This window comes from Chryseobacterium sp. NFX27 (genome assembly GCF_049887855.1).
Lineage (GTDB): Bacteria > Bacteroidota > Bacteroidia > Flavobacteriales > Weeksellaceae > Chryseobacterium.
On sequence record NZ_JAGEKK010000021.1, the window covers coordinates 1 to 57,671 of the forward strand.

General features: G+C 37.3%; 52 protein-coding genes and 1 pseudogene (1 of these 53 running past the window's edge). 17 read left to right on the top strand and 36 right to left on the bottom strand.

The window, feature by feature from the left end:
* Positions 1–49 precede the first annotated feature (49 nt).
* From J4Q03_RS18385 to J4Q03_RS18400, 4 genes are all read right to left on the bottom strand, one after another.
* Positions 50–1,618, bottom strand: coding sequence for a flotillin family protein (locus tag J4Q03_RS18385; protein WP_426049577.1), 1,569 nt, complete (start codon positions 1,616–1,618; stop codon positions 50–52).
* A 28-nt stretch (positions 1,619–1,646) separates the two neighbouring features.
* Positions 1,647–2,213, bottom strand: a complete 567-nt coding sequence (locus J4Q03_RS18390; RefSeq protein WP_426049578.1) for an NfeD family protein — start codon at positions 2,211–2,213, stop codon at positions 1,647–1,649.
* 201 nt (positions 2,214–2,414) lie between these two features.
* On the bottom strand, positions 2,415–2,663 hold the full coding sequence (locus tag J4Q03_RS18395) for a NifU family protein (RefSeq protein ID WP_051890476.1): 249 nt from the start codon (positions 2,661–2,663) through the stop codon (positions 2,415–2,417).
* A gap of 45 nt (positions 2,664–2,708) precedes the next feature.
* Positions 2,709–3,818 carry an Mrp/NBP35 family ATP-binding protein gene (locus J4Q03_RS18400; RefSeq protein WP_426049579.1) on the bottom strand — a complete coding sequence of 370 codons (1,110 nt, stop codon included), beginning with the start codon at positions 3,816–3,818 and terminating at the stop codon, positions 2,709–2,711.
* A 157-nt stretch (positions 3,819–3,975) separates the two neighbouring features.
* On the opposite strand from J4Q03_RS18400, the gene J4Q03_RS18405 reads away from it, so the two are divergent.
* Positions 3,976–4,431: a hypothetical protein gene (locus tag J4Q03_RS18405; protein WP_426049580.1), complete on the top strand. Its 456-nt coding sequence runs from the start codon at positions 3,976–3,978 to the stop codon at positions 4,429–4,431.
* 219 nt (positions 4,432–4,650) lie between these two features.
* Positions 4,651–7,452 carry a GH92 family glycosyl hydrolase gene (locus J4Q03_RS18410; protein WP_426049581.1) on the top strand — a complete coding sequence of 934 codons (2,802 nt, stop codon included), beginning with the start codon at positions 4,651–4,653 and terminating at the stop codon, positions 7,450–7,452.
* Positions 7,453–7,601: 149 nt separating this feature from the next.
* On the opposite strand, the gene J4Q03_RS18415 is transcribed toward J4Q03_RS18410, so the two are convergent.
* From J4Q03_RS18415 to J4Q03_RS18425, 3 genes are read right to left on the bottom strand one after another with little or no spacing between them, the layout of a single operon-like run.
* Positions 7,602–8,147 carry a hypothetical protein gene (locus J4Q03_RS18415; protein WP_426049582.1) on the bottom strand — a complete coding sequence of 182 codons (546 nt, stop codon included), beginning with the start codon at positions 8,145–8,147 and terminating at the stop codon, positions 7,602–7,604.
* Positions 8,148–8,159: 12 nt separating this feature from the next.
* Complete coding sequence (locus J4Q03_RS18420; protein WP_426049583.1) at positions 8,160–8,882, bottom strand: phytanoyl-CoA dioxygenase family protein; 723 nt, start codon at positions 8,880–8,882, stop codon at positions 8,160–8,162.
* A gap of 6 nt (positions 8,883–8,888) precedes the next feature.
* A complete protein-coding gene (locus tag J4Q03_RS18425; RefSeq protein WP_426049584.1) occupies positions 8,889–10,139 on the bottom strand; it encodes a dicarboxylate/amino acid:cation symporter in 1,251 nt (416 codons plus the stop codon).
* Positions 10,140–10,361: 222 nt separating this feature from the next.
* Here J4Q03_RS18425 and J4Q03_RS18430 point away from each other — a divergent pair, with 222 nt between their 5' ends.
* From J4Q03_RS18430 to J4Q03_RS18445, 4 genes are all read left to right on the top strand, one after another.
* A complete protein-coding gene (locus J4Q03_RS18430; protein WP_426049585.1) occupies positions 10,362–10,850 on the top strand; it encodes a BON domain-containing protein in 489 nt (162 codons plus the stop codon).
* A gap of 7 nt (positions 10,851–10,857) precedes the next feature.
* On the top strand, positions 10,858–11,277 hold the full coding sequence (locus tag J4Q03_RS18435; protein ID WP_426049586.1) for an SH3 domain-containing protein: 420 nt from the start codon (positions 10,858–10,860) through the stop codon (positions 11,275–11,277).
* Between the two features lie 98 nt (positions 11,278–11,375).
* Positions 11,376–14,141 carry an outer membrane beta-barrel protein gene (locus J4Q03_RS18440; protein WP_426049587.1) on the top strand — a complete coding sequence of 922 codons (2,766 nt, stop codon included), beginning with the start codon at positions 11,376–11,378 and terminating at the stop codon, positions 14,139–14,141.
* A gap of 187 nt (positions 14,142–14,328) precedes the next feature.
* The gene (locus J4Q03_RS18445) at positions 14,329–16,188 is read left to right on the top strand and encodes a CocE/NonD family hydrolase (protein ID WP_426049588.1); all 1,860 of its coding nucleotides are present in this window, start codon (positions 14,329–14,331) and stop codon (positions 16,186–16,188) included.
* A gap of 226 nt (positions 16,189–16,414) precedes the next feature.
* Here the strand turns inward: J4Q03_RS18445 and J4Q03_RS18450 are convergent, their stop codons facing one another.
* From J4Q03_RS18450 to speB, 3 genes are all read right to left on the bottom strand, one after another.
* Positions 16,415–17,026: an alpha-ketoglutarate-dependent dioxygenase AlkB family protein gene (locus tag J4Q03_RS18450; protein ID WP_426049589.1), complete on the bottom strand. Its 612-nt coding sequence runs from the start codon at positions 17,024–17,026 to the stop codon at positions 16,415–16,417.
* Between the two features lie 241 nt (positions 17,027–17,267).
* Entirely contained in the window at positions 17,268–18,149 is an 882-nt protein-coding gene (locus tag J4Q03_RS18455) for a bifunctional helix-turn-helix domain-containing protein/methylated-DNA--[protein]-cysteine S-methyltransferase (RefSeq protein WP_426049590.1), read from the bottom strand.
* A gap of 69 nt (positions 18,150–18,218) precedes the next feature.
* Positions 18,219–19,076: an agmatinase gene (speB, locus tag J4Q03_RS18460; RefSeq protein ID WP_426049591.1), complete on the bottom strand. Its 858-nt coding sequence runs from the start codon at positions 19,074–19,076 to the stop codon at positions 18,219–18,221.
* Positions 19,077–19,490: 414 nt separating this feature from the next.
* Between speB and J4Q03_RS18465 the strand changes: the two genes are divergently transcribed.
* Positions 19,491–20,150: an HAD family hydrolase gene (locus J4Q03_RS18465; RefSeq protein ID WP_426049592.1), complete on the top strand. Its 660-nt coding sequence runs from the start codon at positions 19,491–19,493 to the stop codon at positions 20,148–20,150.
* A 174-nt stretch (positions 20,151–20,324) separates the two neighbouring features.
* Here J4Q03_RS18465 and J4Q03_RS18470 read toward each other — a convergent pair whose 3' ends face one another.
* From J4Q03_RS18470 to J4Q03_RS18495, 6 genes are all read right to left on the bottom strand, one after another.
* Positions 20,325–21,716: an arginine decarboxylase gene (locus tag J4Q03_RS18470; RefSeq protein ID WP_426049593.1), complete on the bottom strand. Its 1,392-nt coding sequence runs from the start codon at positions 21,714–21,716 to the stop codon at positions 20,325–20,327.
* Between the two features lie 110 nt (positions 21,717–21,826).
* The gene (locus J4Q03_RS18475; protein WP_426049594.1) at positions 21,827–22,702 is read right to left on the bottom strand and encodes a tyrosine-protein phosphatase; all 876 of its coding nucleotides are present in this window, start codon (positions 22,700–22,702) and stop codon (positions 21,827–21,829) included.
* Positions 22,699–23,346, bottom strand: a complete 648-nt coding sequence (locus J4Q03_RS18480) for a thiamine diphosphokinase (RefSeq protein ID WP_426049595.1) — start codon at positions 23,344–23,346, stop codon at positions 22,699–22,701. The genes J4Q03_RS18475 and J4Q03_RS18480 overlap by 4 nt, the downstream gene beginning before the upstream one ends.
* On the bottom strand, positions 23,336–23,905 hold the full coding sequence (locus J4Q03_RS18485; protein ID WP_426049596.1) for a cob(I)yrinic acid a,c-diamide adenosyltransferase: 570 nt from the start codon (positions 23,903–23,905) through the stop codon (positions 23,336–23,338). Before J4Q03_RS18485 ends, J4Q03_RS18480 begins: the two co-directional genes overlap by 11 nt.
* A 196-nt stretch (positions 23,906–24,101) precedes the next feature.
* On the bottom strand, positions 24,102–26,522 hold the full coding sequence (locus tag J4Q03_RS18490; protein ID WP_426049597.1) for a TonB-dependent receptor plug domain-containing protein: 2,421 nt from the start codon (positions 26,520–26,522) through the stop codon (positions 24,102–24,104).
* Positions 26,523–26,857: 335 nt separating this feature from the next.
* The gene (locus J4Q03_RS18495; protein ID WP_426049598.1) at positions 26,858–27,442 is read right to left on the bottom strand and encodes a hypothetical protein; all 585 of its coding nucleotides are present in this window, start codon (positions 27,440–27,442) and stop codon (positions 26,858–26,860) included.
* A 184-nt stretch (positions 27,443–27,626) separates the two neighbouring features.
* Between J4Q03_RS18495 and J4Q03_RS18500 the strand changes: the two genes are divergently transcribed.
* Positions 27,627–28,118: a DinB family protein gene (locus J4Q03_RS18500; RefSeq protein WP_426049599.1), complete on the top strand. Its 492-nt coding sequence runs from the start codon at positions 27,627–27,629 to the stop codon at positions 28,116–28,118.
* A 223-nt stretch (positions 28,119–28,341) separates the two neighbouring features.
* Here J4Q03_RS18500 and J4Q03_RS18505 read toward each other — a convergent pair whose 3' ends face one another.
* From J4Q03_RS18505 to lptB, 3 genes and pseudogenes are all read right to left on the bottom strand, one after another.
* Entirely contained in the window at positions 28,342–29,295 is a 954-nt protein-coding gene (locus tag J4Q03_RS18505) for a helix-turn-helix transcriptional regulator (RefSeq protein WP_426049600.1), read from the bottom strand.
* 182 nt (positions 29,296–29,477) lie between these two features.
* Positions 29,478–31,205, bottom strand: a complete 1,728-nt coding sequence (locus J4Q03_RS18510; RefSeq protein ID WP_426049647.1) for an ABC transporter ATP-binding protein — start codon at positions 31,203–31,205, stop codon at positions 29,478–29,480.
* Positions 31,206–31,717: 512 nt separating this feature from the next.
* Positions 31,718–32,443, bottom strand: a pseudogene (gene lptB, locus J4Q03_RS18515) (LPS export ABC transporter ATP-binding protein); the annotation flags it as partial.
* Between the two features lie 236 nt (positions 32,444–32,679).
* Here lptB and J4Q03_RS18520 point away from each other — a divergent pair.
* The 3 genes from J4Q03_RS18520 to J4Q03_RS18530 are packed head-to-tail and all read left to right on the top strand — an operon-like array spanning position 32,680 to position 33,988.
* A complete protein-coding gene (locus J4Q03_RS18520; protein ID WP_111956646.1) occupies positions 32,680–32,979 on the top strand; it encodes a TM2 domain-containing protein in 300 nt (99 codons plus the stop codon).
* Between the two features lie 52 nt (positions 32,980–33,031).
* The gene (locus tag J4Q03_RS18525; protein ID WP_426049601.1) at positions 33,032–33,760 is read left to right on the top strand and encodes a hypothetical protein; all 729 of its coding nucleotides are present in this window, start codon (positions 33,032–33,034) and stop codon (positions 33,758–33,760) included.
* A gap of 45 nt (positions 33,761–33,805) precedes the next feature.
* On the top strand, positions 33,806–33,988 hold the full coding sequence (locus J4Q03_RS18530; protein WP_116010922.1) for a bacteriocin: 183 nt from the start codon (positions 33,806–33,808) through the stop codon (positions 33,986–33,988).
* Between the two features lie 51 nt (positions 33,989–34,039).
* On the opposite strand, the gene hemB is transcribed toward J4Q03_RS18530, so the two are convergent.
* Positions 34,040–35,029 carry a porphobilinogen synthase gene (gene hemB / locus J4Q03_RS18535; RefSeq protein WP_426049602.1) on the bottom strand — a complete coding sequence of 330 codons (990 nt, stop codon included), beginning with the start codon at positions 35,027–35,029 and terminating at the stop codon, positions 34,040–34,042.
* Between the two features lie 118 nt (positions 35,030–35,147).
* Here hemB and J4Q03_RS18540 point away from each other — a divergent pair, with 118 nt between their 5' ends.
* The 3 genes from J4Q03_RS18540 (at position 35,148) to J4Q03_RS18550 (ending at position 37,830) form a co-directional block, all read left to right on the top strand.
* Positions 35,148–35,498, top strand: a complete 351-nt coding sequence (locus tag J4Q03_RS18540) for a T9SS type A sorting domain-containing protein (protein ID WP_111956638.1) — start codon at positions 35,148–35,150, stop codon at positions 35,496–35,498.
* Positions 35,499–35,602: 104 nt separating this feature from the next.
* Positions 35,603–36,514: an ABC transporter ATP-binding protein gene (locus J4Q03_RS18545; RefSeq protein WP_426049603.1), complete on the top strand. Its 912-nt coding sequence runs from the start codon at positions 35,603–35,605 to the stop codon at positions 36,512–36,514.
* Between the two features lie 5 nt (positions 36,515–36,519).
* Positions 36,520–37,830, top strand: a complete 1,311-nt coding sequence (locus J4Q03_RS18550; protein ID WP_426049604.1) for an ABC transporter permease — start codon at positions 36,520–36,522, stop codon at positions 37,828–37,830.
* A 166-nt stretch (positions 37,831–37,996) separates the two neighbouring features.
* Here J4Q03_RS18550 and J4Q03_RS18555 read toward each other — a convergent pair whose 3' ends face one another.
* The 8 genes from J4Q03_RS18555 to J4Q03_RS18590 all read right to left on the bottom strand — a co-directional run bounded on the left by J4Q03_RS18555 (position 37,997) and on the right by J4Q03_RS18590 (position 45,765).
* The gene (locus tag J4Q03_RS18555; protein ID WP_426049605.1) at positions 37,997–38,665 is read right to left on the bottom strand and encodes a porin family protein; all 669 of its coding nucleotides are present in this window, start codon (positions 38,663–38,665) and stop codon (positions 37,997–37,999) included.
* A 22-nt stretch (positions 38,666–38,687) separates the two neighbouring features.
* On the bottom strand, positions 38,688–39,560 hold the full coding sequence (sucD, locus tag J4Q03_RS18560) for a succinate--CoA ligase subunit alpha (protein WP_034704619.1): 873 nt from the start codon (positions 39,558–39,560) through the stop codon (positions 38,688–38,690).
* Positions 39,561–39,651: 91 nt separating this feature from the next.
* The gene (locus tag J4Q03_RS18565; RefSeq protein WP_426049606.1) at positions 39,652–40,554 is read right to left on the bottom strand and encodes a UDP-3-O-(3-hydroxymyristoyl)glucosamine N-acyltransferase; all 903 of its coding nucleotides are present in this window, start codon (positions 40,552–40,554) and stop codon (positions 39,652–39,654) included.
* A 70-nt stretch (positions 40,555–40,624) separates the two neighbouring features.
* Positions 40,625–41,188, bottom strand: a complete 564-nt coding sequence (gene efp / locus J4Q03_RS18570; protein ID WP_034704623.1) for an elongation factor P — start codon at positions 41,186–41,188, stop codon at positions 40,625–40,627.
* A 61-nt stretch (positions 41,189–41,249) separates the two neighbouring features.
* Positions 41,250–42,044 carry an acyl-ACP--UDP-N-acetylglucosamine O-acyltransferase gene (gene lpxA / locus J4Q03_RS18575; protein ID WP_111956625.1) on the bottom strand — a complete coding sequence of 265 codons (795 nt, stop codon included), beginning with the start codon at positions 42,042–42,044 and terminating at the stop codon, positions 41,250–41,252.
* Positions 42,045–43,442, bottom strand: a complete 1,398-nt coding sequence (locus J4Q03_RS18580; protein ID WP_426049607.1) for a bifunctional UDP-3-O-[3-hydroxymyristoyl] N-acetylglucosamine deacetylase/3-hydroxyacyl-ACP dehydratase — start codon at positions 43,440–43,442, stop codon at positions 42,045–42,047.
* Positions 43,435–44,466, bottom strand: a complete 1,032-nt coding sequence (lpxD, locus tag J4Q03_RS18585; RefSeq protein ID WP_426049608.1) for a UDP-3-O-(3-hydroxymyristoyl)glucosamine N-acyltransferase — start codon at positions 44,464–44,466, stop codon at positions 43,435–43,437. Before lpxD ends, J4Q03_RS18580 begins: the two co-directional genes overlap by 8 nt.
* A gap of 72 nt (positions 44,467–44,538) precedes the next feature.
* Positions 44,539–45,765: an HD domain-containing protein gene (locus J4Q03_RS18590; RefSeq protein ID WP_426049609.1), complete on the bottom strand. Its 1,227-nt coding sequence runs from the start codon at positions 45,763–45,765 to the stop codon at positions 44,539–44,541.
* Positions 45,766–45,947: 182 nt separating this feature from the next.
* Here J4Q03_RS18590 and J4Q03_RS18595 point away from each other — a divergent pair, with 182 nt between their 5' ends.
* The 3 genes from J4Q03_RS18595 to J4Q03_RS18605 all read left to right on the top strand — a co-directional run bounded on the left by J4Q03_RS18595 (position 45,948) and on the right by J4Q03_RS18605 (position 50,439).
* Positions 45,948–47,591 carry a S41 family peptidase gene (locus J4Q03_RS18595; RefSeq protein ID WP_426049610.1) on the top strand — a complete coding sequence of 548 codons (1,644 nt, stop codon included), beginning with the start codon at positions 45,948–45,950 and terminating at the stop codon, positions 47,589–47,591.
* Between the two features lie 133 nt (positions 47,592–47,724).
* Positions 47,725–49,269 carry a PglZ domain-containing protein gene (locus J4Q03_RS18600; protein ID WP_426049611.1) on the top strand — a complete coding sequence of 515 codons (1,545 nt, stop codon included), beginning with the start codon at positions 47,725–47,727 and terminating at the stop codon, positions 49,267–49,269.
* Positions 49,270–49,674: 405 nt separating this feature from the next.
* Positions 49,675–50,439: an exodeoxyribonuclease III gene (locus J4Q03_RS18605; protein WP_426049612.1), complete on the top strand. Its 765-nt coding sequence runs from the start codon at positions 49,675–49,677 to the stop codon at positions 50,437–50,439.
* Between the two features lie 53 nt (positions 50,440–50,492).
* Here J4Q03_RS18605 and J4Q03_RS18610 read toward each other — a convergent pair whose 3' ends face one another.
* The 8 genes from J4Q03_RS18610 to J4Q03_RS18645 all read right to left on the bottom strand — a co-directional run.
* Entirely contained in the window at positions 50,493–50,864 is a 372-nt protein-coding gene (locus tag J4Q03_RS18610; RefSeq protein ID WP_426049613.1) for a septal ring lytic transglycosylase RlpA family protein, read from the bottom strand.
* A gap of 586 nt (positions 50,865–51,450) precedes the next feature.
* Positions 51,451–52,152 (bottom strand): hypothetical protein, encoded by a 702-nt coding sequence (locus tag J4Q03_RS18615; protein ID WP_426049614.1) that lies wholly within the window; start codon positions 52,150–52,152, stop codon positions 51,451–51,453.
* 24 nt (positions 52,153–52,176) lie between these two features.
* Positions 52,177–52,830 (bottom strand): hypothetical protein, encoded by a 654-nt coding sequence (locus J4Q03_RS18620; protein ID WP_426049615.1) that lies wholly within the window; start codon positions 52,828–52,830, stop codon positions 52,177–52,179.
* 381 nt (positions 52,831–53,211) lie between these two features.
* Entirely contained in the window at positions 53,212–54,513 is a 1,302-nt protein-coding gene (rimO, locus tag J4Q03_RS18625) for a 30S ribosomal protein S12 methylthiotransferase RimO (protein WP_426049616.1), read from the bottom strand.
* Between the two features lie 96 nt (positions 54,514–54,609).
* The gene (gene rfbC, locus J4Q03_RS18630; protein ID WP_426049617.1) at positions 54,610–55,155 is read right to left on the bottom strand and encodes a dTDP-4-dehydrorhamnose 3,5-epimerase; all 546 of its coding nucleotides are present in this window, start codon (positions 55,153–55,155) and stop codon (positions 54,610–54,612) included.
* 9 nt (positions 55,156–55,164) lie between these two features.
* Positions 55,165–56,127 (bottom strand): MraY family glycosyltransferase, encoded by a 963-nt coding sequence (locus J4Q03_RS18635; protein ID WP_426049618.1) that lies wholly within the window; start codon positions 56,125–56,127, stop codon positions 55,165–55,167.
* 4 nt (positions 56,128–56,131) lie between these two features.
* Positions 56,132–57,031: an NAD-dependent epimerase/dehydratase family protein gene (locus tag J4Q03_RS18640; RefSeq protein WP_426049619.1), complete on the bottom strand. Its 900-nt coding sequence runs from the start codon at positions 57,029–57,031 to the stop codon at positions 56,132–56,134.
* A 2-nt stretch (positions 57,032–57,033) separates the two neighbouring features.
* Positions 57,034–57,671 carry the 3' portion of a hypothetical protein gene (locus J4Q03_RS18645; protein ID WP_426049620.1) on the bottom strand. Its footprint extends 391 nt past the window's final position, so the window shows 638 of its 1,029 coding nt (coding positions 392–1,029); its start codon lies beyond the right edge, outside the window; it ends in the stop codon at positions 57,034–57,036.

Genomic DNA, 57,671 nt, shown 5'->3' on the forward strand with positions numbered 1-57,671 from the left:
GCGGAAAGCTTCGCTTTCCGCCCCCCCCCGGCATACTCCAATATTTTAATTATGCTTGCGGAGCTTCAGGCTCCGGATTCATATCATCAAAATTCTTTTTCTCTTTCTTTTCAGGAACGGTTACAATTTCTGTTTTAACCTCATCTGGCTTTCCTTTTAAATATTCGGGTAAATTAAGACCCGCCATATTAAACAGATCATTCAGAGGTGGTACTGTTTTCATCATTCCTGAAACAAAATTAGCGGTAGAACCATTTCCGTCCTGTCCGTTTCCGCTGTCCCAAACCGTAATTTTATCGATTTTAATATTCTTGACAGCTTCCACTTGGGTTTTAACCAATTCAGGAAGCTTTTCAATGAGCAGCAACTGGAAGGCACTGTTGGTATCGCCTCCCGCAGCCTGTACTATTTTATCGTAACCTTCAGCCTGCTTGGTCAGGATCTCGTAAAGACCTTTTGCTTCTGCTTCCATTTTTGCGAAAATAGCATCAGCCTCTCCTTTTGCCTGTAGCCGGATTTTTTCTGCTTCGGCCTGCGCATCGATAATGGCTTTCTGTTTTGCAATTTCTGCGTGAACTACAATATTGGCCTGCTGTGTAGAGCGCTCTCTTTCTGCTCTTGCGGCTTCCGCTTTCTGTTCAGCAAGGTAAGATTCTTCCAAAGACCGTGCTGCCTGCACTTTTTCGGCAGCCGTGGCAATTCTCAATGCTTCTGCTTCTTTTTCTCTTCTTTCAGCGTCAGAGTTGGCGATCGTAATTTTTGCTTCGTTCTCCCCTTTTACAGCAATGGAATTCGCTAATGAAGTGGCAATCCTGGATTCTTTTTCGGTTTCTGCCTTACCGATAGATTCATCTTTTACGGCGGCTGCAATACTGATCTCTTTATCTTTTTGCGTGATCGCAATTTTTACATCTCTGTCTCTCTGTGTTTCTGCAATCTGCGTATCTTTTTCCCTGTCGGCAATAGCTTTTCCGGTCTCTCCGATTTTCGTCTGCTCGGCCACACTGATAATCGCTTCGTTAATCGCTTTTGCTGCAGCTTCTTTCCCCAAGGCTTCAATATAGCCGGACTCATCTCTGATATCCGTTACATTCACGTTGATTAGCTTTAAACCGATTTTCTTTAATTCTGTATCTACGTTTTTAGAAATATTGTCTAAGAATTTATCCCTGTCTGAGTTGATTTCTTCAATGGTCATCGTGGCAATCACCAAACGAAGCTGACCGAAAAGGATATCTTTGGAAAGTTCCTGAATCTGTTCCTGGGCCAGTCCCAATAATCTTTCCGCCGCATTTCCCATAGAATCCGGCTCTGTTGAAATAGCAATCGTAAATCTACATGGTACATCCACACGGATATTCTGTCTGGATAACGCATTGGTAAGATTGGCCTCAATAGAAATCGGTTTCAGGTCAAGGTACGCAAAATCCTGGATAACAGGCCATACGAATGCACCACCTCCGTGGATACATTTTGCAGAACTGCCTCCCGTTTTACCGTAAATAACCAAAATTTTATCCGAAGGACACCTTTTGTATCTCGAAATAAGGGCTAAAAAGGTTACGAATAGTACAAGTACGATAACTAATGTTAAAATAAGACTTCCTGGTATTGCCATAAATAGTTTTTATAATGGTTGATAATAATTAAATTTTTGAAACGACAAGGATCTTGTCATAGATGTAAGTCACCCTCACAGAATCACCGGACGGAATATTCTCTTTTTCTTCCGTCATCGCAGGAAGTTCGTGGCTGGTTCCGTTTACAGAAATCGTGATCTTGCCTTTGCCGCCCATATCTGCCGGAATGGTAAGATAAACTTCCCCCGCCCTGCCAATCAGGTTTTCCATCTTAAACGTATTGTCTTCCGTAAGTTTAAGAATCTGCATGATAAGAATAAAGAACAGAAATATAAATCCTGCCCCAACGAGCACTGCAACAAGGATCAACAGTGACTTACTTTCTATTGAGCCGTAAAACGCTACCCCACTCCATCCGAATCCTAAAAGGAAGTTGATCAGGTTTCTGAAAGAAAATAACTGAAAAGGGCTGTCGGCATGACTGTCTCCGCTAAAATCAGCGTGAATTGTATCCCCATGGCTGCCTCCAACAAAAGTAAGAACCGTTTGAATTAAAAAAATAAAGCTGGCTGCTATGGCTGTATACCAGAACCCCTGATGCAGCGGTTCTAAGTTTTGCAGAAATTCAAACATAAGATGCGTTTTTAACAAATATAATTAAAAAAAACCAATAAGGCCAATAAAAATTGGTATAAAAGACCGCTGTAAAATGTAAATCTTAAGACTTTAAAATGTTCTTTTAAAACATAACTTTTACAGATATTATCAGAAATCCGAACACAAAAAAAGACAGGCTGAAAAAACCTGTCTTTAAAAAATATTTCGTGTAATTTTTTACTCTACATTGATTACTTTTTGAATCTCCGGGGCATGTTGCTTGATGGTATTTTCTACGCCCAGTTTCAGGGTTGAAAAATTCAGCGAACACCCGGAACAGTTACCCAAAAGTTTTACAAAAACCTGGTTATCCTTCACGTCAATAAGCTCGATATCACCTCCATCCTTATTCAGGAACGGTCTGATGCTTTCCAAAGCTTCCATTACTCTCGTTACTGTATCTTCGTGTGTTATATTTGTTTCCATATTTCTTTAGTTCAATTCGGCTTTTTCAAACTTAATTGAAAATAATTATTTTTTAGCTTTCGGCGAGCATCCTGCCATTGTCGAAATTTTTACAGCTTCCGTAGGCGGAAGATTTTTATTTCTTTCTACAAGACTTTCTACCATATTTCTTGCCGTTTCTGTATAGATCTCTGCAATTTTAGACCCTTCCTGAAGCGCTGCCGGTCTTCCGACATCTCCTGCTTCTCTGATACTTTGGATCAATGGAATCTCTCCCAATACCGGAATCCCCAGATCTTCAGCAAGATACTGAGCTCCCTGCTGTCCAAAGATGTAATACTTGTTATCAGGAAGTTCTGCCGGCGTAAAATACGCCATATTTTCGATTAATCCAAGAACCGGAATGTTAATACTTTCCATCTGGAACATTGCAATCCCCTTTCTTACATCTGCCAATGCTACATGCTGAGGAGTACTCACGATCACGGCACCGGTTACAGGTACTTCCTGGATGATAGATAAGTGAATATCTCCCGTTCCCGGAGGAAGATCGATTAGTAAAAAGTCAAGTTCACCCCATGCTGCATCCCGTATCATCTGGTTCAAAGCTTTGGAAGCCATAGGCCCTCTCCAGACTACAGCCTGATTGGCTCCTGAAAAATATCCTATAGACAGCATCTTCACCCCGTAATTTTCTACGGGCTTCATCATACTTTTCCCGTTCACTTCTACAGAGATCGGCTTTTCACCCTCTGTATCGAACATCGTAGGAACAGACGGCCCATAGATATCGGCATCCAGCAATCCTACTTTGAAACCCATTTTAGCCAGAGTAACTGCCATATTTGCAGCAACCGTAGATTTTCCTACCCCTCCTTTTCCGGAAGCAATCGCTATAATATTTTGAATTCCGGCAATCTGCTTACCTTTAATCTGGCTCTGCTGAATCTCGCTGGGTTCAGGAGAAACAATTTTCAATTTCAGATTAATATCTTCTCCAAACTCACTGGCAAAAGCCTGCTTCATGGCTGCCTCCAGCTTTTTCTTTTCGTGCATTGCCGGTGAATGGGCTGTCATGTCAATATAAACATCATTACCCATGATTTGAAAATTATTCACCAAATCATCTACTTCTATCTCTTTAAGGAAATCTTGAACCTTTTCTTTCGTCAACATACTAAATATAAATTGTTCACAAATTTACGGATTTTTTCGACAATTTAGAATCAATAAAATCTATAACCTGATATGATAAATAAGATTACAAAAATTCTACCGTTATATTTATTATCCTCATTCTTACCATATAATTTTATCACCATACAAATGATCTATGAATACCAACAGCTATCCTTCTAAATATGCATCTCCCAAAGGTATTTTTGTGACGGGAAAAACCAGATTCAAATGGTATGATCTTGCCGAAGATCCATCTGTCGTTTCTGCTCAGGATATCATCAATGCGAAAACCTGCATCGAAAATGCTGAGGAAAACTTTCAGAATAAAGATGACCTGGGCTTTGTCATTATGCACAGGTGCGATGAACATTATCTGTTATTGGTCTGCACCTGGAGAAGTGAAAACGAATTATGGGAAAGTGTTTATTATAACGGATCGGGAAAATTTGAAGTCTGGGACAGGAACACAATTCATCTTCCCACGTACTGCGTCTGGGAAATGGGCATTGTATACCATGAATCCGGAGCCTGGAAAAAATTCCTGGGAACAGGCCGAACTGAAGTTGATCAGCAAAATTATTTAGATGATTTTTTTGAAGGAAAAGTATAGGTTTAAGATTGAAGGATTGAAAATTTAAGAAATTAAAAAGACTGATCGAACAATCTATATAAATTCAACAGGACCGGGCTTTAGCCAAAACCTAAATCCCAGCAGAAATATCTACCTAAACAGGTTTTATTTAATTGCCTGCTTTCTCAGAATTCCGGTCTTGTTTTATTACATTCCGGTCTATTGTTTTTTAATATATTCGTTGTATAAAATTATAATATGAAAAAAAGACTGGCAGTTTTCTCGCTATGTATTGCCCAGATTATATATTCCCAGAATTATTCCCAATATGTAAATCCTTTTATAGGAACCGGAGGCCACGGTCACACTTTCCCCGGAGCTGTTGTTCCCTTCGGAATGGTTCAGCTTTCACCGGATACAAGGATAGACGGGAGCTGGGACGGATGCAGCGGTTACCATTATTCAGATTCTGTGATCTATGGTTTTTCGCATACACATCTCAACGGAACAGGGGTTTCGGATTACGGGGATATCATGCTGATGCCGACGATGGGAAATTCAACCCTGAATTACAAAGATTATTCTTCTCGGTTTTCGCATAAAAATGAAAAGGCTTCTGCAGGATTTTATTCAGTCAAATTAGATAAAAATAATATTGATGTCCGCCTGACCACTACCAAAAGGGTCGGCTACCATGAATATACTTTTAATAATTCCGGTAAGGCTAATATTATTCTGGACCTCAACCATAGAGATAAACTGCTGGAAGGTGAAGTAAAGGTTATTGATGATAAAACCATTGAAGTTTTCAGAAGAAGTGAAGCCTGGGCAGCCAATCAGTATATCTACGCGAGAATTGAATTTTCAAAACCCATGAAAATCTCCAAGAAAGAGGTGAATGGAAAACAGGAAGATAAACTGTTTACAGGAACAAAACTGGCTCTGGCATTTTCAGCAGATGTTAAAAAAGGAGAAAAGATCAGTGTAAAAGTTGCCATTTCTCCGACAGGTTATGAAGGAACGGAAAAAAATATGCTGGCAGAAGGAAAATCCAATGATTTTGAAACGGTAAGAAAACAGGCCGAAGCCGATTGGAACAAGGAACTGACAAAGATTGAAGTGAAATCTGATGATAAGGATAAACTTTCTGTTTTTTACACTGCCCTATACCATGTCTTTACCCAGCCGAACATCAGTATGGATGTAGACGGAAGATACAGAGGCAGGGACCATAAGCTTTATACAGCAACAGGCTTTGATTATTATTCTGTATTCTCTCTTTGGGATACTTTCAGGGCTGCTCATCCACTGATGACCCTTATCGACAGAAAAAGAACGGCAGATTTCATCAATACTTTTATCAAACAGTATGAACAGGGCGGAAAGCTTCCGGTCTGGGAACTGGCTTCCAATGAAACGGAATGCATGATCGGGTATCATTCTGTGTCTGTAATTGCAGATGCAATGGCTAAAGATATCCAGGGTTTTGATTATGAAAAAGCATTCGAAGCGTCTAAAAATTCTGCCATGCTGGATATTTTTGGCTTAAATGCTTATAAACAGAACAGCTACATCAGCATCGACGATGAGCATGAAAGTGTTTCTAAGACGGTGGAATATGCCTACGATGACTGGTGTATTGCTCAGATGGCTAAAATTTTAGGCAAAAAAGAAGATTATCAGTATTTCATGAAGCGATCCCAGAACTGGAAAAATCTTTACAATCCAAACAACGGATTTATGCAACCCAGAAAGAACGGAAACTGGTATGAACCTTTTGATCCGGCGGAAGTCAACAATAATTATACAGAAGGAAATTCCTGGCATTATTCCTACTCTGTGCAGCAGGATATTCCGGGACTGATCGCAGCTCATGGCGGAAAGGAGAAATTTGAACAGTTCATTGATGCTATTTTCGCTGCACCGGAAAAAACAACGGGAAGAGAGCAGGCAGACATCACAGGACTGATGAGTCAGTATGCTCAGGGAAATGAACCGAGCCACCATATTGCCTATTTATACAACTATGTAGGAAAACCGGAAAAAACAGATGCCAAGATCAAATATATCCTTGATCATTTTTATAAAAACAGTCCGGACGGTCTTATCGGAAATGAGGACTGTGGTCAGATGAGTGCCTGGTATATCTTAAGCTCACTGGGAATTTATTCTGTAACACCGGGATTACCCGAATGGCAGACAACCACGCCTTATTTCGATGAGGTTAAAATTCATCTGGAAGACGGCAGTACAAAAGTGATCACCAAGAACACCAGCAGATCCGAGCTTCAAAAATTAGGTTTTGAAAACAGCAAGCCATCAAAAGATTTTAAATATACACAGCTGACTCCGGCACCGGTTATTGCCTCCGACAGGATCTTCGATTTCTCTGCAAAAGTACAGATCACACCACTGAGCCCTGCTGATAAAGTATATTATATGACTTTAAGCGAAAGCGATGCTAACGTAAGAAAGACCTTTACAGCCTATAAAGGGCCTTTTACCATCAGCAAAACCACTCAGGTTCTCGCCTATTCGGAAAGAAATGGTGAAAAAAGCTCTGTTACAGTAGCCAATTTCAACAGAAGACCTAATTATTGGGATATTACCATCAATTCAAAAGTTAATCCACAATATACAGCCAATGGAAAACTGGCTCTTATTGACGGCATCAACGGTGATGTGAACTGGAGAAAAGGAGAATGGCACGGCTACCAGGGGCAGGATTTTGAAGCAGTGATTGACTTAAAATCTCCACAACAAATTACTAAATTGTCATCCACTTATCTTCAGGACAGCAGAGCATGGATTCTGATGCCTAAAAAAGTAGAATATTATGCTTCCATGAACGGGAAAGACTTCATCCTGCTGAAAAGCATAGACAATTCCATTGATGCTAAAGATGAAAAAGTACAGATCAAAGATTTTAATACTGAGATTCTTCCTACAGAAGCCCGATACATCAAAGTAAAAGCGTCTTACTTCGGAAAACTTCCGGAATGGCATCAGGGAGCCGGCGGTGAGGCTTATATTTTCATTGATGAGATTTCTGTGAAATAATAACAATAAACCGGAAGACAGAAGTCTAACAATTTTATTAAGTCTAATCTTGCTAAACAAAAATAATGCACTTCGTATTTGAAGTGCATTATTTTTAGTCTATAAGTCTCTCTTCAGATTATACAAATCCAGAACACCCGGTGCAATTTTCAAGTCGGGTCTGAACATAATAATTCCTTTATGAAATGCTTTTTTAGTGAATTCCCATTAGTAATTACAACATCTCCTTCTATAAAGAATGCTTTCATTACTACTTTCTCTACCACATCATCGAATACATAAAAGCACAAATCCATAATGGTATCGGTCTGGTCAAGAGGGATAAAAACATCATATTTCCCGTTTTCAGGATTCGGCATCAGTTGATTATACTGTACTGATTTTACTAATCTCTTATTGCTATAATAATGAATCCCTGTTTTGTCAACCGTTGCCCGGATTATTTTCGTGGCTGTTTTTTTTCTTATTTGCACCCTCAAAAGCCATACAAATAATCCAATAACGAATATCGCTAATACAGCAATTAAAAATTTTATTTCAAATTTAATTTTTGAAGCCAGGGTAAGCCATGCCATCAAAATCATCATCAGCGGTGTCAATACGGCGAATATTGAAAAAAAAACTTTAATAGCCAAAGTCCAGCCTTTAGAAGTTTTTGAGTCAATGGCCGGAAATTGATTTTCGTCTGATACCATTTTATTGCTGATTTAATTCAATCTTTCAGACCATTTTAGGCCCTCAGGCAGTTCCATATCAGAAAATTCTATATGGATCACTCTTCTTCTCCTGCCATCAGTAGTTCTGTTGGAACCGTGAAGCGTAAGGGGTTTCATAATCATGATACCACCCTTCTGTACATCATAGAATTTTTCTGTTTCCTTAGTCCAGTCTATGGTTTCCGGTCTGTAGATTCCTTTGGTGTGAGATCCCGGAACGACTTTCAACGCTCCGTTGTATTCATCCGTATCATCCAGGTGAATCCTGATGGTACATATATTCTCAAGAAACGGCAGAGGCGGCTGCACAGCAAACTGATTATTCTTGGCAGTCCACGGCCCGAAGCCCTGTATTTCCAGTTTTTTATCCACCGAAATCGTCAGATCCTGATGATAGGCCACATACCAGTTTGAAGTTTCCGGTTTGTCAAAATAAATACTTTTTACGGCAAAATATTTTTCTCCGAAGAGTTCTTTTACAATGGTCCTAATGGTATCGTTAAATATCAGATCTTTAACTTCCGGAACTTCTTTCAGGAACTGTCTTACGGCAAAAAGGTCATCAGATTTTCTGAAATTCTCTCTTGAGTTATCAGCATTTCGGATACTCTTTGCTATCTTTTCAATCTCATCATCAGAAAAGACCGAATTGATTACGGTAAGGCCTTTTTCAAAGAAATATTGTTTGTGATTCTCTATATATTGTTTTGTCATGTGCGATTAAACTTCCTGAGGTGTATTTTCAAGCTGTCCTTCCCATTTGGAAACAGCGGAAGTGGCCAATGCATTTCCTAATACATTCGTCATACTTCTTCCCATATCACAGAAATGGTCGATCGGCAGGATCAGAGCGATACCTTCCGGCGGAATTCCGAACATGGAACATGTGGCCACGATAATCACCAGAGAAGCTCTCGGAACTCCGGCAATTCCTTTTGAGGTAAGCATCAGCACTAAAAGCATGGTGATCTGCTGGCCCAATTCCATTTCAATACCATAGATCTGGGCTATAAAGATAGAGGCAAACGTCATATACATCATACTGCCGTCAAGGTTGAATGAATATCCTAAAGGCAGAATGAAAGATACTACCCTGTTATTGCATCCGAATTTCTCAAGCTCTTCCACCAGCTTCGGAAATACAGCTTCTGAACTCGTTGTGGAAAAAGCGATAAGTAACGGGGCTTTTATTCTTTTAAGCAATTCAAAAAGACGGTTTCCTAAGATCAGGTAGCCTACCAACAGAAGGACAAGCCAAAGTACACCCAATGCAAAGAAAAAGTCTCTCAGATAAATTGCATAGACTTTAAATATTTCAAACCCGTTCATGGCCACTACGGCAGCAATAGCTCCCAAAACCCCAAGTGGCGCAAACCACATGATATAACCTACCATTTTAAGGATAGCATGGGCAATAATATCGAAAAGTTTAACTACCGGCTTTGAATATTCTTCTCCTAGATTAGCAAGGGCTACCCCAAACATAATGGAAAAAACAACAATCTGAAGCACCTCATTGGTAGCAAAAGCTTCAAATAAACTTTTAGGAATCATATGTTTTACGAAGTCTTCCAGGGAAAAGCCTTTACTGCTTTTTAAAAGATCTTCTGCAGCAGCTGCATCCTGGATAGGCAGTTTGGTTACATGCCCCGGCTCCAGCCAGTTGACCAATACCAGACCTATAAAAAGAGAAACCAATGAAGCGCTGATAAACCACAGCATTGCTTTCGTTCCTACTCTTCCAATCATTTTGATATCGCTCATTTTGGCAATTCCAACGACGAGCGTGGTAAAAACCAGCGGTGCAATGATCATCTGTACAAGCCTGATAAAAACGGTTCCCAACAGTTTGATGTTTTTGGAAAACGGTTCCGCACTTTCAGGATACTGTAAATGTACCAGTCCTCCGACTCCTACACCAAGGATAAGCGCAACGATAATGGCAATAAAAAGTTTATTTTGTCCTTTCATATATATAGTTCAATTCCCGCAAATATAATAGTTTTTCAATTGGTACAAGATTTTGCCTGAATTTGGTTAAGATTAAGTTAAGTTTATAATACATTAAAATTAAAACGCTGATTTCGAAAATATTGTAAAAAAATTAAGAAACATTTATTAAGCTTTTATTATTTTGGTACAAATTTTATTATTACATTTGATTGTATTAACAACATTAATAAATATACAACTATGAAAAAAACTATCGCAATGGCTGCATTAGCTGTAGCTATATCTTTTGGAGCGGTGTCTTGCAAAAAGAAAATTTCTGACGCCGATCTTCAGACTCAGGCTACAACTGTGGTAACTTCTAATCCCAATGCTTCTGTAGAAGTAAAAGAAGGAGTAGCTCATTTAAGCGGAACTTTCGAAGATCAGCAATCCAAGGATGCTATGATCGCAAAATTAAAAGCCATCACAGGAGTAAAAGAAGTGATGGATATGTCTACTGTAGCTGCTCCGGTTACTGCTGCACCAGTGGAAACAACATCTGCTGTAGATCCTGCAGTTCAGAAAAAAGTTCAGGATGCTGTTAAAGATTTCCCTTCTGTAAAAGTAGAGGTTGTAAACGGACAACTTACCCTTACAGGAAATGTTTCAGCCCTTCAGGCGAGAAAAATCAAAGAATCTGTAGATGCTTTGAAAATCGGAAAGTATAACAATAACCTAGTGGTAAAATAATTTTAAAATGAGCACATTACAAGATAAATATTCAAGCGTAGTTTCAGCAGCTCAGTCTGCAGGAATTTCTAACCTTCAGGTTCAGGAGCAGGATGGTATTCTTTATGTTACTGGAAATGCTTCCAGTACAGCAGCAAAAGATGCAGTATGGAATGCTTTAGGAACTATTGATTCTACCTATTCAGCTTCAGATATCAATATTGATGTACAGGTAGCAGGACTAACTTCAGGAGCTTCTTTAACAGTAGCTACAGAAGATTCTAATCTTAACATCAGACAGGAGCCTTCTACTGAAGCTGCTGTAGTAGGAAAAGCTGCAAAAGGTTCATCAGTAACTTTAATTGAGCAGACTTCTGATGACTGGTGGAAAGTAAAAACTGACGATGGTCAGGAAGGTTATGCTTACTCAAGATATTTAAGAGCTTAATTTTTCAAGTAGTTAATCTTCTGATAAATATTTACGAAACATCTCCATTTGGGGATGTTTTTTTATACTTTTACGCTTCATAAAAAAACAGATATTTAATGAAGAAAGTATTATCGATGCTGATGCTGGCATTTACGGTTTTAATCCTGTATGCCCAGAATCTGCATATCGACGGAAAAGTATCGGACCCGGACAAAAAGCCTGTAGAAAATGCCACTGTTTATCTTCTGAAAGAAAAAGATTCATCCATCATTAATTATACGCCGACCAATAAAGAAGGAAAGTTCTCTCTGAAAACAGACCATCTGAATGAGCCTTCTTTTTTAAAAATAGATGCTGAAAAATTGCAGTCCTATTCTAAAAGGCTGGATAAGATCAGCCAATCTCTTTCTCTGGGAGATATTGTACTGGAAAAAAGCAAGATCAACAGCATTGATGAAGTAAAAATCACGGTTTCTCCGGTAAAAATCAAGAAAGACACCATAGAGTTTAATGCTTCTTCTATTAAAGTACGCCCTGACAGTAAAATTGAGGAACTTTTGAAACAGATTCCCGGTGTAGAAATCAGCAATGAAGGCAAAATTACGGTGAACGGAAAGGAGGTGGACCAGATCATGATCAACGGAAAACCTTTCTTTGATAAAGACGGAAAAATTGCCCTGCAGAACCTTCCGGCTGATCTCATTAAAAATATCCAGTTTACCACCACTAAGACGAAGGAGGAAGAAATGAGCGGAAAAACTGCGAAATCCAATAATACCACCATCAATTTCAATATTGATGAAAAGAAGAATAAAGGACTGATCTCCAGGCTTACCCTGGGATATGGTTCAGATAAACGCTATGAAGGCAGCGGACTGTTGAGCTATTTTAAAAAGGACACCAAAATAAGTCTCCTTGCCTCTTCCAATAATATCAATTCACAGGGGTTTTCCAATGATGAGGTTTTCGACAGTATGGGCAACGGCCGTAATTCCTGGATGATGCAGGGCGGCTCTGTTTCCACGGTGGGAAATACTACATATTACAGCCAGGGCGGAGGTACGGGTAAAGGAATTCAAAAATCGACCACCATTGGCTTCAACTACAGCGATAAATTGGGAAAAGATGCGGATCTTGATTCCTTCAGCTTAATGCATTCAGATTCTGACATGGAAACAAAATCCAAGGTTTCCAGAACGACACTGCTGCCGGAATATACATTAAAAACAAATTCTGAGACCAACGGAGAAAGCGAAAACAAGCAGTACAGTTTTGACACATCGGTAAAAATCCGCCTGGATTCTCTGTCCAGTGTTTATATTTCACCAAGATTTAGCCATTCTAAAAGTTTCAGTTTCAATAATTCGAAATCAACAACATTAAGGGATAACGCTCTCCTGAACGAAAACGATTCGTACACCAGTAGTGATTCGGAAAGCAATTCATTCAACCCGTCTGTATATTTTTCAAAAAAATTCAGAAAAAAAGGCCGTTCCATGAATGCAAAAATGACCGGAACCATTTCTGAGTCCAACAGGGATAATCTTAACCGGTCCCAAACGGTATTTTACCAGAGTAATGATCCGAGTGACATCAGAAATCAACTTGCCAAAAGCAAAAATCAGAATAATACATATACTTTCGGAGCCGGATATACGGAGCCGCTTTCTGATTCTGCATCTGTCAGCTTTGAGGTGAATTACAACTCAAATATTTTAAGGGATCTCCGGGATGTTAACGATTTTGATATAGCAACCGGGCAATATTCGGAATACAATTCAGCTTTATCCAACAGCATGAGGCAGAAGGTCAACAAGATCACCCCTGAGCTTACATTTAGTCTTAACAAAAAGAAAGTCAATATCTGGGCGTCTTTAAATCTTGATATTTCGGATATGAAAGTCAATTCCGTTTTTAATGGACAGAACTACGGCCTTCAGAAAAATTTTGCGCTTCCGGGATATAATCTGAATGTACAGTATGAAATTTCTGAAAATAAAAGGTTAAGTCTTTTTAACTACGCAGATTTTAGCATTCCCGGAGCAGAGCAGCTGACTCCTTATGAGGATACCTCCAATCCTCTGATCACATCCACCGGAAATCCGGACCTTAAAAATACATGGACCAACAATACTTATCTGTATTTTAATAATTACAATATGGTGAAAAACATGAGTTATTATGTAAACATCGGATTTACCTACAGGGATAACGATATTGTGAATTACTCAAAATATGACAGTTCAGGAAAACAGCTGGTTACGTATGACAACATAAGCGGAAACAAGAGCTTCAATGCCGGAGGAGGTTTCAGCAAAAGTTTTAAGTGGAAGACCAGCAAGGTATCTGTGAATCCAAAATTCAATATGCAGTACAATTACAACAAAGGATATATCAACGGGCAGCTTTTTACCAGTGATTCGTACAGTCTGAATCCGGGGATCAATCTTACGTATGAGCTTAAGGATAAATTCACTATAAAACCATCGTACAGACTGGGCTATAATTTTTCAAAATATACGAATTACAGCATCGATAATGTAAACACGGCAAGCCAGGCCCTGAAGCTGGAACTCACCAATTATCTTTTCAAAAGCAGACTGGTTTTCGGAAATGATTTTGAATACAACACGAATTCTAATATTGCCCCTGGTTTTAAAAAAGACTTTTATTTCTGGAATACGAGTTTAGGATATTCATTCTTTAATAAACAGTTTACCGCAAAAATGAAGATTTATGATGTGCTGAACCAAAACCAAAGTGTAAGAAGAACTATTTCCAATGCCTATTTTGAAGACCGTGAGGACCTTATCCTGAAGCGTTATATCATGTTTTCCATCAGTATGAAGCTTAACAAATTTGCAGGAAAGAAAATGCAGTAATTAGGAACAGTTCTTATCTTACTTTAGAGCCTCTGCTCAATCTGTAAGCTGCGAGTTTAAATCTCCTGCAGATTTTAAATTGAAAACGAAGCGCTTATTTCGTATTCTTCTGTATTTTCCAGTGAAAGATTATAGCTATAGGTATATTGAAGCCATTTTATTTCTAAATTAGCGGTAAATTTTATTTATGAAGATCCATATTTCAATTTTATTTATTTTCTTTTTTATCCTTGGAATGGCACAGAGCAAAGATGAGAAGGATACTTTCGTAAAAGATAATTTCACCAAAAAGGAATTCTATATTCCGATGCGTGACGGCGTAAAACTTTTTACAGCCGTATATGTTCCGAAAGATATTTCAAATAAGAACAAATATCCTTTCCTGATGCAGAGAACCTGCTACAGCATTGCTCCTTACGGTGAAAATGAATACAAAACCAAGCTGGGGCCTAACCAGTTCCTGATGAAGGATAAGTATATTTTTGTATTCCAGGATGTGCGCGGAAGATATATGAGTGAAGGTACTTTTACCAATATGACCCCTCAGGTGGACCGCAAAACAAAAAAAGATGTGGACGAAAGTACAGATACATATGACACGATAGAATGGCTTTTGAAAAACATCAAGGACAATAACGGAAAAGCCGGCCAGTACGGAACTTCGTACCCGGGATTTTATACTGCGGCAGGAATATTGGCACAACACCCGGCTTTGGCAGCTTCGTCACCTCAGGCCCCCATTTCGGATTTCTGGAATGATGATTTTCTTCACAACGGCAGATTTATGCTGGGCTATTTCAGAACCTTCCCTGTTTTTGGGATTCAGAAAACAAAGCCTGAAAATAAAGCATGGTATATGGATACTTTCGTAAAGCAGACTTCGGAAGACGGTCTTAAGTTTTACAGGGATATGGGAACTTTAAAGGACGGCTATGAAAAACATTATAAAAACAATTTCTTCATGACGGAGATCATGAATCATCCTAATTATGATGAATACTGGCAGAAAAGAAATCTTCTTCCCCATCTAAAGAATGTAAACCATGCCGTAATGACTGTTGGAGGCTGGTTTGATGCAGAAGATCTTTCAGGACCGCTGAATATTTACAAAACCATAGAAAAAACAAGCCCGAAAGCTAAAAACACGATTGTAATGGGTCCTTTCTCCCACGGAGCATGGGCACAGGAGCAGGGAAAACATTTCCACAACCAGATTTATTTCGGTGACAGCATTGCAACGTATTACCAAAAGAATATTGAAACTAAATTTTTCAATCATTATTTAAAAGGAAACACGAAAGAAGATGCCGGGCTGCCGGAAGCTCTGATGTATGATACAGGATCTAAAGAATGGAGAGAATTTGCAGCTTATCCTCCAAAAAATGCTCAGAAGGTCAATTTCTACTTATCTGACGGAACATTGAAAAAAACAGCAGGACAAGGCTTTTCAGAGTACTACAGCGATCCGAACAATCCGGTTTTAAGCTCTGACAATCTGAAAGATTTTAATGGTTTTACCCCTAAGAATTATATGTCAGAAGACCAGAGATTTGCCGTTGGCAGACCAGACGTTCTGACGTTTACAACGGATGTTTTAACAGAAGACATCAGTTTTGCAGGAGAAATCATGGCTAAACTGAATATTGCTTCTTCTTCTACAGATGCAGATTTTGCAGTAAAGCTGATTGATGTTTACCCTGAAGATTTTAAACCGGCAGAAAAGAAAGACGGTGTGATCTATCCCAACTATCATCAAATGGTAAGAAGCGAGATTATGCCTGCCAGATTCAGAAATTCAAGAGAGAAGGGAGAAGCATTAGTACCCAACCAAAAAACTGCGGTGAATTTCAGACTGCAGGATGTGATGCATACTTTTAAGAAAGGTCACAGGATCCAGATTCAGATCAGCAGCACATGGTGGCCGCTTTTTGCCGTAAATCCTCAGAAATTTATGGAGAATCCAAATTTTGCAACCAAAGAAGATTATACGAAAGCTTTTATCAAAGTATACAATGACAGTTCTATTGAAGCTGAAGTATTGAAATAAAAAAGAAAGTAGCGTGGCTTCGAGAACCTCAGCCACCAGTGACAGTACAAATATTAGTTTATAAAACATAAAAACCGGCCGCTTGGGAAACCTCAGCGACCGGTTTTTTTATATATAGAACAGGTGGCTTCGAGTACCTCAGCCACCAGTTGTACTATCCCGTCATAAACGAAAAAATGCCATTCTTAACATAAATGGTGGCTGAGACACTCGAAGCCATTTTATTTCATTCCTCAATCGTTCTGAAAGTAAGGTTTACCCTTGGAGTTTTCACTTTTGTGGTCGGTGGAAGCCTGTGCAGCCAGTTTTCCTGCGTTGTTCCTTTCATGATCAGCAGGCTGCCGTTTTCAAGAAATATTTCGACTTTTTCTTTCGTTGTTTTATGTTTAAATAAAAACTTTCTTTCGGCACCGAAAGTCAGAGAGGCAATAGCACCGTGCTTCTTAAGATCGGTTTCGCCATCGCTGTGATAAGCCATTCCTTCACTTCCATCATGATATAGATTAAGAAGACAGGAATTGTAGGTTTCCCCAGAAACTTCTTCACATTTTTTCTTTAATTCCACGAGTTCAGGAGTCCAGAATTTCGCCAGTTTTGTTCGCTTTGAATACGTATATTCAAAGGCTTTTTCGCCAAACCAGGCTACTTTTCTTTTCGTTAAAATCAATTTTCCGAAGATCACCGCTTCATCATTTTCCCATGGGATCTGATTCAGCAGATAATCATAAAAAAAGTCGGATTTATCTTTACTGAAAACCTTCCCGTAATAGTGGACCGTTCCGTCATGCGGAAGGATATTCAAAGGATATTCTGATATTTCTTCAAACAGGCTGTTCATGATTTTGATTCGTAAAATGTATTAATGACTTTAATTAATTCTTTAACCACAAAAATCGCAAAAGTTTTTAACACTTAAGTTTTTTAAGTTATTATTGGAACATTGAATAAAGTGCACTTAAGTTTTTGAAAAAATCTAAGATTTTATTCTGTAATAATATCCTAAATAGATGATTTGCAATATTTACATCAATAGGAACGGACTTTAGTCCGTTTTATAATTTAAAAACATCAATCTGGCTTTAGCCAAAACTTAAATCAGATGAAGGCAAAACAGAATCTCCAGCGTACACCTTTGAACTTTCCCACCCCACGATCAGCTGCTTCCTGCCGCTTCCCCATCGGTAACCGCCAAGATTTCCCGTAGACTGGATCACCCGGTGACATGGAATAAGAAAAGCTACAGGATTACTCCCAATCGCTGTTCCTACAGCTCTGGATGCCTTCGGATTTCCTATTTTTTCAGCGAGATTTCCGTAGGTGGAAAGTTTTCCCATTGGAATAGAAAGTAAACTTTCCCAGACTTTAAGCTGGAAATCGGTACCTTTTAGATGTAATTTAATGGTGTTGAGCTTCGTCCAGTCTTTATCAAATATGGACAGGGCATTTTTTTGCAGGGCATCCTGTGTTTCAAAAAAAGAAGCATTGGGGAATTCCAGTTTTAAATTTCCCAATGCTGTTTCTTTATCGTCTTCAAAAGCCATATAGCAGATCCCTTTTTCGGTAGATGCTGCCATTACATATCCAAAAGGACTTTTGGAAAAACTGTAATTGATGTTCAGACTTTTTCCGCCGTTTTTATATTCCGCCGGAGACATTCCTTCTATATTCACAAAGAGGTCATGAAGCCTGCTTGTGCTGGATAGTCCCGTCTCATAGGCGGTATCAAATAAAGTCGCTTTCTCTTCCTTCAGTAAATTTTTAGCATGTTCAAGACTGATGAACTGTAAAAATTTCTTAGGACTTGTTCCTGCCCATTCCGTAAATATCTTCTGAAAATGAGCCGGACTCAAGTGAATATTCTCTGCCACTTCCTCCAAACTTGGCTGAAGCCTGAAATTGCTCTGGATATATTCTATCGCTTTGGCAATTCTGTTATAATCTATCTGACTTTGTGCGGACATAGTGTTTCTTTTTTACCTCACAAATTTCCAAAGAATACAGGGCAGAAAAAATCTGATTCTTGCGGAATTTTAGTTGTTGTTATAAATATGGTTGTAAGCAAGCATTTTGTAATATAACTTAGCTGCAAGGAAAGCAGTTGGCTTAGCCATCGGAGAATCCATTAATTCTACAATATCGAACGCCACTACATTACATTTTTCAAATACTTTTTTCAGTAATTCCAAAGTCGGATACCACTGAAGTCCACCCGGTTCCGGAGTTCCTGTAGAAGGAGCAATTGACGGGTCAAAAGCATCAAGGTCGATGGTGATATATACGTTTCCTGAAACTTTTTCTAAAACATCATTGATCCAGTTGTCGTTATTTGCGATTTCATGGGCAAAAAACACTCTTCCTTCCGGCAGATACTGAGCTTCTTCCACGTCCATAGAACGGATTCCCACTTGAACCAGATTATGCTTCTGATTGGCTTCAAAAACCGCACAGGCATGGTTGGAAGTAGAACCGTGAAATTCCGGACGTAAGTCTGTATGGGCATCCAGCTGAAGAACAGTAAGGTTTTCAAATTTCTCTCCTACCGCACGGATAGAACCGATAGAAACCGAGTGCTCACCACCGAAAAGAGTAAATACCTTTCCTTCATTGTTCAAAAGCTCTTTGGTTTTCTGGTAAACGGCTTCTGTCATCGCTTCAGGGGTAGAATTTTCAGAAATTTCTCCAGCCAGGTACACTCCGTCAAGATAAGGTTCAGTTCCTGTTTCAATATCATAAAGCTCCATGTTTTCGGAAGCGTCAAGGAATAGTTCAGGGCCTTTGTCAGCTCCTTTTCCCCATGTTGAAGTCCCATCGTAAGGAACGGTTACCAGCATTACTTTAGAGTTTTCCAGTGTTGCATTTTCTTCAGGAATTCCTGCGTATGTTCTCATGTTTTATTTAAAAATTTAAATGATTTAAAGATTCAATGATTTCACAAAGATACAAAATAGTCGTTGAGTTATAAATCAAGAGTAGTGAGTGCGGAATTTTTTAATTAACCTGAATTCGGGATAAGGATAAAATTAAACGCAAGGATAAACAAAGCTTTAAAAAGCATTCATTTGATTTTTTAAGATAGACAGAGCCGTTTCACTTATTGGTAAGCAATACAGGGAATATATTGGTCTTACTTTGCCAAATGAAATGCCCTTGTTTTTCTTATTAACATGTCAAAAAATCTACTTTATTTGCCTTTGCGATAAAAATACAATTGTTTTCAGGTATTTCTTATCCCGAACTCAGGTTAATTATAAAATCTTTTTAATGTTTAAATTTTAAAAGTTATTTTTGTAAAAAAACAAAATATGTCCTTAAAAGCTGTTCTTTTCGATATGGACGGGGTTATTGTAGATACGGAACCACTGCACAGAAAAGCTTATTTTGCCACCTTCGACGAACTGGAAATTGCCGTTTCTGAAGACCTTTATACTTCTTTCACAGGGGCCTCCACAAAAAGAGTCTGCGAAACGCTGATTCAGAAATATGGTTTAAACCATACCCACGAAGCCATTGCCGGTATTAAAAGATCATATTTCAAAGATTATTTTGATAATGATGAGGAATTCGATCTGATTCCTGGAGTAAGGGAATTAATCCAACATTATCATGAAAGCGGTATTAAGCTCATCCTTGCCTCTTCGGCTACAATGACGACCATCAACATGGTTTTTGAAAAGTTTGGGCTTGAAGAATATTTCAGCGGGAAAATAAGCGGTGCCGCCCTAAAGGAATCCAAGCCTCATCCTGAAGTATTCCTGCTTGCGGCCCAAATGGCAGAAGAACCGGTAGAAAACTGTATGGTCATTGAAGATTCCACCAACGGGATCCTTGCTGCCAACAGAGCGAAAATTTTCTGCGCTGCCTACAGAAGCCCGCATTCAAAAAATCAGGATTATACTTTAGCAGATATCGTGGTTACGGATTATGAAGAACTGGAGCTTGATAAGCTTTCAAAATATTTTTAAAAGGAAAAAGCTCTCAAATCGTTGAGAGCTTTATTTTTATTGCGCTTGCAGAGTTTCTTAATGAAGTTATTCTTAACTTTAACAAAACCTTAATGGTTAAAATTGAAACATTAAGAAGCAATTTAAGTTGTTAAGATTATTAAGATGGAATACTTCGTTATTTCCATTCCTCAACTAGTAACCCAGAATTTTCAGAATATCTTCAGGTTCCTGTTTTTCACGGAAAACCTCATACTGAAGCTCACCGTTTTCGTCTTTCTGAATCAGGACGTGTCTTGGCTGAGGCATCAGACAGTGGTGAACACCGCCATATCCTCCAATCGTTTCCTGATACGCTCCTGTATGGAAAAATCCGATATACAGAGGTTTTGTATCACTGAAAACAGGCAGATAAATGGCATTCGTATGTTGTTCAGAGTTATAATAGTCATCTGAATCACAGGTTAATCCACCAAGGAATACCCTTTCATAGGTATCTTCCCATCTGTTTAAAGGAAGCATAATAAAGTGTCTTGAAATCGCCCATGTGTCAGGAAGTGTGGTCATGAATGAAGAATCGATCATATTCCACTTCTCTCTGTCGTTCTGACGTTTCTGAGAGATAATTTTGTAAAGGTTGGCACCGCTTTCCCCTACTGTAAAGCTTCCGAACTCCGTATAAATATTAGGTTCTTCCACTCCTTCCTCTTCACAGAATTTCTTGATCTGAGAAACGATCTCCTCTACCATATACTGATAGTCGTACTCGAAGTTTAACGATGTTTTTATCGGGAAACCGCCACCAATATTCAGTGAATCCACTTCCGGAGCAATCTTCTTCAAACGTGCGTAAACACGGAGACATTTGTATAATTCGTTCCAGTAATAGGCAGTATCCTTGATCCCCGTATTAATGAAGAAATGAAGCATTTTCAGTCTTGCATTCGGATGTTCGGCAATTTTCTGGCTGTAATAAGGAATAATATCTCTGTATCCGATCCCTAATCTTGAGGTATAGAATTCAAATTTAGGTTCTTCCTCTGAAGCAATTCTGATCCCAATATCAAAAGTGGTATCAATACTTTCTGTAAGCTTATCCAGCTCACGGTAGTTATCCAGAATCGGGGTAATATTTTCAAAACCGCTGTTGATCATTTCTGAAATTTTCACCAGATAATCATCGGTCTTGAATCCATTACAAATGACTTCAATATTTTTATCTACTTTGCCCTTCTCATAAAGAGATTTTACAATATCCATATCATATGCTGAAGAAGTTTCGATAGAGATATCGTTTTTAAGAGCTTCTTCAAGCACAAAATTGAAATGACTGGATTTTGTACAGTAGCAGTAGGTATAATTCTTTTTATATTCGGCTTTCTCAAAAGCTTCCCTGAACCAGCTTTTTGCCTTCTGGATGTTTTGAGAAATTCTTGGCAGATAGCTAATTTTTAGCGGGGTGCCAAATTTTTCAACGACTTCCATTAAAGGAACATCGTGAAATAACAAATTGTTCTCAGAAACATTAAATTCTTCCGTAGGAAAATATAATGTCTGATCAATAAGTTCCGAGTACTTTATTTTCATTTCTTGACAAGTGAATTACGAAATGCAAAATTGCTAAAAAAGTTTGATTTTTAAGCGTTAAATTTATTATAAATTTCAAAACAGGGCCAGGCAAAACCCTGAACAGATTATTAATTTGTAAACTTCTTAATATATTCTTCTCTCTTATCCATCGAAATCCCCAGCACCTGTTGAATATAAATGTCCGTGGACCCGTATTTCTTATTGATTTCATCAAAAGCTGCATCGAGATAAGCGATTTCCACCCAGCTCAGTTTTTCAAGGACTTTTACGTCCATTTTGGGATATAGAAAATGCAGATGATCTGCAAGATTCAGCCTTTTCAGGACTAATTTTTTCCTGTAATTATTGGATAGGAGATAATCATTATAAATTGTTTCCTTATCAAATTTTAGAATAGTCAGAATTAAAGCTGTTGTAATTCCTGTTCTGTCCTTTCCCGCGGTACAGTGATAAAGAACCGGCTGGTCGGATTCCAGAATTTCAGTGATGATTTTTTTGATCACCTCCGGGTTTTCCGTTACATATTCGCGGTAGAAATCAATCATTCTCTTGTCTGCATCGGAACCGTTAACTTTTCCTTTTAAAACAAGCTTTCTAGCCTGCGTCAACTGGTCTACTTTATCTGCAAAAGCTGAATATTTTTTATAAATGATACCATCGGGAAGCTGGTCCGGCTGATCAGAAATTTCTTTTGAATTTCTAAGATCAATGACTTCTTTTATTCCCAGACTCTGCAGTTCTTTGAATGATCTTTTCTTCAATTTATGAAGATGACCGCTTCTGTAGAATTTTCCTGCTTTTAAAGTTTTGCCCTCAGAATTTTTAATGTTCCCTACCGTCCTGAAATTGTATACTTTTTTGACTTCAATAGGATTACCTGTTTCATTTTCCCCATATTCAGGTTGGGCAAAATTCTGTGTTTTACAGGAGAAAACACAAAATGCCATGAGAAGCAGAACCGATATTTTTATGTATTGTTTCAATATATTCCGGAATATTCTAATTCATTAATTCCTACAAAAAGCAACAGATCTCCCAATTGATACTGAATAGAAACTTCATCCTCCACCGAAAAATTCCTTGTTCCTATTCTTGAAGTGATACTCAGACTTCCGTTTGTTAATGGCCAGTTCAGTCCTGTTGTTGTTATATTTTCAACCGAAGGAAAAGGATACAATGAAATCATTCTATTCTTAACTCCTTTTATATTAAATTTTTTCGGAATAAAATAATATTCAGAAAAATCATCATAGAATTTTATCTTCAGCCGGTCTTTAAACACATAAGCAACGGTAAGATTCCCTAAAAAATGATCCTGCTCGCCGCCGCTTCCTCCGAAAACGTCTACAGAAAGACATCCTTTTTCTAAAATAATCTCCAGAGCTTTATGAAAATCTGTTTTATCCTGATCCAGAGTAAGAATAAATTTTTCCTGGTAAACATCTTCGTCTGCTCCCGAATGGGAATCGAAATCACCGGAAATAAAGTCGAGTTTATCTAAGGGAAAACCTAGCTGCTTTAAATAATGAAAAGCACCGTCTGTACAGGCAATTAAGCCATACTGATCCGGATCTGGAAAGTTTTTTGGAGGGTCTCCGTTAATGAAAAGTAATGCTTTATCTTTCATTCGGATTCCAGTATTCTTCCGGTTCGTTGTTGATCTTTGAAATGTATCTTGCCAGAACAAAAAGATAATCAGAAAGCCTGTTCAGGTACTTGATGAGTTCTGGACGTACTTCTTCAGATTCGTTTAAGAAAACCAGAGAACGTTCTGCTCTTCTGCAGATGGTTCTTGCAGCATGTAAAAATGTTGCCGGTTTTCCTCCACCGGGAAGTATAAAGTATTGCAGAGGCTCCAGTTTTTCTTCAAAAGCATCCATCCATTGCTCCAGCTCTTCAATTTCAGTGTCTGAAATGATTAATGGCAGACGTGATTTTCCATTGGCCAGCATTAATTTATCAACCGGGGTTGCAGCTTCCGAACCTACCGTAAACAGATCAAACTGAATTTTCTTCAACTGCTTCAAAACTTCTTCATCTTCAATATGACTTTTAGAAATACCAATGAATGAATTAAGCTCGTCTATATTTCCGTAGCTGTCTACCCTTGCACTGGCTTTGGAAACCCTTGTGCCGCCGTATAAAGCGGTCTGTCCTTTATCTCCTGTTTTAGTATAAATTTTCATACTACTAAAATACTTTATTTTGTACAATGTATAAAGTAAAATGTAGGAATAACTTCCTATTCTATCTGAAAAATATTAACTGACATTAGGAATTAATGTCAGTTAATATTTGTACATGTGGGTTTTTATATCTTTTGAGATTGCCTGCCCTTTTGGTAAGCATGACAAAGCAAACGCCAATTCCTTTATTTGTAGATTAAAAAGTATAATTAACATTTAGCTGAAAAGTTGTTCCGTTAAATCCGAACTGATTCACCTCCCAAGGATATTTGAACCTTCCTCCAAGATCTGTTACTACATCTCCTTTGCTGTCTATTACATCCGGATAAATATTAAATAAATTATTTACAACTCCAGAAACTTTAAGATCTTTGGTGATTTTATATGTTAAAACGATGTCTGTAATTACCTTACCAGAAAATATCTGATCTTTGGCAGGATCAGCTGCATGCTGCCATGTAACAGAACCAAAATAAGTATTATTAAGGTTAAAGTTAAACTTTGAAATGTCATACGAAAGACTAAGAATAGTTTTTGTTTTTGGCCTTGCAGAGGTAATTCTAGATTGTTCTTTTCTATCAAAAAAATTTTCTGAGTAACCATTTTCGGCCAAAATAGGCGGAACGGCAATATTATCTACTATTTTAGTTTCGTTATAATTGAAAGCAGCAATAACTCCCAATCTTCCTTTGCCAATAGCGGAAGTATAATAATTAGCTACGAAATCTATCCCCTCAGTAACTGTATTTACAGCATTAGTGAAAAACTTCAGGGAGGTTATTTTATTATTGTCTAATATTACTTCCACAGGGTTTGTTATATCCGGATTACCCGGAGCACCGGTTTTGTAACCAATATCTCCTGAGAAAAGTACCCGGTCTTTAATTTTTATTCTATAATAATCTGCTGTAATCGTCAGGTTTTTAAAAGGTTTTACGGCAAATCCCCCAGTAATGTTAAAGGCTTTTTCAGCATTTAATTTTTGTACCCCAAGATCAGATCTTACAATCTGAGAGTCATTGTTAAAAGTACCCTGATTAGCTACAGTATTCCCTGTAATTTTGGTTTGAACATTGGAATAATAAATTTGGTGTAATGAAGGTGCTCGAAATCCTGTAGAAACAGACCCACGGAACACTAATTTATCATCTAAAAACTTATATCTTGCATTTCCTTTCCAGGAAACATTATTTCCAAAATCACTGAAATTTTCATATCTCACAGTTCCTCCAACTAATAAATTTTTCGTAACATCCCATTCAGCATTCATATAAGCTCCAATATTCTGACGATTTTTATTGATTTCATTTTGAGGCTGCAGTCCTGGAAACGATTCTGCACCACTTCCTATATAAGATGCCTCCTCTCCTGACTTCGCCTGATAGTTTTCATTGCGCACTTCAGCTCCAGCTCCTAAAACAAGCGCACCAAAATCTCGGTTGATATCTATGTTTCCTATAATATTACTGAACTGATGCCCACCTGCCTTAAAACGGGTTGGTGAATTTGCACCCAAAGACGTATTAATGGTATTTCCTACAACATAATCTACTGCATTAGAGCCAAAGGTTGCGCTTCCATCAAAATTCCATTTTCCAAACATGCCTTTCCACCCGGAGGTTAAATTATAATCATAAACATCTGTTTTAAATTCCGGTTGAAATCCATTGTAAGGCTGTCCTTTTGGAGTTAATAAACCAAAATCTGAAGTTACCCAATAGGGCGTTCTATACAAACCATAACTAGTCCCATTTCTGTAAGTTGTACCACCAAAAGCATAAAATTTACCTGTTTCACCTGTTGGTAATTCAAAATTGACAAACATATTAGCAACTTTTGTCTCCGGCTGCCCTATAATCATTCCTAACCCAGGATTAGCCTGCGTCCAGGCATTTTCAACACCAAAAAGTTCATCTTTTGTAATAGAACCTGCACGGTTAGTTTTATTTTGGGAAGAATATCCCAATGTAAGATTCAAACTTCCATTTTTTGCCACTCTGATTCCTGTATTAAAATCTGCTCCGATATTAAAGCCGTCTCCTTCTGAAGTAATACCTGAAAAAAGATTGACTGTACTTTTTCCAACGCTGTTCTTAAGAATAATATTGATCACTCCTGCAATAGCATCAGAGCCATATTGTGCAGATGCACCATCTCTCAATACTTCTACATTCTGTAAGGCAGCAGACGGAATACTTTTCAGATCTGTACCTACCTCACCTTTTCCCGGCGTATCATTTACATAAATTAAAGCACTTTGATTTTTTCTTTTACCATTAACCAAAACCAATGTTCTGGAAGGCCCTAATCCTCTTAAATCTGCCGGATCAAAATGAGCTGTTGCATCGGAAACGGTTTGTTGTGATGAATTAAAAGATGGTACCGCGTACGTTAAGGCTTTATCAAAAGTAATTTGTCCTGTGGATTTTAGCTGTACTGCCGAAATATTATCAATAGGATTTGCTGATGTAATTATGGTTCTAGGCTTAGTTCTACCTGTAGTAACAACAACTTCATCTATATTGTTTTCCTTTACACCTTCCTGGGCATATACCATAGTACCAGCTCCGCTTAATACTAATACATAGATTTTTTTATTAAATAATTTTCTTTTCATATCATTGTTAATAATTTAATAAATCTAGTGAAAATATAAACATTAAATACAAAAAATAAACATATAACGGAAATACCTTTCCCAACTTATGCAAAACATATTATTTTATAAAAAATAAAACTTGATTTACGAAACATAAAATGTCTTATTAATAATCTGAAAAAGAAATAGCAATAACTTCCTATTCTGTCTGAAAAAGTGATGAGTAGACATTAGAAATAAAAATGATTTAATTCCTTCTCATACGCAGTTTTCAACAGATTGAGATTACTTCGCGAATGACTTACAATGACTGTGTAAAAAAAATGACCGGAAAGAATCCGGTCACTTACAAATTATTTATTTACCTCTACGTATTGTATGATGGTCTGGTTTTTGGGGTTATAGATTATTGTACTGGTGTTTGGAAATCTTTTCAGCTTATAATATTCTATACTTTTATCATTTTTAATATCTTCCAAAAAGCCGGTGTCAAAGGTATTTTCAGGAAGAAATTTTGAGACAAAACTTATTTTGTCAATGATGCTTTGGCCGTCTATTTTACGGGCTGTTTTATCTGATTTGTTTTCGTCGGAAGAAGGCTGCTTTTCCATGAAAGGAAGCAATACTGCGATATCCGATTTATATTTGAAAATATACCCTTCGGAACCGTTGGGAAATTTAAATTTCTTTCCGGTATCTTCTGAAACTACAGGCTTTCCTCCATCAGGAAATACCTGGTTGAATTTTACATTCTCGGAATTCGTTAAAGAATTAATTGATTCACTGACTGTTTTCTTTACTGTTTCTTCAACCGCCTGCTGAGCTTTCTGCTGTACGGTTTCGGTTGTTTTCTGAACGGTCTGGTCAATTTTTTCTTCAATTTTATTACATGATATTAATAAAAGAGCAGAAATGACAGGTAAAATATACTTCTTCATTTTAAAATTCTAATAGGGATCAATTACTTTTTACCCATACACTTTCTCTCTAACGGAAAAACAGGTACAGATATTTCAGTAAAGAAATAAAATATTTTTTTAATATCAAAAATCCTACTGACAAACTGTTGTCATAACCCTGTCATACCTTTGTATCAACAATAACAAACTAAACAATACAATTATGACAACTACAGCAACAGCCACAAAACAATTCATGACATCTGATCAATTATTAGAGCACTGGCAAGGCCACAGAAACCTGACAAGAAGAGTAATAGATGCTTTTCCTGAGAAAGAATTATTTGAGTTTTCTGTAGGTGGTATGAGACCTTTCGCAAAACTGGCAGTAGAGCTGATCAGCATCGGCGGGCCCGCTTTAAAAGGAATCGTGAACAAAAACATGGAGGCCTATAATGAGGAAGGCTTCAATCCAAAAACCAAAGAAGAACTCCTGAAAAAATGGGATGAAGAAACAGAAGTGATCAACCGTTATTTCAGCCAGATTACTGAAGAACGTTTCCAGGAAACTTTCAACTTATTCGGACAGTATGAATTTCCGGTATATCAGAATATTCTTTATTTCGTAGATAATGAAATTCATCACCGTGGACAGGGGTATACGTATCTGAGAGCGTTAGGAATTGAACCTCCTTTTTTTTGGGAGAGATTCTAGGATCACTGATGCCTTTGTTTAAACTGAAAATGATGATTCAACTCAGACAAAAAGAGTAGACTGCAGAATCGCAAAAACCATTCAAATTATTCATCCATTCAATATAGACACCGCAGGTTTTGTTGTTTTTGATTCTGTCGTTCAGTTAAGCAAAACTTTTATTCAAATTATATAAATTTCTAAAGCTCCGGCTTCACGAATGTGAAGCCGGAGTTTATATTTCTTATTCCATTCTTTTTGAAATATTTTCCACCAGATTCTTAAGCTTTGTTTTTAAAGATTCCGGCTCCAAAATAGTTGCGTAATCTGCAAAAGTGATCAGCCACCTCGGAAAACCTTCATCTATCCATTCCGTATCAAAGATCATTTCAATTCCATTTTCCGTTTCTGTTTCTTCAATAAACCCATAATATCTCCTGGAATTTACGATATGTCCTATTATTTTTTTATCAACTAAAAGCCTGACTCTGGTTTTCTCGCCGTTTGAATATCTTCTGTAATCATTGATCTGTCCGTATTCCTGCGAAAAAGGATTCTGTGTTTTGAATATCTGCTGAATCCTGTCGACACGAAACTGCCTGAAGTCTTTTCTCATGGTACAGAAAGCCATAATGTACCAGTAATTGAATTCAAAGAAAATACCGACTGCTTCAATGGTTCTGTTTGTGAACCGGGAATCCACTGTTTTATATTCAATAATCAGCTGTGTTTTATCCGCAATACTTTCCAGAATGGTGGGAATCACATTTTTGATAGTATCATTTGTCTGTGGATAATGATGATAAACATCAATCTGTTTTTCAATATTCCGGATCAGATTTTTATCCGAATTCCGAAGCACAGAACGGACTTTTTCCATGGCCATCTGATAATGATCTCCAAGGCTCTGGTGAGAAAATTTCTGCATCAGTTTTTCCGCAGTGATAAAACTCAACACCTCCTCTTTTGTAAACATAATAGGGGGAAGCTTATAGCCATCCATCAGGGAATAGCCGTTTCCAGCTTCTCCTATGATGGGAATCCCTGCATTTTCCAGCGTTTTCACATCCCGGTAGATCGTACGGATGCTGACATCAAATTTTGCAGCAAGGTCCTGAGCCCTTACGGTCGGTTTTGACTGTAACTGGGTGAGAATAGCCGTTACCCTGTCCAGTTTTTTAAGATAGTGATCGTTCATATTGATAGGACAAATCTATCAATCTTTTTTCGTCTGGAAAATATAAATTATGATTTAAAAACAAGAAATTTTCTATAATCTTGTTTAGAATTAAAAAAATATTCTTTCACAGATTAATTGGATTCACCAGATTCATAAAATCTGCAAAATCAGTGTGATCTGCAGGCAATAAAGCGTAAAGATCAATTATCTTTAAAGGAGTTCACCAGCTTATCCAGATTTAAGCTTCTGGCCGACGCATCAAAAATCTCGCGGTAAGTTCCATTCATCTGAACCAGTTCGTCATGAGTTCCGCTTTCCACTACTCTTCCTTTTTTCATCACATAAATAGTATCCGAATCCAGGATCTGTGAAAGGGAGTGGGAAATAATAACTACTGTACGGCCTTCTTTGATGGCATCCAGTGAATTTTTGATCTGCTCGGTAGCAATAGCATCCAGGCTGGCAGTTGGCTCATCAAGGAAAATAATGGGTGGATCTTTCAGGAATAGCCTTGCAATGGCAATTCTCTGCTGCTGTCCGCCGGATAGCTGGGTCGCATCATGCTGATAACCATCCGGAAGATCGAGAATCTGATCATGAAGATATGCTTTTTTTGAAGCTTCCTGAATCTCCTCAAAACTGGCATTCATGTCGCCATAACGGATATTGTCCTCAATACTTCCCTGAAAAATATGGTTTTTCTGTAATACCAGGCCAAGATCGTCCCTCAGAAACGTGTTATCATAATTATTTAAATTAATTCCATCCAATAAAATCTCCCCGGAATCCGGAAGGTAAAATTTACAGAGAAGATTGATCACCGTTGATTTTCCGGCACCACTTAAACCTACCAATGCTGTTGTTTTTCCGTTTTCTATCTTCATGGAAACATCGTGCAGGGCCTTTGTTCCGTTCGGATAGCTGAAATCTACATTTCTTAATTCAAAATTACCTTTGATTTCCTTTTCTACAAATGTGCCGTTCGGTTCTTTTTCATCGTCTGCATTAAGGATTTCAAAGTAACCTTCAGCATAGATCATGGCATCATTCATATCATCATAAATTCTGTGCAGCTGGCGTATAGGCGCTGATATATTATTGAACAGCATAATATGAAGCATGATCGCACCAATAGTCATCTGCTGATCCAGTACCAGATAAACGGTCAGAAGAATAATTAAAACTACACCAAACTGTTCAATAAAGGTTTTTAAACCGTCATAAATAAAGTTGGTTTTTCTGGTGAACATCTGGCTTTCCATCAGTTTCATCTGCAGGTCATACTGTTTTTTACCTTCAAATTTTTCACGGACAAAACTTTTGATCACCATAATAGAATTAATCAGGTTCAAAAGCCCTGAAGTTTTTCTCTCCCTTTGGTTTCTGAGCTGGCGGCGCACACCTCCAAGCTTTTTTGCCTGTAATGAACTTATATAAAAATAGATAGGAACAATGATCGTAGAAACCAATCCCACATATACATTCTGCATATACATAATGATCAGGGCAATAATGGCATTGGAAAAAAGCGGCAGTATATCGATGAAAAAATTCTGCACCAGCCTTGTTAAACTTTCTATTCCCCGGTCTATCCTGATTTGTAGTTTCCCGGATTCATGATTCTCATCATTGAAATACGCCACCCGGTACATCAGTATTTTATCAATAGCAGACTGCGCCAGAACAGAACTTACATTGATCCTTATTTTTTCACCGTAAAATTTCTGTCCGAAATTAATAAAAATATTAAGCAGCTCTTTTCCCAGTAAAATAATAGAGATCACTACCAGGATATGAATCCCTTCAGACATCGGATGCGGAAGATGGGTAAGCTTTGTCACCTCATCTACTGTATATTTTAATACAATAGGATTGACCTGCGCTGCGAGAGCTCCTAAAAAAGTAAGAAAGAGCGTCCCGTAAATCATTAAACGGTAAGGTTTTATAAATGGAACGAGCTGTTTATAGATCCCAAATAAAGTAACTGTTCTGTTGAAGGGTTTTGCCATAGAAGTTATTTTAACTGAAAAACGTACCGTTTCCGAGAGAAAAGGTACGTTTTATTCTATTTTTCAGCAAATACTTTTTACAACTGATGTAATTTTTATCCTTCGTAGAAGTAGGTTGTAAGGTAATGCAGCTCTGGTTTGCTGGCGGCTTTGGATTCAGCCTGTGCCTGTTCCAGAGGATACTGGGAAGTCAGTTCTTTTCTTTGGAAAACAAATGAATTATTAGCATTTTTATCTACTACATCATTGAAAATATGTTCAATCTCAGAGTTGGCAAGCGATGCAAAGCTGATGTCTTCGAAACCGTACATTAATCTTAAATCATCATACTGCCCGAAATTTTCATCTACAAATCCCTGCAGCTGGGCTTTCGAGTCAAAGTTACCTGCCCAGATATTGTAAATATACTTTTTCTTTTTCGGTTTGTCTAAAATACTCTGATACACAAAGTTTTCACCAAGATAAGCCTCTCTTACCTGTGGATCGTTGGCAAGATCTTCCGGAAGCCCTTCTTTCAGGATTTTCCCTTCAAACATGATGTATGTTTTATTGGTGATGGCCAGGGTCTGCTGTACATTGTGATCCGTGATCAGGATACCGATATTTTTATCTACAAGGCTTCTTACAATTTTCTGGATATCTTCTACCGCAATCGGGTCTACTCCGGCAAAAGGTTCATCGAGAAGAATAAAGTTCGGGCTTGTGGCCAGACAGCGGGCAATTTCTGTTCTACGTCTTTCTCCCCCGGAAAGAAGGTCTCCTCTGTTTTTACGTACGTGCTGTAATGAGAACTCTTCTATCAGCTCATCACATTTAATCTGCTGCTCACGTCTTGAAAGTTTCGTAAGCTGTAAAACACCCATAATATTTTCTTCTACGGACAGTTTTCTGAAAACTGAAGCTTCCTGCGCCAGATAGCCTATTCCCTTTTGGGCACGGCGATACATAGCATCGGTAGTAATCTCCTGTTTATCGAGAAAAATTTTCCCTGAAGTAGGCTTAACCAGTCCTACGATCATGTAAAACGAAGTGGTTTTCCCTGCTCCGTTGGGACCAAGCAAACCAACAATTTCTCCCTGTTGAACCTGTACAGAAACGCCTTTTACTACTTTTTTAGGACCGTATTCTTTGATTAAGTTTTCTCCTCGTAAAATCATAGGAGCAAAGATAAAGTTTTTTTGAATTCAAATTTTAGATAATGAAATGTACCTGTAGTTTTTTAAGCGGCAGACTTATTTTTGTAATTTTTTATAGAGGAAGCCGATAAAGTTCTTGACTCCGTTCAGCACATAAAAGCTACAGAAAGTAATTATTTAAGCTGTTATTCTGTAACTCTTAAGGGTTTTTTCCGACGTATTCAGAAATCAGTTTATTCATCACAAATAAATTAGCAATGGAAAATTACGGTTATACAAAAACAGAAGGTACCCAGAATCAAAACCAGCAGAATAATGTTCCTTACCGTTCGGAAAAGAAAATTCCGGCAGCAATATTAGGAATTCTTGTAGGCTGGCTGGCTTTAAATAAATTCTATCTCGGCTATACGAAAGAAGGTGTAATCCAGCTTGTCCTTAATATTGTCACTTTAGGAGCAGCTTCTATCATTCCTTTTATTGAAGGGATCTTATACCTGTTCATGAGTGATAAACAATTTGATGATACTTATGTTTACGGAAGAAAAGGCTGGTTGTAAGAATTATTTTATTTCCATAATTTTATACCACCAAAACAAGAATTAAAATAATATGGAAAATAATCAAGACCTGACAGATCTTCTTGCTCTGGATCTGGGCATCAATATTGTTGACAGAAGGCCTTATGCCAAGGAAGTTTTCAAATGGCAGGATATGGACCTTCTTCCGCATTCCTCAGCAGACACACTGCTTTGTGAGATTTTTGAATGGAACGGAAGAAACTGGAGAACAACCGGAAACAATCTTATCGGATATCTGTTTTCAGGCGATGTTCTTAATACAGTAAAGGAGCAGCTGATCAATACTCCTAAACATCCTGCATTGATCCCGGATTTTGAATTCACAAAAGAGAGCATGGTTGAATACGGCCTATCCCTACCTTCTTTGTTCAATATTGGCGTGAACGGAAATATTAAAAACGCTAAAAGTTTCTCAGTGAGGGTAAACGGGGTAACCAAATCCAGGGTGACCAACATTGATTCTCCCGGAATTGAAATTCTTAAAAATTATTCTCTGTTCACACAAAGTAAATCTAAGACCTACAGAAAGAATATTAAGTTCAATTATCTGAGCACTTCCCTCTTTTATGCTGAAAGTGTAGAGATTTTTCTTGAAAAAGAATCGGGAGTTGGATTAGATGTGAGTTTTCAGACTCAGAATGTGGAAGTGGATGCTAAAATAGATACGGATACCAAGAAACATTTTGTTTTAAAATACTCTGGAAATCAGGCTCCTTTTGCCGCAAAATTCACTAAAGGAAAAGATTTCAATATCATGTGATAAATTTTTACTATTTTAGTTTCACTAACCTATAAAATATTTCTCATGAAAAAGTTAACGAAAAAAGAATTGAAAAACATCAATGGCGGAAATATCAGATTTCCTGATGCAAACGGTAATTGTCCTGCAGGATGGTACCTTTGCCCAACCAATGTCTGTGTCAATGACAACGGCGGAGAAAATCCGATAACGCCTTCAAGTCCTTATTACACAGCTTGTTTCGGATAAAAAATAAAACACCTCAGATTAGACTGAGGTGTTTTATTTTATAACAATTTTCTATTTGTTTAGAATCATTGCTGCTTCTTTCGCAAAATACGTAAAGATCATATCTGCACCGGCTCTCTTGAAGCATGTAAGACTTTCAATGATTGTTTTATCATTATCCAGCCATCCGTTCTGTACTGCTGCTTTTACCATGGCATACTCTCCACTCACGTTATAAACCGCTATCGGAAGATCAATAGCTTCCCGAACTTTAGCAACGATATCCAGGTAAGGAAGCCCCGGTTTTATCATAATGATATCCGCTCCTTCATGAATATCTTTAAATACTTCGTTCAAAGCTTCACGGGAATTGTGAAAATCCATCTGGTAGGTCTTTTTATCTTTCGGAATGTCCGTATTATCTTTCGGTGCACTGTCCAGAGCACTTCTGAAAGGTCCGTAGAAAGAGCTTGCATATTTTGCAGAATAGCTCAGAATTCCTACATCGGCAAATCCGCTTTCCTCTAAAGCTTCACGAATTGCCAGTACTCTTCCATCCATCATATCACTTGGCGCTACAATATCAGCTCCTGCTTCAGCATGGGATACAGACATTCTTGCCAGTGCATCATTGGTAGCATCATTTACGATCTTTCCGTTTTCAATAATCCCGTCATGACCGTAGATCGAATAAGGATCTAAAGCTACGTCAGGCATCACGATCATTTCCGGAACTGCATCTTTGATTGCTTTGATCGTCTGCTGCATCAGTCCGTCTTTGTTCCAGGCTTCTTTTCCTGTATTGTCTTTCAAATGTTCTGACACCTTCATGTACAGATTGACAGATTTTACACCCAAAGAAAATAAGTCTTTACATTCCTTCACCGTTAAATCTATACTCCTCCTGAAAATCCCCGGCATCGACGGTATCGCTTCCTGCTGGTTTTCGCCCTCCATTACGAAGATTGGCATTACAAAATCATCAGTTGTAAGAATGTTTTCTCTTACTAAACTTCTGATAGATTCATTAACTCTAAGTCTTCTATTTCTTGAATGTATCATTTTGGAATACTTTTTGAATAAGTTTCTACAAATTTACTACAACTTATATAAAAAACTATTGTATAGAATTGTAGAATTGTTTATTTTTGTTTTAATACATTCGAGAAATTATAATTTGATGAAAAAACTTTTACTTTTATTTCTATTTACAGGCGCTTTCGTTGGGTTTTCCAACAATATGCAGGCACAGCTGAGAGAGCCGGGTTCCATTACACAGAAATCTGATGACGGTGTATTGGTAGCTTACCCAAATCCTGCAAAGGATTTCCTTTTGATTAAGGCCAAAGACTCTGCATTAAAAATCAAGAGTGTTACGTTTTATTCAATTTTAGGAACACAGGTAGCTAACTATTCTGTCAACATGAATTCCGGAGAAATCAATATTGAAAAGCTGAAACCCGGGAAATATCTGATTCGCTATATTTTAAGCGATAATACCCAAAAGGTTACTCAAATCGTAAAACAATAAAATTAAATCCTGATAATCATCAGGATTTTTTCTTTTGCGTCAGTTCTGCCTTAATATTTCCGTAACTTTAAGGACTTTTTATACTCATTGTTAAAAACAATTTAATGCTTAAAGCTGAACATATCAGAAAGACTTATAGCGCCGGGAAGAAAGTAGCATTGGATGATTTCAGCATCCATGTACCACAAGGCAGTATTTATGGTCTTCTAGGTCCGAACGGAGCCGGAAAAACTTCCTTCATCCGTATTATCAACCAAATTACCCAAGCGGATTCCGGAGAGGTATTCATTAATGGAAACAGGCTTAATCCCACCCACATCAGAGACATCGGTTATATGCCTGAAGAAAGAGGTTTATATAAGAACATGAGTGTGGGCGATCAGATCCTGTATTTCGGGGAGCTGAAAGGAATGAGCAAAAGTGATGCGCTGAACGAAGCCAAGAAATGGTTTGAAAAACTGAACATCGACCAATGGTGGAAAAAGAAACTTTCGGAACTTTCGAAAGGAATGGCACAGAAGATTCAGTTTGTGGTAACCGTTCTTCACCGTCCGCATCTTCTGATTCTTGATGAGCCCTTTTCAGGTTTCGATCCGGTAAATGCCAATTTAATTAAGGATCAGATCATTGATCTCAAAAATAACGGAACAACGATTATCCTTTCTACGCACAGAATGGAAAGCGTTGAGGAAATGTGTGACTATGTGGCACTGATCAACAATTCTAAAAAAATTATTGACGGAAGGGTCTTTGATGTAAGGGAAAAATTTAAGAAGAATATTTTCGGAGTTACTCTTTCCGAAGTGGATGAAACCAAGTTTGAGAATTTTAAAAACAGCTATGATATTTTTAATTTCTCTAATGAAAATAACCTGGTCTCTTTTGACCTGAAAAATGAAAGCGGGCAAAATGATATCCTTCTGGACCTTGTAAACGTTGGAAAAGTGAGATCATTTGACGAAAGAATTCCGAGCATGAATGAAGTGTTTATTAATGCCGTAAGTAACCATTCTTAATTTTTATGAATAATATTTTTTTAATTACAAAAAGGGAATTTCTTACGCAGGTTAAGAAAAAATCCTTCATTATATTAACATTGCTGGCTCCTCTTTTACTGATTGGTTTTGGAGCAGTCATTGGATTAATGTTTAAAGCCAATGAGTCCCACAGCATTATTGAGGTTGTTGATAAAAGTGGGCTTTTTAAAGATCAGCTGAAATCTAATGACAAACTGAATTATGTGTTTGTTTCTGCAGCAGATGAAAAAGCGAAGATCAATAATCTGAAAGACAATGAATCGCTGGATGGCATACTGATACTGCCTGACCTGAAAGATCATGACTATACCGGACTTGAAAACGGCACAAGACTTATCGTGAATGCCAAAATGGGCTTTGATACGAAGCAGAAAATCGTTTCTGATATTACGGATGTAATTAAAAAAGAAAAAATCAAGCAGCTCGGTATTGAAGAAACTCAGCTGAACAGCCTTGATAAAGGCTTTACTTTAAAAACCATTAATGTTTCCAATAACAATAAGGAAGATTCCGATCTTGCTTTTGGGGTAAAAAGCGGTTTAAGCATCCTTTTGATGTATGTAACTTTTATGTTTATTATTATTTATGGGGTAAGGGTTATGAGAAGCGTTCTTGAGGAGAAAAACAACCGTGTGGTGGAAATCATTATCTCATCTGTCAAGCCTTTTGAACTGATGATGGGTAAGATATTAGGGGTAACTTTGGTCGCTTTGACGCAGTTTCTGATCTGGATTTCTATGTCTGTTATAGGTGCATTGGTTTTAAATACCGGATTTTCTTCCTTCCAAAAGAACATTCCGGGAGGTAATGAGACGATTGCCAGCAAGCTGGATATTGCCCAGATTGCAACACAGGTTTCACACAGTTTACTGGAACTGAATTTCCCGCTGATCATTTTTGTATTCATCGTATTTTTCCTTTTGGGGTATATTTTCTACAGTTCAATCTATGCAGCCATTGGTTCTGCAGTAGATAATGAAACAGAGACGCAGCAGTTCACCTTATTTGCTATTTTACCGCTTACGCTGGGAATGTACGGAAGTTTTTCCCTGATGAATAATCCTGACGGTCCGTTGGGCTTCTGGCTGTCTATTATACCATTTACTTCACCCGTTGCCATGATTGCGAGGATACCTTTCGGCGTTCCGGCATGGCAGATTGCTCTTTCTATTGTATTATTGCTTGGCACTACCATTCTCATGATATTCCTGGCCGGAAAGATCTACCGTGTAGGGATTTTGATGTATGGAAACAAAGCTACTTTAAAAGAGATATGGAAATGGATAAGAGGATAGTGAATTAAAGGATGGAAGCCAAAAAAGGGAGGATGGAAATACTGAATGGACTCAGTTGTTCCTTATAACTTCTCTCTTCCAACTTCCAACTCATAACATTATATAAAACAAAAATCCCGGAAATTAAAATTTCCGGGATTTTTTATCGTTGAATAAACTCGTTATCCTATTTGAAAATATAACTTAAGCTAAGGCTGATCACCTGCTCAGACTTTTTCTTATCAGTCCCTCCTTTTTCTTTTGCAAGATCAGGATAAGTATCTGAAAGACCAAGGTCGTATTTAAGAGCTAATTCCAGCTGTCTTTTATAGCTATAGCCAACTCCTAATCCTAAAGCAAAGTTAAAGCTTGACGCTTTTCCACTTACTGACGGATATAAAGGATCGGTAACATCCGGATCATAATATGGTCTGCTTACAGGAGCGTTTTTAACATTCTGACTCATCAGAAAATTAAATCTTGGCCCTATCATTCCAAAGAATTCTGATTCTGCTTCAGAAAAATATCCTTTAAAATAAACAGGTACGCTCAGATAATTGTTACCATATACAGCATCATAACCATCTTTTCCTTTAGCATCTTTATCTTTTCCGGTTTCTCCAGCACCGTAATACACGACTTCGGGCTGTATAAAGAACTGGTTGGCCTTCCCAACCGGGATAAGAGCTAAAGCTCCACCCTGGAATGCGAATCTTGGGCCAGAAGGGTTATGGGCATTTCTTACTCTGGAGTAATTACCTCCTGCCGTGACACCGAATCTTGTATTTGCAAAGTCGATTTGGGCAAACGACAGAGTTGAAAGGGCCAATGCTGAGGTTAATAAAAGTTTTTTCATATGTTTTGTTTTGTTGTATGTCTTATCCTAGAACTTTAGCAACGGTAACACCGATATCTGCAGGAGAGTCTACAACGTTGATCCCGTTTTCTCTCATAATCTGCATTTTTGCCTGAGCCGTATCTTCATCACCACCTACGATAGCACCAGCGTGTCCCATAGTTCTTCCTTTAGGAGCAGTTTGTCCGGCAATAAATCCTACAACCGGCTTAGTAGATCCGCTTGCTTTGTACCATCTTGCAGCTTCAGCTTCTAGTCCACCACCGATTTCACCGATCATTACTACCGCTTCAGTTTCAGGGTCGTTGATGAATAATTCCAAAGCTTCTCTTGTCGTAGTTCCAATGATTGGGTCACCACCGATACCGATTGCTGTAGAAACACCGTAACCAGCTTTTACAACCTGATCAGCAGCTTCGTAAGTAAGAGTACCAGATTTTGAAACGATACCTACTTTACCTTTTTTGAAAACGAATCCTGGCATGATACCAATTTTAGCTTCTTCAGAAGTAATGATTCCCGGACAGTTTGGACCGATTAATCTGCAGTCTCTGTCAGCGATGTAAGATTTCACTTTCACCATATCCGCTACAGGAATACCTTCAGTAATACATACGATAACTTTGATACCTGCCTCAGCAGCCTCCATGATCGCATCAGCAGCGAATGCAGGTGGTACGAAAATGATACTTACGTTGGCTCCAGCTTTTTCTACGGCATCAGCTACTGTATTGAATACAGGCTTCCCTAAGTGCTCAGATCCTCCTTTTCCCGGAGTAACCCCTCCTACTACGTTGGTTCCGTATTCAATCATCTGGCCCGCGTGGAAAGTACCTTCGTTCCCTGTAAATCCTTGTACAATTACTTTAGAATCTTTGTTTACTAAAATTGACATTTTATTGATGTTTTAATTTATTTAAATATTTTATTAATGCTCACAAATTTACTTATTTTTCTTTGATTTTGGACAAAACCAAGTGAATAGTTTATTTGAGATTTCTCAGCTTTACTTCTTTTTTCAGATAGCCTTTGAAATCTTCTGCAAACATACCGATATAGGTTCCTTTTTTAAGATCTTTATTAACTCCTGTTTTACCAAGAATAACAGATCCGCTTTCAATTTTATTCCCGGAAGCGACACCTACCTGTCCCCAAATTGTCACCTCATCTCCTATGACGCAGCAGCCTGCAATTCCCACCTGTGATGCAATGAGACATTTTTTTCCGATAACGGTGTCATGTCCTATCTGTATTTGGTTATCCAAAACTGAACCCTCCCCGATTACGGTAGAATCTGTAACGCCTCTGTCGATCGTACAGTTATTTCCGATCTCTACATTGTTTTCAATGATGACATTTCCTACGGAGATCAGACGGTCAAAGTTCCCGTTCAGTTTTCTGTAATAGAAAGCATCGCCTCCCAATACTGTTCCTGACTGGATAATCACGTGGTCTCCGATTTCAATTCTGTCCCCGATCACCACATTAGGAAAAATAAGGCAGTTTTTTCCGATCTTTACATTGTTTCCAATGACTGCCGAAGAGTGAATCCTGGTTCCTTCTCCTATTTCAACGTCGTGAAGTTCTTCGGTGAAATTGTATATTCTTGTAAAATGGGTATTAATCTTATTGAAGTCTCTGAAAGGATCATCAGAAACCAGAAGTGCTTTTCCTTCCGGGCATTCTACTTTTTTGTCGATCAGAATAATCGTAGCTGCAGAATTTAATGCTTTATCGTAATATTTCGGATGGTTGACAAAAACAATATCACCCGGTTTAACCATGTGGATCTCGTTGGTTCCCAGAATTTCAAAGTCTTCGGGACCAACAAATTCCGAGCCTATTAAATCGGCAATAGTTTTGAGCTTTTGTGGAGAGTGGAATCTCATAACAATTGGTTTTCTTATAAAAACAAAATTCGGACTGCTGGTGCAAACCGAATTTATGTAAATTTAATTATTATTTTACTCTTTCTAAGTAGCTGCCGTCTTCTGTACTTACTTTAATTTTGTCTCCCGGCTCGATGAATAAAGGAACCATTACTCTAGCTCCTGTTTCAACAATTGCATTCTTAAGAGCATTGGTTGCTGTATTTCCTTTCACACCCGGATCGGCTTCAACTATTTCCAGATAAACAGACTGAGGAAGTTCGGCAGAAAGCGGCGTTTCGTCAGCTTCTTTCAAAATGATCGTTACTTCTTCTCCTGCTTTCATGAACTGTGAATTTTCAATCATTTCTTTATTTAAATATAATTGAGAGAAATCATCATTATTCATGAAGTGGAATCCGTTCTCATCATCATAAAGATACTGGAACTTTCTGGTGATTACTTTTACTTCGTCAATTTTATGTCCTGCAGAGAAAGTATTATCAATCACTTTCCCGTTAGTTACTGACTTTAATTTTGTTCTTACGAAAGCAGGTCCTTTCCCCGGTTTTACGTGAAGAAATTCTATTACTTTAAAAATATCGTTACTGTACTCAATGCAAAGTCCCTTTCTGATATCGTTGCTTGTTGCCATTAATTTATGTTATCTTTTTATTTTTAGTTTTTTTAACTCAGGTAAAGCTGCCTTTTGGCTTTTAATTGCTTTCCTTGGTTGTTCCGTATCCTTTTACAATACCTCTCGGTGAGTTTTGGATAAACTGAAGGATTTCATCTCTTTCAGCAGTTGGAAGCATTTCTTTTTCAATATAAGTTACAGCCTGGGAAACATTCATTTTCATTTGAAAAATCGTTCTGTAGATCTTTTGAATCTCGAAAATTTTCTCATTAGTAAATCCTCTTCTTCTCAAACCCACTGAGTTGATTCCTGCATAAGACATAGGTTCTCTTGCAACCTTTACATAAGGCGGAATGTCTTTTCTTACCAAAGTTCCTCCGGAAATCATCACATGTTTACCGATTTTACCGAACTGATGCACTGCGCTAAGACCTCCCATTACGGTATAATCACCAATTTCTACATGCCCTGCAATACCGCAACCGTTTACAATGATAACGTGATCTCCGATAACACAATCGTGTGCAATATGGGAAGTTGCCATGATAAGGCAGTTTTTACCGATCTTAGTAAATCCAAGAGCTTTTGTACCTCTGTTTACGGTAACACATTCTCTGATTGTTGTTTCATCACCGATAATTACCTGGGTATCTTCGCCATCAAACTTCAAATCCTGAGGAATCGCAGAAATTACCGTTCCGGGAAAAATTCTGCAGTTTTTACCTATTCTTGCTCCATCCATGATGGTAACATTAGGACCAATCCAAGTTCCTTCTCCGATCTCCACGTCCCCTGCAATTGTAGTAAACGGTTCTACAATAACATTTTTGCTGATTTTTGCACGTTTATCTACGGCGGCTAATTGATGAATCATTTAATCAACTTTATTTTTTGCAACTTGAGCCATTAACTCTGCTTCTACAGCCACTGTATCTCCCACATATCCATAACCCTGCATATGTACAATTCCCCTTCTGATAGGCTCTATCAATTCAATTTTGAAAATCATAGTATCTCCGGGAACTACTTTTCTTTTGAATTTTACTTTATCTATTTTAATAAAATAAGTGGAGTAATTTTCAGGATCCGGAACGCTGGCTAATACAAGAATACCTCCTGTCTGCGCCAAAGCTTCCACCTGGAGAACTCCAGGCATTACAGGCTCTTTAGGGAAATGTCCTACAAAGAAAGGCTCATTCATGGTAACATTTTTCAGTCCTACCACGTGAGAATCTGAAAGTTCAAGGATTTTATCGATCAATAAGAACGGTGGTCTGTGCGGCATAAGACGCATGATTCCGTTGATATCAAAAACCGGCTCTTTGGTTAAATCAAAATCCGGAACGTTTTTTTTCTTTTGCAATTTCCACTGGCGGTTCAGTTTTTTTGCAAATTGAGTGTTCACATAGTGTCCAGGCTTATTTGCAATTACTTTACCTTTTATTTTTACTCCTGCCAATGCCAGATCACCAATTACATCGAGTAATTTGTGTCTTGCGGCTTCATTAGGATAGTTCAACGTAAGATTATCAAGAATACCATTCGGTCTGATAGAAACATTATCTTTTCCGAAGGCTTTTTTCAATTTTTCTGTAGTGTCAGGCGTAAGATCCTTATCCACATACACGATAGCGTTTGAGATGTCTCCCCCTCTGATCAATCCATGATCCAAAAGCATTTCCAATTCATGCAAGAAGCTGAATGTTCTGGCAGAAGAAATCTCGTCTTTAAATTCTGAAATATTTTTAAGAGTGGCATTTTGAGTACCCAAAACTTTGGTTCCAAAATCTACCATGGTAGTCACTTCGTAGGTATCTGAAGGAATAATAGTGATTTCAGATCCTGAGGCAGGGTCTGCATAGCTCAGAACTTCTTTGATGACCAGGTATTCTCTGGCAATATTCTGCTCTGCTATTCCTACACTTTCGATAGCTTCAACAAAGAATTTTGAAGATCCATCTAAAATTGGCGGCTCGGAGGCATCCATTTCAAGAATGGCATTATCAATATCACATCCCACCAGCGCAGCCAAAAGGTGCTCACAGGTAGTAATTTTTACACCTAATTTCTCTAATGTTGTTCCTCTTTCCGTTGCTACTACATAATTAACGTCAGCTTCTACCTGAGGGTGTCCCTCTAAATCTGTTCTTACGAACACAAAACCGGTATTTTCTTTAGCAGGTTTAATGGTAAGTTTTACTTCTTTACCTGTATGAAGGCCAATTCCAGAAAGTGTTACTTCTTCCTGGAGTGTTTTTTGCATATCACTCATTAGTTTTATCTTTTGAGATATCCTCAAGATTATTTATTCTCTTTACAATTTCAGTAAAATTTCTGAAATGGACATAATTTCTAAGATAGTCATTGTAGCTTATCGCCGGGGAGCCATACAATGTTTCTTTATCATTAACACTGGAATTCACACCGCTCTGAGCCTGAATTTTCACCTGATTCCCAATTTTGATATGCCCAACCACTCCTACCTGTCCACCGATCTGGTTCCAGTCTCCAATTGTAGTAGACCCTGCAATTCCGGCCTGTGCCGCAATCACGTTGTTCTGCCCGATCTTCACATTATGGGCAATCTGAATCAGATTATCGATCTTCGTTCCTTTTCCTATAATGGTTGAACCAATGGTTGCTCTGTCGATACTGCAGTTAGAACCGATTTCTACATCGTCTTCTATAATCACGTTTCCTAGCTGAGGAATTTTTTTGAATCCGTCAGCAGTAGGCTGAAAGCCGAATCCGTCACCACCTACAACCGTATTGGAATGGATCACACAATTGTCTCCGATAATGCAGTAGTCATAAATTCTGGCTCCGCTGTCGATTTTACAGTTTTTACCAATCTTAACTCCTTTACCGATATAGACCTGAGGATAAATCTGTGAACCTTCTCCAATCTTAGCTTTCTCCGAAACATAGGTAAATGCTCCGATATAGGCCTTTTCTCCGATCACTGCAGTCTCATGAATAGAAGAACCGGTTTCGATTCCCTCTTTTCTTCCCTGCATTTCCTGGTACAGATTCATTAAAACCTGAAAAGAAAGGTATGCATCCTTTACAACAATTAAGGTAGGATTATAATTAACTTTATCTATAAGTTTTTCCGAAACAATAATAACGGAGCATTTTGAGGTATTTAAAAAGTGTGAAAATCGATCCTGTGCTATAAAAGAAAGATGTCCTGATTCACCATTCTCAATTGGTGAAACCCCTGTAATAACCGTACTTTCGTCGCCTATTATTTGTCCGTCAATAAAACTTGCAATTTGCGAAGCTGTAAATTCCATATTCTGCAAAGATAAGAAATTCTGTAATTCGCAAACATTTTTTGATTTTCGGAACGTGAATTTTAAGATTATTTAAGATATTATGTGGGAAATATCTCTTGGAAAGGTAAGAATATACCGGGCTGTCTTGTGTACCATAAGCCCGGACAATAACTGGTCCTGCGACTCTTCCAACCTGATCTTTTTACCGTTTTTCTGGAGTAAATAAATCGGCTGCTTTTTAGTGTCATAAGGCAGTAATTTTCTTTTAATCCCGTGTACAAGCTCTTTTCCATTATTGATTCCAAAAAATTCATTGGTATTTTTTATTTTTTCCTCAATAAATTTCCGCTTGAAAGGATGTGTTGAGATAACCGTTTTCGGAAGGTTTCTCTGGATCACGCATCTGCACCAATAGGAAAGAATAAAGTCTTCCGAATCCTGCCAGGATTTCATCGCATGAATTATATCATTGTCATCAAGTTGCGTAAATCTATAAATATCTTCATCGGTAGCGGAACTTTTCCCACGGTTCAGAAAATATTTCAGGTTTTCCCCTGCAGGCAGATCCATTCCTTCGGAAATCAGATATTTTGCTCTTTCCAGGATTTTGACCAGAAGAAATTCTGCCAATGCTGAAGTTTTATGATAATATACCTGCCAGTACATAAACATCCTGGCTGTCAGGAAGTTTTCAATGGAGTAAACTCCTTTGGCATCAATTACCAATTCGCCCTCACTGCAGACATTCATCATGGAAATGATTCTTTGGGTATTGATATTCCCTTCTGAAACACCAGTGAAAAAGCTGTCCCTGTTCAGATAATCAAGCCTGTCCACGTCAAGCTGGGAAGAAATAAGCTGGTTAAAAAACTTTCTGTGATATTTACCCTGAAACATTTCAATAGCTACAGAAAGCTGTCCTCCAAATTCCTCATTCAGCTTATTCATTAACAGGAGCGAAAGTTTTTCGTGATGCCAGTCATCCATCAGCATATTTTCCAAGGCATGAGAGAAGGGTCCGTGTCCGATATCATGCATCAGGATGGCAAGCATGGCTCCTTTTTCTTCCTCCTCGGTAATCTTAACCCCTTTCTGACGCAGGGTTTCCAATGCTGTAAACATCAGATGCATCGCTCCCAAAGCGTGATGGAATCTTGTATGCGTAGCTCCCGGAAAGATAAGATTGAGAAGCCCGGTCTGGCCGATTCTTCGCAGTCTCTGGAAATAAGGATGCTCTATAACATCAAATAAAATTTCGTGTGGGATTCTGATGAAACCATGAACGGGGTCGTTGATGATCTTTAGCTTATTCTGCATTGAAACTTTGGTATTAGTAAACAAAGTTAGGGATTTTAAATTTTAAGCATGATTAAATTGCCATTAAAGAATTCACATCCTCCTAAAATGCACTTTACCCTTTCTATTAATTTTATACAGATGTTTTGCCATATTATGTTTTAAAAATATATCTTTGATTGCATTAATAACCATTCTATTTGATGAGAAAAATTTCTCTTTTCATTTTACTTTTTTCCAGTTTATACTTTTCCGCACAGGCTTTGTCTGAAACCCAAAAGCTGGAATCGCTCTGTAAGGTCTGGGGATTTTTGAAATATTACCATCCTCATGTTTCAAAAGGAGATTTTGATTGGGACAAACAGCTTTTTGAGAAAATGGATGGACTTAATACTATCCGTGATAAAGACGAGTTGAACGAATTTTATTCTGAATGGATCAACAGCCTTGGAAAAGTTGATGAATGTAAAAAATGCTCAAAAGAAGACAAAGAAAAAGTTTATTTTCTGAGAAATTTTGATTTGAACTGGATTAGAAATCAAAAGATTTTCAATGAAAAAGTAACCCAACAGCTTCTTTTTATCCAAAATAACAGAAATTCAGGCAGCAGTCATTATTTCGGAAAAGGAGGAAAAAAGGTTTATTTTAAAAATGAAAATTCATACGGATCAAAGTTTACCTCCAAAAAGATCAGTCTTTTAGAACTTTTCAGATACTGGAATCTTGTAGAATATTTTTTTCCCTACAAGTATCAGACGGATCAGAACTGGAATGATGTTTTAGCGGAAATGATCCCAAAGTTCCTCCATATCAATAATAATGAAAGCTATCACTTGGCTCTTGCGGAATTGGTGGCAAAAATTGATGATTCCCATGCTTTTCTGTACTCGCCGATCATTGCTTCCAGTCAATATGGAAAAAGGAAGGTTCCTGTGGAATATATTTATGCGGAAGGAAAACTAGTCGTAACCAACATCATCAAAAATAAATCTGATGAAGAAATACCTTTAAAAGCGGGCGATGTGATTTATGATGTTAACGGCAGGACGATTCCTCAGATGGTAAACAGCTTTGGAAAATATGTTCCGGCATCCAATTCCTGGGGAAAAGCCGCAAAAGTGAAACATCTTTTTCTTTTCAGCAATAATGATTCTGTTACCTTAAGAATAGAACGTGGTGGACAAAATCTAGCTGTCACAGCCAAAACTTATCTTATTAAGGATATTATTCGTGAAAAGCCACCTGTTCAACAGAAATGGAAATTTCTTGATGCAGACAAAAAGACAGGATATGTGAATATGGGTATTATTGAAAAAAGTGATCTGGATGATATGTTTAGAGATTTGAAATCTACAACATCAATTATTTTTGATCTCAGAAATTATCCTAAACAGACTATTTTCCCTTTAAGCAGGATGATTCTTCCGGAAAAATCAATTTATTATCAATTTAATTTCCCGGAGACGGATTATTTGAGTAAATTTTATAGCGCAAAAAACAGCATCGGCAGAAAGAATCCGGATTATTACAAAGGGAACGTTGTAGTTTTAGTTGATGAAAATACACAAAGCCAGGCAGAAACGACTACTATGATGCTTAAACAGCATCCAAAAGCTAAGGTAATTGGGAGTAATACTTCAGGAGCCAATGGTGATGTAATCAGATTTAAAATAGCGGATCTGGATACGTGCTTTACAGGACTTGGAGCTTATTATCCTGACGGAAGGGAAACACAACGGATAGGAATACTTCCTGACATTATCATAAAGCCCACTGTAATAGGGATAAAAGAAGGAAAAGATGAAGTTCTGGAAAGAGCTTTAAAATATATAAAGACCGGTTTTTAAATGAATTGAATATCAGTAATAATGAGCAGGATTTTCATTTAACTAATATTTAACTTTTGTTGTCTCTAATTTGTGAGAATTTAAAAGGAATTGGTCAACATTTTGATGCAATAACCATGTAAAAAAATAAATTATGTCGGAAAAGATATTATGGATAGATGATGAAATAGATTTACTCAAACCCCATATCGTATTTTTAGAAAAAAAAGGTTACCAGGTAACCCCTGTTAACAACGTGAATGAAGCTCTGGAACTTATGGATTCGGAGAAATTCGCATTAACACTTATTGATGAAAATATGCCCGGCATTTCGGGATTGGAAGCCATTCCCATGATCAAGGAAAAAGATAATTCCTTAAAGATTGTGATGGTGACAAAAAGTGAGGAGGAACATATTATGGAAGAAGCGATTGGATCTCAGATTGCTGATTACATTCTAAAGCCGGTAAACCCTAACCAGATTTTATTATCGTTAAAAAAGAATCTTCAGGAGGATAATCTTGTAGAGCAGAAAACAATTCTTCAGTACCAGCAGGAATTCAGAAGCCTGTCTATGGAACTTTCTTATATCAGAACCTATCAGGAATGGGCAGAATATTATAAGAAAATCCTGAGCTGGGAGATTAAATTTGATAAGGTAGCGGATAATGAATTTTCGGATCTTCTGCAATCACAGAAAGAGGAAGCGAATATCCAGTTTGCCAAATTCATTGAAAAAAATTACGAAAACTGGCTTACAGATTCTGACAAGCCCTTAATGAGCCATACGCTTTTCAAGGAAAAAGTAAAGCCTGAGGTAGAGAAAGAAAAAGTTCTTCTTCTTATGGTGGATAATCTCCGCTTTGACCAGTGGAAAGTTATTGAGCCGTTATTCACAAAATACTACAATAAAATTTCGGAAGATTACTATTACAGTATCCTTCCTACTGCTACACAGTATGCAAGAAATTCTTTCTTTGCAGGACTGATGCCGTCTGAAATTGAGAAGCGATTTCCTGATAAATGGTTCAATGATAATGAAGAGGGAAATAAAAATGAGTTTGAACGCGATTTCCTTGAAGATCAAATGAAAAGAATTGGTTTGGGATCCAAATCTATGAAGTATCTCAAAGTACTGAATGCAGATTTTGAACGTAAGATTTATGATGATTTCAACCAGCATAAAAGCAATGATCTTCTGGTCATTGTTTACAACTTTATTGATATCCTTTCTCATGCCAAAACAGATAATCATATTGTAGATCAGCTGATCCGTGATGATAAAACGTTCAGATCTCTTACCTTTAACTGGTTTGAAAATTCATCATTACTGAAAATCATTAAAGCAGCAGCAGAAAGCGGTTATAAACTTGTAATTACCACAGATCACGGAACGGTATATGTTAAAAAGCCCAGCAAAGTAGTAGGTGACCGGGAAACATCAACGAATATCCGTTATAAAACAGGAAAGAGCTTAACCTATGACGACAGTGATGTATGGGCTGTTACCAACCCTGAAAAACTGTTTCTGCCAAAAGGAAATTTAAGCTCAAAATATATTTTTGCAAAGAATAATATTTTCCTGGCTTATCCAAAAAATTACAATCACTTTGTGAATTACTATAAAGAGACTTACCAACATGGAGGAATTTCACTGGAAGAGTGTATTATTCCTATCAGTATTTTAGAACCCAAGTAGTTTTTTTCATAGTTTATTTAAATTTTGGGTTTAAGGCGGCAAAAATCGAATGATTTTTGCCGCTTCTTTTTTTGTTCCTCTCTTTTAATAATCTTCAAGAGTTCTTATCTTAGCCAAAAACAATGTTTATTATTTTCTGATCTATACACTTCCTTGGGAAATGTGAGCGTTTCATTCCGGCACACAATGGTTTCTCGAAAAGCATTCCGGTTTCAAAACTTTCACTGCTTCCGGAAGGAAAGAACCGAAAACGGGAGAAATTATTTTTGCCAATGCAGGTTCAAAGAATGAAATTGGAAAGATCATCAAAAGAGATCCTTTTTAAATTCATCAGGTTACAGATTATGATATCATTGAATTTATTCCATCAAAATATAAGGAACACTTTAAATTTTATAAAAACTCATGAGGTTAATCACATATAATGTTAACGGAATCAGGGCTGCCTTTACAAAAGACTTTTTGGGCTGGCTGAAGACTGCTGACCCGGATATTGCCTGTATCCAGGAAAGTAAGGCAGGAAACGACCAGATAGATATTGAAAGCCTCGAAAAAATAGGCTATCACAGTTATTGGCATTCTGCAGTAAGAAAAGGCTACAGCGGCGTCGGAATTGCCTCAAAAATCAAGCCCAATCATATTGAATACGGATGCGGTATCGAAAGCTATGATAATGAAGGCAGGATCATCCGTGCAGATTTTGACGGATACTCTGTAATTTCAGTCTACGTTCCTTCTGCGAGTAATATTGAAAGGCTGGATTTCAAAATGCAGTTCTGCCATGATTTCCTGGCTTATATAAAGGAGTTAAGAAAAACGATTCCTAACCTTATTATTTCGGGTGATTTCAATATATGCCATCAGGCTATTGATATTCATGATCCGGTCCGTTTAAAGAATGTTTCCGGCTTCCTGCCAATGGAAAGGGAATGGATGACCAGTTTTATTGAAGAATGTGAACTGATTGACAGTTTCCGGTTTTTTAATAATGAACCTGACAATTATACATGGTGGAGCTACAGGCAGAACTCGAGGGCCAAGAACAAAGGGTGGAGACTGGATTATAATTTCGCAACCTATACTTTGAAAGATAAGCTCTCACGGGCGGTAATTCTGAAAGAGGCTGTCCATTCCGATCATTGCCCGGCTTTATTGGAATTAAATATTTAGCATAACAAAAAGCCAGCTGTACTAGCTGGCTTTTATAAATTTAAATCATAAATTTAGTCGACAATTTCATATTCAACCGGAATGGTACCACGACTGATATCCCCGATTTCATCGAACGCAGCTTTAGAAATATCTAATGCTCTTGATGCATGGAAAGGCCCTCTATCATTGATCTTCACTATCACCTGCTTTCCATTGTTCAGATTGGTAACTTTAATATTAGTTCCAAACGGAAGCGTTCTGTTTGCAGCGGTAAACTTTGAATTACTAAAGATCTCTCCGCTTGCTGTTTTTCTACCATTAAACTTATCGTGGTAGTACGATGCATAACTTGTTTTCTTCGCATCTAATGTGTTACCTGTAAAAGAATAAACACCTAGGGTTGAAATCATCATTATGATTACGAGAATGAATCTTTTCATCATCTTGAATTTTATTGGTTTTGACGGAGCAAAAGTATAAGGAATGTTGTAAAGTCCCTACTCCATATGTTAAAAACCGTTAACATAATCTTAATTACATGTTAACAAGACCTGTAAGTGCCTATTGACAGGGGTTTTAAGTACCACTGTTAAAAAACGTTAAAAAAACAAGTTAAAAGTTAACATAATTAACTTATTACCAAAAAAAACTAAAACACAAATTAAATAAGTAGTTAATAATCAATTATTTACATATTTGTGAAAAAATTTAAATAATGACCACAGCTATTTATCAAAACCAAAAATCTTATGATATTAAATGAATAGAACTGTTTATTAGAAGTCAATAGGAGCATAAATGTATATCACTCTATACTTATTTTAACAATGGTTTTAACAGTAGAATGAAAACTAACTTCGAATTCCAATAATTTAAAATAGTACTAGATCCTTGCATTCTTATTATTATATCCAAATGAAGTACCAAATGAGTTTTGAATACTAAAGATTTCCCGTTATACTTATTCACCCTTATAAACAAAAAAACCAATGATTGCTCATTGGTTTAAGTATATAATAAGTTATTATTTTACTTTAAATATTCTATTACATAGTCATATGTTCCAGAAGGGTAAACCACTGACATACTTGGCGAACCTGTAATTGCATTTCCTGCAGTAGTTGCAATGGTATAAGAATACAAGCTTCTGTCATAAACAGTGTTTGTACCTGCTCTATAAATGGTGATACCATATAAAGCAGTCATCCCTGACGGAGATGGGATATTTACAGCTGTTGAAGAACCCGTTGCAGTAAATGTTCCTTTAATAGCATATACCTGAGAGTTATTTACTAATGTATTTGTAGCTGTTTCAGCAGTGGTTACATCGAATTTAGCATTCCCTCCTCCAATTGGTAACCATCTACCTCCGGTAACATCAGTACTTTTATTAGGGTTATCAAAGTAATAGAAACCACGGCTTACTGGTGTAGAAACAACACCATCATTTGTAAGCGTGTTACCAACACCAATATTAAAAACTATCATGCCATCATAAGCAGAAGGGAAATTAATACCATCTAAACTAGCTACCTTAAATGTAAAAGCTGTTAGATCTGTTGTAGGAAACAATAGACCTTTACCGTCATTTACTGCAGCATTGTTATTTGTTGAAGCATCTAAGAAGATGTTTTCATTAGGGAAAGTGTTTGCAATCGCACCGTTAGATAAAGCCTGTGCACTTGCCAATGTACCTAGTGATACAAACAGTGCTAATATGATTTTTTTCATCTGTCTAAAATTTAATGATTGTTATTATCTACCTGAAAGAATACCCCAGTTATTTACACCAGCATTACTCACTACAATAAAGCAGAAAGATCCACCTGAAGTTATCGTTGATGGTATATTATTCATTCCTCTAGTGATACCTGGAACCGCTGCCGGATCCCAACCCACGTTACCTGGGCCATTCGCAGATACACATCTTACTGAGTGTAATGGCAGTGACGTGGCTGCAGGCAATAATAACTGGCTAGTTGATCCCATAGCAGTAGTAACGACAGAATAATCATCCGCTGCCCATGTAATAGGAGCATTTACAGAGTGAAGTCTACCTTTCTGAATCTGGAAGTTTGGAGGTGTTGAACCACCACCACCTACAGCAACCCAAACAGAATTTGGAGCATCATAGTAATAGAAGCCAGTTCCAATTACATTTATTGTCTTACCAGCTGCAGTACCATCTAAAGTGGTGACAAAGGTAAGGGCTCCATTTTGAGCAGCTACATAAGCCGCATCTTTAGCTGCTAATTCAGCTCTTGACATACGAGGGACTAGTAAGGCATCAGGTCTGGCATTATCAGTAGTATTGGCTACTACATCTAATGTTGCGGCTGGTGTGGTTGTGTTAATACCTACACGCCCCGTTGTCTGAGCCTTGGAAACGGCCGAAAGGCCAACGAGCATTGTCGCTGTTAATAAAAATTTTTTCATAAGTTTTTAAAGATTTTAAATTACATTATTTCCATCAATTTTTGCAAATCGTAAATGCATCCCAACTTGTGCTAACCATTAAGATTAACTATATTTTCAGCTTTATTGGAGAGGCAACTCATTGAAGCATTTGATTTTAAAACATTGCTTATTGCGCAAATTTAAGATATAATTTTCAAATTTATTCATTTTATATAAAAAAAATAAAAAGGTTTAATTAAGTAAAACCACAACTATTTGAAAATCAAACACATCATCAAATCAATATTTATTTTAATCGTGTTAAATTTTATTAATATTTTCAATTATGTGCGAAAACCATACAATTATTATAATTACAATAGAAACAGTTTGTTAGACCAATTCTCCATACAGGTCAAATTCTTCTGCGGAAGTAATTTTCACTTCAGCAAATTCCCCTATAGAAATGTAAGTTTCATCAGCTGAAACTAAAACTGTATTATCTACATCAGGTGAATCAAATTCTGTTCTGCCGATAAAATAATTACCTTCCTTTCTGTCAAATATACATCTGAATGTTTTTCCAATCTTTTCCTGGTTTTTCTCCCAAGAAATCTGCGATTGAAGTTCCATAATCTCTTCCACTCTTGCTTCTTTTATTTCCTGTGGAATATTATCCTCCAATACATAAGCTCCTGTATTTTCTTCATGGGAGTAGGTAAAACACCCCAGCCTGTCAAATTTCTGCTCTCTTACCCAATCTTTCAGCTCCTGAAATCTTTCTTCAGTTTCTCCCGGATAACCTACAATCAAGGTAGTTCTAACAGCCATATCCGGAACTTTTTCTCTGAATTTAGCCAGTAAAGCATTGGTTTTTTCATGGGTAGTTCCGCGTTTCATTGATTTCAACAGATCAGAATTAATATGCTGAAGAGGAATATCAATATAATTGCAGACTTTAGGTTCTTCACGGATGATATCAAGAACATCTTCTGGAAAACCACTCGGAAAAGCATAGTGAAGACGGATCCATTCGATCCCTTCAACTTTTACCAGTTCTTTTAAAAGTTCTCCAAGCGCCCGTTTTTTATAAAGGTCAAGACCATAATAAGTAAGATCCTGAGCGATAAGAATAATCTCTTTTGTTCCTTTTTTTGCCAGCTTTTGAGCCTCTAAAACCAGTTTTTCGATAGGTGTAGATATGTGCCCGCCTCTCATTAAAGGAATTGCACAGAAGGAACATGGCCGGTCACAGCCTTCTGAAATCTTAAGATATGCATAATGCTTGGGAGTTGTTGTCAGTCTCTCTCCTACCAGTTCGTGTTTGTAATCTGCACCAAGGTGCTTTAGAAGAATAGGCAGGTCTCTTGTTCCAAAATACTGGTCTACATCCGGAATTTCTTTAATAAGATCCGGCTTGTATCTTTCGGAAAGACAGCCTGTAACAAAAATTTTTTCGACCTCGCCTCTGTTTTTTGCGTCTACATAATCAAGAATTGTATTGATCGATTCTTCTTTAGCATTATCAATAAATCCGCATGTATTGATCACTACAATATCCCCGCGGTCTTCGTGAACCACTTCTTTTCCATTGGCTTTCAGCTGGCTCATTAATACTTCAGAGTCATATACATTCTTGGAGCATCCTAGCGTAACCACATTGATTTTCTTCTTCCCTACAGATTTTGTGCGCATCGTTTTGATTTTGAGTGTGCAAAGATACAAAATAATAAAAGAGTTAGACTTAAAAAATAAAAACCACTTCAGCAAAGTGGTTTTTCAATATATTATTTAAAAGTTTTGTTCGGAAAACTTAGGGAGTATCCTATCTTTTTCAGAAAGGATGATTGCTCCGTTTGGAAGCTTCCAATCAATATTCAAATCCGGATCATTCCATATAACACTACCTTCAGAATCTTTATTGTAAAAGTTATCACATTTATACGAAAAGACAGCTGTTTCGCTTAAAACTGAAAAACCATGTCCGAAACCACGGGGTACATAAAGCTGAAGCTTATTTTCTGGTGTCAGTTCAACTCCGAACCATTTTCCGAATGTTGGCGAATCTTTTCTCAGATCAACAGCTACATCAAAAACCTTTCCTTCCAGGCATGATACCAGTTTTGCCTGAGCATGTTCTCCTTTCTGAAGATGAACTCCACGAAGCACACCATATGAAGATTTCGAAATATTATCCTGAACAAAATGACCGTTCATTCCCGTTAGTTCTTCAAATTTTTTTTCATTAAATTTTTCAAAGAAGTATCCTCTATCATCTTCAAAAATTGTGGGCTCGATGATATAGCAATCTTTTAAGGGTGTTTCTTTTATTTTCATTTTATGTTTCTATAAATTATATTCTTTTTTTAGTTTCCATTTTAGTCCCAAATATATTCCTCCAAACGGAATAAATATAATTAAAATTACAACCCAAATTGGAAATTGTAAATAAATTAAAAATATATTGATTAATAGCTGACAAACAGCATAAACTGAACTTATTATTAAGTGTGAAACTTTTTTCTCGTTGGCCCAAAGCTGGTATAAGTGCCGTCTGTGTGCTTCAAAAATATTCTCTTTCAATAATATCCTTTCAATAATTGTAAGGACTACTTCCATTCCGTAAATTGAAAGTAATAGAATGTATTTATACTCTCCAGTTCTCATAATGAGGAGAGTAATAAGGCCAATTACCCAAAAGCCAATTCCCATACTTCCAACATCACCTGCAAAACATTTCGCTTTTTTCCTAAAGTTAAAAAATAAAAAGACTAAACATGCTAAAATTGGATATATGATAAAATTTTCATCTGTAAACTGGATAATATCTTTATTAATATATGCTAATGATCCTAACGTTATAAGACTGTAGATGCCTGTCATTCCATTAATTCCATCCATGAAGTTATAAGCATTCAAAGTTCCTATTATCATGATAAATAAAATAGGCCAAGCCCCAAAAGGCATTAGGCTAAAAGCTGCTGTAAAATACAAAAGCAGAATTACTGAAATTAAATGAACCAAAAGCCTGATTTTATTTGATAAAGTTTTAATATCATCAATAAAACTAATAGTGCAAATAGCCAAAAGTCCCAATCCAAAGGACCAGTAATCCTGTATGGCTTCATTAAGGTTAAACAAACAAAAGATAATAAATGCTACAGGAAAAATAATTCCTCCTCCTCTTAAGGTAACCTGAGTATGTGCACTTCTGTGGTTGGGTTTATCTATAATATTATATTTATTGGCTATTTTGAAATATATCAAAATTGAAATAAACAGTATAACAGCGACGAAAATGTATTCCATGGTTTTAAACGAAACTTTTTATTGTGTTTTCAAGGCCTTCATGCGCTGAAGCAGGAAGGGTTGTAATTTTTAATGCCTTTTTAATTTTTTCATTTGAAACGATAAGACTTCCGGTCATCTTTTTCAATCTTTTTGTATTGATGGGAAGAGGTAAGATATCTCCTACTCTTCCAATTCCTTGTATGAATATCTTAGGAATAGATAGATTGGGTGTCTTTTTATTCGTAATCTTCTTTATAATATTAATAATTTCTTTGGTTGAAACCGGCTCGTCATCACAAATATGATAAATCCCTGTTTCCATCTCATTCTCATTTTTAATAATTTCCGATATAAAAAAACAGAAATTATCAACGGACAGAAAAGATCTGCTATTGTCGAAAGATGCCAACGGATATGGAAGTCCCTTAGAAATTATTTTATAGAGTAATCCTAAGTTTCCTTTATCCCCAGGCCCATGAATCATGGGAGGTCTCAGAATAATCACTTTTTTATTTTCGGGAAGGATCTGTTGTAGAAGCCATTCTTCTGCCTGTCTTTTAGTTTTGCCATATAAAGAAAACGGATTACAGATAGATTCTTCTTTCAAAGGTTCTTCAGATTCAAATTCTTCAACGGCAGCAATTGAGCTTACGTGAATAAGAAGCCTGGCATCCGATTTAGTAAAAGTATCAAATATTTCTTTTACCAATTCCACATTGGCAAAAGAATAATCTTCTTCAGATACAGTTCCTTCATGATCATGTGCTTTGCCCACAAGGTTAATCATAATATCTGCTAAGCCTACAGCTTCCTTCCAGTAAATATTCCTTAATGATACTGTCTGAATTTCAGCATTCATCAATCTCAATTTCATTAGATTTCTCCCTACAAAACCGGAACCTCCTAAAACGGCTATATTCATAATTACTGTTTTAAAACCTGTTCCCAGTGTTTAATAGATGAAAGACCGAATACTTCATTAATCCATCCCCTTAAAGACATGCTTTCTCTAACTTCAGAATTCATTTCTTTAAAATCAGACCGGAAAAAGCTTTCGTTAAATTTTATTTCTTCTCTTTCTATGATATAGATATTCTGCGAATCATAAAAAGGATACTTTTTTATTTTAGGATTGGTAGTAATTAATTTTCTACCGGCACCTAACGTTTCAAAGGTTCTCATTGTAAGGCCATCCTGTCCCGGATGGTTGATATCAAGAATCACTTTAGTATTCTTATAGACATCAACTATTTTGTGATGAGAAAGACTATTGAACGAAATTTTATTGTAATCAAAGTTTTTAAAATTCTTATCTGTTACTCTTCTATATTTAAAAAGAAGCTTGCTGGGAGAATAATAAAATGTAAACATCTTTAACTGATGAGCATTACACCAAGCTTTGGCTTTTTCACTGATTGAATAACGATCGGAGTGTGCGGTTCCAATAAAAGCCAGATCATATTGAAAGTTTTTATTACTTCCGTTAAGGCCTCCGTAATCCTGAGCAAAAAACAATGGCCTGAAACTCATCTGATACCTAACAGCGTCTTGACTGTCAAAAG

Coding starts and splice junctions, on each gene's coding strand:
- J4Q03_RS18385 (WP_426049577.1), bottom strand. CDS start 1,618: ATGGCAATACCAGGAAGTCTTATTTTAACATTAGTTATCGTACTTGTA.
- J4Q03_RS18390 (WP_426049578.1), bottom strand. CDS start 2,213: ATGTTTGAATTTCTGCAAAACTTAGAACCGCTGCATCAGGGGTTCTGG.
- J4Q03_RS18395 (WP_051890476.1), bottom strand. CDS start 2,663: ATGGAAACAAATATAACACACGAAGATACAGTAACGAGAGTAATGGAA.
- J4Q03_RS18400 (WP_426049579.1), bottom strand. CDS start 3,818: ATGTTGACGAAAGAAAAGGTTCAAGATTTCCTTAAAGAGATAGAAGTA.
- J4Q03_RS18405 (WP_426049580.1), top strand. CDS start 3,976: ATGAATACCAACAGCTATCCTTCTAAATATGCATCTCCCAAAGGTATT.
- J4Q03_RS18410 (WP_426049581.1), top strand. CDS start 4,651: ATGAAAAAAAGACTGGCAGTTTTCTCGCTATGTATTGCCCAGATTATA.
- J4Q03_RS18415 (WP_426049582.1), bottom strand. CDS start 8,147: ATGGTATCAGACGAAAATCAATTTCCGGCCATTGACTCAAAAACTTCT.
- J4Q03_RS18420 (WP_426049583.1), bottom strand. CDS start 8,882: ATGACAAAACAATATATAGAGAATCACAAACAATATTTCTTTGAAAAA.
- J4Q03_RS18425 (WP_426049584.1), bottom strand. CDS start 10,139: ATGAAAGGACAAAATAAACTTTTTATTGCCATTATCGTTGCGCTTATC.
- J4Q03_RS18430 (WP_426049585.1), top strand. CDS start 10,362: ATGAAAAAAACTATCGCAATGGCTGCATTAGCTGTAGCTATATCTTTT.
- J4Q03_RS18435 (WP_426049586.1), top strand. CDS start 10,858: ATGAGCACATTACAAGATAAATATTCAAGCGTAGTTTCAGCAGCTCAG.
- J4Q03_RS18440 (WP_426049587.1), top strand. CDS start 11,376: ATGAAGAAAGTATTATCGATGCTGATGCTGGCATTTACGGTTTTAATC.
- J4Q03_RS18445 (WP_426049588.1), top strand. CDS start 14,329: ATGAAGATCCATATTTCAATTTTATTTATTTTCTTTTTTATCCTTGGA.
- J4Q03_RS18450 (WP_426049589.1), bottom strand. CDS start 17,026: ATGAACAGCCTGTTTGAAGAAATATCAGAATATCCTTTGAATATCCTT.
- J4Q03_RS18455 (WP_426049590.1), bottom strand. CDS start 18,149: ATGTCCGCACAAAGTCAGATAGATTATAACAGAATTGCCAAAGCGATA.
- speB (WP_426049591.1), bottom strand. CDS start 19,076: ATGAGAACATACGCAGGAATTCCTGAAGAAAATGCAACACTGGAAAAC.
- J4Q03_RS18465 (WP_426049592.1), top strand. CDS start 19,491: ATGTCCTTAAAAGCTGTTCTTTTCGATATGGACGGGGTTATTGTAGAT.
- J4Q03_RS18470 (WP_426049593.1), bottom strand. CDS start 21,716: ATGAAAATAAAGTACTCGGAACTTATTGATCAGACATTATATTTTCCT.
- J4Q03_RS18480 (WP_426049595.1), bottom strand. CDS start 23,346: ATGAAAGATAAAGCATTACTTTTCATTAACGGAGACCCTCCAAAAAAC.
- J4Q03_RS18485 (WP_426049596.1), bottom strand. CDS start 23,905: ATGAAAATTTATACTAAAACAGGAGATAAAGGACAGACCGCTTTATAC.
- J4Q03_RS18490 (WP_426049597.1), bottom strand. CDS start 26,522: ATGAAAAGAAAATTATTTAATAAAAAAATCTATGTATTAGTATTAAGC.
- J4Q03_RS18495 (WP_426049598.1), bottom strand. CDS start 27,442: ATGAAGAAGTATATTTTACCTGTCATTTCTGCTCTTTTATTAATATCA.
- J4Q03_RS18500 (WP_426049599.1), top strand. CDS start 27,627: ATGACAACTACAGCAACAGCCACAAAACAATTCATGACATCTGATCAA.
- J4Q03_RS18505 (WP_426049600.1), bottom strand. CDS start 29,295: ATGAACGATCACTATCTTAAAAAACTGGACAGGGTAACGGCTATTCTC.
- J4Q03_RS18510 (WP_426049647.1), bottom strand. CDS start 31,205: ATGATTTACGGGACGCTCTTTCTTACTTTTTTAGGAGCTCTCGCAGCG.
- J4Q03_RS18520 (WP_111956646.1), top strand. CDS start 32,680: ATGGAAAATTACGGTTATACAAAAACAGAAGGTACCCAGAATCAAAAC.
- J4Q03_RS18525 (WP_426049601.1), top strand. CDS start 33,032: ATGGAAAATAATCAAGACCTGACAGATCTTCTTGCTCTGGATCTGGGC.
- J4Q03_RS18530 (WP_116010922.1), top strand. CDS start 33,806: ATGAAAAAGTTAACGAAAAAAGAATTGAAAAACATCAATGGCGGAAAT.
- hemB (WP_426049602.1), bottom strand. CDS start 35,029: ATGATACATTCAAGAAATAGAAGACTTAGAGTTAATGAATCTATCAGA.
- J4Q03_RS18540 (WP_111956638.1), top strand. CDS start 35,148: ATGAAAAAACTTTTACTTTTATTTCTATTTACAGGCGCTTTCGTTGGG.
- J4Q03_RS18545 (WP_426049603.1), top strand. CDS start 35,603: ATGCTTAAAGCTGAACATATCAGAAAGACTTATAGCGCCGGGAAGAAA.
- J4Q03_RS18550 (WP_426049604.1), top strand. CDS start 36,520: ATGAATAATATTTTTTTAATTACAAAAAGGGAATTTCTTACGCAGGTT.
- J4Q03_RS18555 (WP_426049605.1), bottom strand. CDS start 38,665: ATGAAAAAACTTTTATTAACCTCAGCATTGGCCCTTTCAACTCTGTCG.
- sucD (WP_034704619.1), bottom strand. CDS start 39,560: ATGTCAATTTTAGTAAACAAAGATTCTAAAGTAATTGTACAAGGATTT.
- J4Q03_RS18565 (WP_426049606.1), bottom strand. CDS start 40,554: ATGAGATTCCACTCTCCACAAAAGCTCAAAACTATTGCCGATTTAATA.
- efp (WP_034704623.1), bottom strand. CDS start 41,188: ATGGCAACAAGCAACGATATCAGAAAGGGACTTTGCATTGAGTACAGT.
- lpxA (WP_111956625.1), bottom strand. CDS start 42,044: ATGATTCATCAATTAGCCGCCGTAGATAAACGTGCAAAAATCAGCAAA.
- J4Q03_RS18580 (WP_426049607.1), bottom strand. CDS start 43,442: ATGAGTGATATGCAAAAAACACTCCAGGAAGAAGTAACACTTTCTGGA.
- lpxD (WP_426049608.1), bottom strand. CDS start 44,466: ATGGAATTTACAGCTTCGCAAATTGCAAGTTTTATTGACGGACAAATA.
- J4Q03_RS18590 (WP_426049609.1), bottom strand. CDS start 45,765: ATGCAGAATAAGCTAAAGATCATCAACGACCCCGTTCATGGTTTCATC.
- J4Q03_RS18595 (WP_426049610.1), top strand. CDS start 45,948: ATGAGAAAAATTTCTCTTTTCATTTTACTTTTTTCCAGTTTATACTTT.
- J4Q03_RS18600 (WP_426049611.1), top strand. CDS start 47,725: ATGTCGGAAAAGATATTATGGATAGATGATGAAATAGATTTACTCAAA.
- J4Q03_RS18605 (WP_426049612.1), top strand. CDS start 49,675: ATGAGGTTAATCACATATAATGTTAACGGAATCAGGGCTGCCTTTACA.
- J4Q03_RS18610 (WP_426049613.1), bottom strand. CDS start 50,864: ATGATGAAAAGATTCATTCTCGTAATCATAATGATGATTTCAACCCTA.
- J4Q03_RS18615 (WP_426049614.1), bottom strand. CDS start 52,152: ATGAAAAAAATCATATTAGCACTGTTTGTATCACTAGGTACATTGGCA.
- J4Q03_RS18620 (WP_426049615.1), bottom strand. CDS start 52,830: ATGCTCGTTGGCCTTTCGGCCGTTTCCAAGGCTCAGACAACGGGGCGT.
- rimO (WP_426049616.1), bottom strand. CDS start 54,513: ATGCGCACAAAATCTGTAGGGAAGAAGAAAATCAATGTGGTTACGCTA.
- rfbC (WP_426049617.1), bottom strand. CDS start 55,155: ATGAAAATAAAAGAAACACCCTTAAAAGATTGCTATATCATCGAGCCC.
- J4Q03_RS18635 (WP_426049618.1), bottom strand. CDS start 56,127: ATGGAATACATTTTCGTCGCTGTTATACTGTTTATTTCAATTTTGATA.
- J4Q03_RS18640 (WP_426049619.1), bottom strand. CDS start 57,031: ATGAATATAGCCGTTTTAGGAGGTTCCGGTTTTGTAGGGAGAAATCTA.